Annotated in this window: 56 protein-coding genes, 1 tRNA gene and 2 pseudogenes (2 of these 59 cut by a window edge); 26 read left to right on the top strand and 33 right to left on the bottom strand. The window is 71.6% G+C overall.

The features are described from left to right. Window positions 1-388, top strand: the 3' portion of a protein-coding gene (locus OG559_RS13700) for a phosphatase PAP2 family protein (RefSeq protein ID WP_405115711.1). Its footprint begins 320 nt before the window's first position; only the last 388 of its 708 coding nucleotides appear in the window; its start codon lies off the left edge, out of view; it ends in the stop codon at window positions 386-388. Window positions 389-403: 15 nt separating this feature from the next. Here OG559_RS13700 and OG559_RS13695 read toward each other — a convergent pair whose 3' ends face one another. The 6 genes from OG559_RS13695 to OG559_RS13670 all read right to left on the bottom strand — a co-directional run bounded on the left by OG559_RS13695 (window position 404) and on the right by OG559_RS13670 (window position 5,750). Next, a complete protein-coding gene (locus OG559_RS13695; protein ID WP_396670622.1) occupies window positions 404-1,582 on the bottom strand; it encodes a MarP family serine protease in 1,179 nt (392 codons plus the stop codon). Between the two features lie 57 nt (window positions 1,583-1,639). Next, the gene (locus tag OG559_RS13690) at window positions 1,640-2,338 is read right to left on the bottom strand and encodes an NUDIX hydrolase (RefSeq protein ID WP_405115709.1); all 699 of its coding nucleotides are present in this window, start codon (window positions 2,336-2,338) and stop codon (window positions 1,640-1,642) included. Further along, entirely contained in the window at window positions 2,335-2,979 is a 645-nt protein-coding gene (locus tag OG559_RS13685) for a TlpA family protein disulfide reductase (RefSeq protein WP_405115707.1), read from the bottom strand. The genes OG559_RS13690 and OG559_RS13685 overlap by 4 nt, the downstream gene beginning before the upstream one ends. After that, window positions 2,976-3,764, bottom strand: a complete 789-nt coding sequence (gene nth / locus OG559_RS13680) for an endonuclease III (RefSeq protein WP_405115705.1) — start codon at window positions 3,762-3,764, stop codon at window positions 2,976-2,978. Before nth ends, OG559_RS13685 begins: the two co-directional genes overlap by 4 nt. A 107-nt stretch (window positions 3,765-3,871) precedes the next feature. Next, window positions 3,872-5,032 (bottom strand): CapA family protein, encoded by a 1,161-nt coding sequence (locus tag OG559_RS13675; protein ID WP_405115703.1) that lies wholly within the window; start codon window positions 5,030-5,032, stop codon window positions 3,872-3,874. 55 nt (window positions 5,033-5,087) lie between these two features. Further along, window positions 5,088-5,750, bottom strand: coding sequence for an adenosylcobinamide amidohydrolase (locus OG559_RS13670; RefSeq protein WP_405115701.1), 663 nt, complete (start codon window positions 5,748-5,750; stop codon window positions 5,088-5,090). 217 nt (window positions 5,751-5,967) lie between these two features. Between OG559_RS13670 and OG559_RS13665 the strand changes: the two genes are divergently transcribed. The 9 genes from OG559_RS13665 to OG559_RS13625 all read left to right on the top strand — a co-directional run bounded on the left by OG559_RS13665 (window position 5,968) and on the right by OG559_RS13625 (window position 17,394). Then, window positions 5,968-6,645: a Crp/Fnr family transcriptional regulator gene (locus OG559_RS13665; RefSeq protein WP_007073398.1), complete on the top strand. Its 678-nt coding sequence runs from the start codon at window positions 5,968-5,970 to the stop codon at window positions 6,643-6,645. A gap of 110 nt (window positions 6,646-6,755) precedes the next feature. Then, a complete protein-coding gene (locus tag OG559_RS13660; protein ID WP_396670628.1) occupies window positions 6,756-7,499 on the top strand; it encodes a metallophosphoesterase family protein in 744 nt (247 codons plus the stop codon). Between the two features lie 735 nt (window positions 7,500-8,234). After that, window positions 8,235-8,840: a TetR/AcrR family transcriptional regulator gene (locus OG559_RS13655; protein ID WP_405115698.1), complete on the top strand. Its 606-nt coding sequence runs from the start codon at window positions 8,235-8,237 to the stop codon at window positions 8,838-8,840. A 73-nt stretch (window positions 8,841-8,913) separates the two neighbouring features. Then, window positions 8,914-9,771, top strand: coding sequence for a TIGR03084 family metal-binding protein (locus OG559_RS13650; protein WP_405115696.1), 858 nt, complete (start codon window positions 8,914-8,916; stop codon window positions 9,769-9,771). After that, a complete protein-coding gene (locus OG559_RS13645) occupies window positions 9,768-11,507 on the top strand; it encodes an acyclic terpene utilization AtuA family protein (protein WP_405115694.1) in 1,740 nt (579 codons plus the stop codon). Before OG559_RS13650 ends, OG559_RS13645 begins: the two co-directional genes overlap by 4 nt. Then, window positions 11,504-12,643, top strand: coding sequence for an acyl-CoA dehydrogenase family protein (locus OG559_RS13640; RefSeq protein WP_405115692.1), 1,140 nt, complete (start codon window positions 11,504-11,506; stop codon window positions 12,641-12,643). Before OG559_RS13645 ends, OG559_RS13640 begins: the two co-directional genes overlap by 4 nt. Then, window positions 12,640-14,241, top strand: coding sequence for an acyl-CoA carboxylase subunit beta (locus OG559_RS13635; RefSeq protein ID WP_405115690.1), 1,602 nt, complete (start codon window positions 12,640-12,642; stop codon window positions 14,239-14,241). The genes OG559_RS13640 and OG559_RS13635 overlap by 4 nt, the downstream gene beginning before the upstream one ends. 13 nt (window positions 14,242-14,254) lie before the next feature. Beyond that, the gene (locus OG559_RS13630) at window positions 14,255-16,234 is read left to right on the top strand and encodes a biotin carboxylase N-terminal domain-containing protein (RefSeq protein ID WP_405115688.1); all 1,980 of its coding nucleotides are present in this window, start codon (window positions 14,255-14,257) and stop codon (window positions 16,232-16,234) included. Further along, on the top strand, window positions 16,231-17,394 hold the full coding sequence (locus tag OG559_RS13625; RefSeq protein WP_405115686.1) for an acyl-CoA dehydrogenase family protein: 1,164 nt from the start codon (window positions 16,231-16,233) through the stop codon (window positions 17,392-17,394). The genes OG559_RS13630 and OG559_RS13625 overlap by 4 nt, the downstream gene beginning before the upstream one ends. Before the next feature lie 411 nt (window positions 17,395-17,805). Here OG559_RS13625 and OG559_RS13620 read toward each other — a convergent pair whose 3' ends face one another. The 4 genes from OG559_RS13620 to OG559_RS13605 all read right to left on the bottom strand — a co-directional run bounded on the left by OG559_RS13620 (window position 17,806) and on the right by OG559_RS13605 (window position 23,183). Then, the gene (locus tag OG559_RS13620; RefSeq protein ID WP_405115684.1) at window positions 17,806-21,132 is read right to left on the bottom strand and encodes a hypothetical protein; all 3,327 of its coding nucleotides are present in this window, start codon (window positions 21,130-21,132) and stop codon (window positions 17,806-17,808) included. Window positions 21,133-21,689: 557 nt separating this feature from the next. Further along, the gene (locus tag OG559_RS13615; protein ID WP_405115682.1) at window positions 21,690-21,908 is read right to left on the bottom strand and encodes a type I restriction enzyme endonuclease domain-containing protein; all 219 of its coding nucleotides are present in this window, start codon (window positions 21,906-21,908) and stop codon (window positions 21,690-21,692) included. A gap of 234 nt (window positions 21,909-22,142) precedes the next feature. Further along, the gene (locus OG559_RS13610) at window positions 22,143-22,337 is read right to left on the bottom strand and encodes a DUF397 domain-containing protein (protein WP_405115680.1); all 195 of its coding nucleotides are present in this window, start codon (window positions 22,335-22,337) and stop codon (window positions 22,143-22,145) included. Window positions 22,338-22,352: 15 nt separating this feature from the next. Then, a complete protein-coding gene (locus tag OG559_RS13605; protein ID WP_405115678.1) occupies window positions 22,353-23,183 on the bottom strand; it encodes a helix-turn-helix domain-containing protein in 831 nt (276 codons plus the stop codon). A 397-nt stretch (window positions 23,184-23,580) separates the two neighbouring features. Between OG559_RS13605 and OG559_RS13600 the strand changes: the two genes are divergently transcribed. From OG559_RS13600 to OG559_RS13590, 3 genes are read left to right on the top strand one after another with little or no spacing between them, the layout of a single operon-like run. Further along, window positions 23,581-23,799: a hypothetical protein gene (locus OG559_RS13600; protein ID WP_405115676.1), complete on the top strand. Its 219-nt coding sequence runs from the start codon at window positions 23,581-23,583 to the stop codon at window positions 23,797-23,799. A 17-nt stretch (window positions 23,800-23,816) separates the two neighbouring features. Then, on the top strand, window positions 23,817-24,065 hold the full coding sequence (locus tag OG559_RS13595; protein WP_405116648.1) for a hypothetical protein: 249 nt from the start codon (window positions 23,817-23,819) through the stop codon (window positions 24,063-24,065). 47 nt (window positions 24,066-24,112) lie between these two features. Beyond that, window positions 24,113-24,892 carry a transposase family protein gene (locus OG559_RS13590; protein ID WP_405116646.1) on the top strand — a complete coding sequence of 260 codons (780 nt, stop codon included), beginning with the start codon at window positions 24,113-24,115 and terminating at the stop codon, window positions 24,890-24,892. 148 nt (window positions 24,893-25,040) lie between these two features. Here the strand turns inward: OG559_RS13590 and OG559_RS13585 are convergent. After that, window positions 25,041-25,298, bottom strand: a pseudogene (locus OG559_RS13585) (endonuclease/exonuclease/phosphatase family protein); the annotation flags it as partial. Between the two features lie 178 nt (window positions 25,299-25,476). Here OG559_RS13585 and OG559_RS13580 point away from each other — a divergent pair. Both OG559_RS13580 and OG559_RS13575 read left to right on the top strand, forming a co-directional pair. Further along, window positions 25,477-26,352 (top strand): sulfotransferase domain-containing protein, encoded by an 876-nt coding sequence (locus tag OG559_RS13580; protein ID WP_405115674.1) that lies wholly within the window; start codon window positions 25,477-25,479, stop codon window positions 26,350-26,352. Between the two features lie 85 nt (window positions 26,353-26,437). Next, the gene (locus tag OG559_RS13575; RefSeq protein WP_405115672.1) at window positions 26,438-26,767 is read left to right on the top strand and encodes a transposase; all 330 of its coding nucleotides are present in this window, start codon (window positions 26,438-26,440) and stop codon (window positions 26,765-26,767) included. A 94-nt stretch (window positions 26,768-26,861) separates the two neighbouring features. On the opposite strand, the gene OG559_RS13570 is transcribed toward OG559_RS13575, so the two are convergent. Next, window positions 26,862-27,779 (bottom strand): endonuclease/exonuclease/phosphatase family protein, encoded by a 918-nt coding sequence (locus tag OG559_RS13570; protein ID WP_405116644.1) that lies wholly within the window; start codon window positions 27,777-27,779, stop codon window positions 26,862-26,864. Between the two features lie 123 nt (window positions 27,780-27,902). On the opposite strand from OG559_RS13570, the gene OG559_RS13565 reads away from it, so the two are divergent. Next, window positions 27,903-28,097, top strand: coding sequence for a hypothetical protein (locus OG559_RS13565; RefSeq protein ID WP_405115670.1), 195 nt, complete (start codon window positions 27,903-27,905; stop codon window positions 28,095-28,097). Between the two features lie 65 nt (window positions 28,098-28,162). After that, entirely contained in the window at window positions 28,163-28,519 is a 357-nt protein-coding gene (locus tag OG559_RS13560) for a hypothetical protein (RefSeq protein WP_405115668.1), read from the top strand. A 100-nt stretch (window positions 28,520-28,619) separates the two neighbouring features. On the opposite strand, the gene OG559_RS13555 is transcribed toward OG559_RS13560, so the two are convergent. Then, window positions 28,620-28,853, bottom strand: a complete 234-nt coding sequence (locus tag OG559_RS13555; protein ID WP_405115666.1) for a hypothetical protein — start codon at window positions 28,851-28,853, stop codon at window positions 28,620-28,622. A 191-nt stretch (window positions 28,854-29,044) separates the two neighbouring features. After that, window positions 29,045-29,221, bottom strand: a pseudogene (locus tag OG559_RS13550) (sigma factor); the annotation flags it as partial. Between the two features lie 269 nt (window positions 29,222-29,490). Between OG559_RS13550 and OG559_RS13545 the strand changes: the two are divergent. After that, a complete protein-coding gene (locus OG559_RS13545) occupies window positions 29,491-30,171 on the top strand; it encodes a peptidoglycan DD-metalloendopeptidase family protein (RefSeq protein ID WP_405115664.1) in 681 nt (226 codons plus the stop codon). Window positions 30,172-30,295: 124 nt separating this feature from the next. Here OG559_RS13545 and OG559_RS13540 read toward each other — a convergent pair whose 3' ends face one another. Further along, a complete protein-coding gene (locus tag OG559_RS13540; protein WP_405115662.1) occupies window positions 30,296-30,706 on the bottom strand; it encodes a VOC family protein in 411 nt (136 codons plus the stop codon). A gap of 5 nt (window positions 30,707-30,711) precedes the next feature. Then, window positions 30,712-31,161: a helix-turn-helix transcriptional regulator gene (locus tag OG559_RS13535; RefSeq protein WP_405115660.1), complete on the bottom strand. Its 450-nt coding sequence runs from the start codon at window positions 31,159-31,161 to the stop codon at window positions 30,712-30,714. A gap of 148 nt (window positions 31,162-31,309) precedes the next feature. On the opposite strand from OG559_RS13535, the gene OG559_RS13530 reads away from it, so the two are divergent. Further along, a complete protein-coding gene (locus OG559_RS13530; protein WP_405115658.1) occupies window positions 31,310-32,050 on the top strand; it encodes a hypothetical protein in 741 nt (246 codons plus the stop codon). A gap of 12 nt (window positions 32,051-32,062) precedes the next feature. Here the strand turns inward: OG559_RS13530 and OG559_RS13525 are convergent, their stop codons facing one another. The 3 genes from OG559_RS13525 to OG559_RS13515 all read right to left on the bottom strand — a co-directional run bounded on the left by OG559_RS13525 (window position 32,063) and on the right by OG559_RS13515 (window position 35,987). After that, window positions 32,063-33,106 (bottom strand): hypothetical protein, encoded by a 1,044-nt coding sequence (locus OG559_RS13525; RefSeq protein ID WP_405115656.1) that lies wholly within the window; start codon window positions 33,104-33,106, stop codon window positions 32,063-32,065. Continuing rightward, a complete protein-coding gene (locus OG559_RS13520) occupies window positions 33,106-34,044 on the bottom strand; it encodes a transporter substrate-binding domain-containing protein (RefSeq protein ID WP_405115654.1) in 939 nt (312 codons plus the stop codon). Before OG559_RS13520 ends, OG559_RS13525 begins: the two co-directional genes overlap by 1 nt. A 131-nt stretch (window positions 34,045-34,175) precedes the next feature. Continuing rightward, a complete protein-coding gene (locus OG559_RS13515; protein WP_405115652.1) occupies window positions 34,176-35,987 on the bottom strand; it encodes an alpha/beta hydrolase in 1,812 nt (603 codons plus the stop codon). Window positions 35,988-36,161: 174 nt separating this feature from the next. Here OG559_RS13515 and OG559_RS13510 point away from each other — a divergent pair, with 174 nt between their 5' ends. Beyond that, entirely contained in the window at window positions 36,162-36,515 is a 354-nt protein-coding gene (locus tag OG559_RS13510) for a hypothetical protein (RefSeq protein WP_405115650.1), read from the top strand. On the opposite strand, the gene OG559_RS13505 is transcribed toward OG559_RS13510, so the two are convergent. From OG559_RS13505 to OG559_RS13475, 7 genes are all read right to left on the bottom strand, one after another. Further along, window positions 36,502-38,085, bottom strand: coding sequence for a serine/threonine-protein kinase (locus tag OG559_RS13505; protein ID WP_405115648.1), 1,584 nt, complete (start codon window positions 38,083-38,085; stop codon window positions 36,502-36,504). The two genes, OG559_RS13510 and OG559_RS13505, sit on opposite strands and share 14 nt — an antisense overlap. Window positions 38,086-38,114: 29 nt before the next feature. After that, complete coding sequence (locus OG559_RS13500; protein WP_405115646.1) at window positions 38,115-38,594, bottom strand: hypothetical protein; 480 nt, start codon at window positions 38,592-38,594, stop codon at window positions 38,115-38,117. 196 nt (window positions 38,595-38,790) lie between these two features. Next, on the bottom strand, window positions 38,791-42,378 hold the full coding sequence (locus tag OG559_RS13495) for an adenylate/guanylate cyclase domain-containing protein (RefSeq protein ID WP_405115643.1): 3,588 nt from the start codon (window positions 42,376-42,378) through the stop codon (window positions 38,791-38,793). Then, a complete protein-coding gene (locus tag OG559_RS13490) occupies window positions 42,375-43,187 on the bottom strand; it encodes an MBL fold metallo-hydrolase (protein ID WP_405115641.1) in 813 nt (270 codons plus the stop codon). Before OG559_RS13490 ends, OG559_RS13495 begins: the two co-directional genes overlap by 4 nt. Window positions 43,188-43,309: 122 nt before the next feature. Beyond that, entirely contained in the window at window positions 43,310-43,771 is a 462-nt protein-coding gene (locus tag OG559_RS13485) for a RidA family protein (protein WP_350881268.1), read from the bottom strand. A gap of 5 nt (window positions 43,772-43,776) precedes the next feature. Next, entirely contained in the window at window positions 43,777-43,932 is a 156-nt protein-coding gene (locus OG559_RS13480) for a DUF4177 domain-containing protein (RefSeq protein WP_013736319.1), read from the bottom strand. 44 nt (window positions 43,933-43,976) lie between these two features. Then, window positions 43,977-44,462: a hypothetical protein gene (locus OG559_RS13475; protein ID WP_405115636.1), complete on the bottom strand. Its 486-nt coding sequence runs from the start codon at window positions 44,460-44,462 to the stop codon at window positions 43,977-43,979. 348 nt (window positions 44,463-44,810) lie between these two features. Between OG559_RS13475 and OG559_RS13470 the strand changes: the two genes are divergently transcribed. The 3 genes from OG559_RS13470 (at window position 44,811) to OG559_RS13460 (ending at window position 47,875) form a co-directional block, all read left to right on the top strand. Beyond that, window positions 44,811-45,614: a hypothetical protein gene (locus OG559_RS13470; RefSeq protein ID WP_405115634.1), complete on the top strand. Its 804-nt coding sequence runs from the start codon at window positions 44,811-44,813 to the stop codon at window positions 45,612-45,614. Window positions 45,615-45,692: 78 nt separating this feature from the next. Beyond that, on the top strand, window positions 45,693-46,670 hold the full coding sequence (locus tag OG559_RS13465; protein ID WP_396670661.1) for an ArsA-related P-loop ATPase: 978 nt from the start codon (window positions 45,693-45,695) through the stop codon (window positions 46,668-46,670). A gap of 53 nt (window positions 46,671-46,723) precedes the next feature. Beyond that, on the top strand, window positions 46,724-47,875 hold the full coding sequence (locus OG559_RS13460) for an ArsA family ATPase (RefSeq protein ID WP_405115632.1): 1,152 nt from the start codon (window positions 46,724-46,726) through the stop codon (window positions 47,873-47,875). A 6-nt stretch (window positions 47,876-47,881) separates the two neighbouring features. Here the strand turns inward: OG559_RS13460 and OG559_RS13455 are convergent, their stop codons facing one another. Beyond that, the gene (locus OG559_RS13455) at window positions 47,882-48,199 is read right to left on the bottom strand and encodes a WhiB family transcriptional regulator (RefSeq protein ID WP_350881258.1); all 318 of its coding nucleotides are present in this window, start codon (window positions 48,197-48,199) and stop codon (window positions 47,882-47,884) included. A gap of 397 nt (window positions 48,200-48,596) precedes the next feature. Here OG559_RS13455 and OG559_RS13450 point away from each other — a divergent pair, with 397 nt between their 5' ends. Next, complete coding sequence (locus OG559_RS13450; RefSeq protein WP_405115630.1) at window positions 48,597-51,032, top strand: penicillin-binding protein; 2,436 nt, start codon at window positions 48,597-48,599, stop codon at window positions 51,030-51,032. A gap of 159 nt (window positions 51,033-51,191) precedes the next feature. On the opposite strand, the gene OG559_RS13445 is transcribed toward OG559_RS13450, so the two are convergent. After that, window positions 51,192-51,833 carry a vancomycin high temperature exclusion protein gene (locus OG559_RS13445; RefSeq protein WP_405115628.1) on the bottom strand — a complete coding sequence of 214 codons (642 nt, stop codon included), beginning with the start codon at window positions 51,831-51,833 and terminating at the stop codon, window positions 51,192-51,194. Window positions 51,834-51,897: 64 nt separating this feature from the next. Beyond that, on the bottom strand, window positions 51,898-52,353 hold the full coding sequence (locus tag OG559_RS13440) for a GatB/YqeY domain-containing protein (protein WP_405115626.1): 456 nt from the start codon (window positions 52,351-52,353) through the stop codon (window positions 51,898-51,900). Window positions 52,354-52,378: 25 nt separating this feature from the next. On the opposite strand from OG559_RS13440, the gene OG559_RS13435 reads away from it, so the two are divergent. Continuing rightward, complete coding sequence (locus tag OG559_RS13435) at window positions 52,379-53,272, top strand: metallophosphoesterase (protein ID WP_405115624.1); 894 nt, start codon at window positions 52,379-52,381, stop codon at window positions 53,270-53,272. A gap of 338 nt (window positions 53,273-53,610) precedes the next feature. Continuing rightward, a tRNA-Pro gene (locus tag OG559_RS13430) sits at window positions 53,611-53,684 on the top strand. Window positions 53,685-53,814: 130 nt separating this feature from the next. Here OG559_RS13430 and OG559_RS13425 read toward each other — a convergent pair. From OG559_RS13425 to OG559_RS13410, 4 genes are all read right to left on the bottom strand, one after another. Continuing rightward, window positions 53,815-54,474 carry an HNH endonuclease family protein gene (locus OG559_RS13425; RefSeq protein WP_405115622.1) on the bottom strand — a complete coding sequence of 220 codons (660 nt, stop codon included), beginning with the start codon at window positions 54,472-54,474 and terminating at the stop codon, window positions 53,815-53,817. A 135-nt stretch (window positions 54,475-54,609) separates the two neighbouring features. Beyond that, window positions 54,610-55,104 carry a GNAT family N-acetyltransferase gene (locus tag OG559_RS13420; protein WP_405115620.1) on the bottom strand — a complete coding sequence of 165 codons (495 nt, stop codon included), beginning with the start codon at window positions 55,102-55,104 and terminating at the stop codon, window positions 54,610-54,612. A gap of 80 nt (window positions 55,105-55,184) precedes the next feature. Further along, window positions 55,185-55,676: a hypothetical protein gene (locus OG559_RS13415; RefSeq protein WP_405115618.1), complete on the bottom strand. Its 492-nt coding sequence runs from the start codon at window positions 55,674-55,676 to the stop codon at window positions 55,185-55,187. A gap of 199 nt (window positions 55,677-55,875) precedes the next feature. Then, window positions 55,876-56,201 carry the 3' portion of a lamin tail domain-containing protein gene (locus OG559_RS13410; RefSeq protein WP_405115616.1) on the bottom strand. Its footprint extends 127 nt past the window's final position, so 326 of the gene's 453 nt are visible here — the last part of the coding sequence; its start codon lies off the right edge, out of view; the stop codon is at window positions 55,876-55,878.

Below are 56,201 nucleotides of genomic sequence, written 5' to 3'. Positions count from 1 at the left end.
AATCTTCCTGCTGACCACGATGGCCATCGACCGCCGCCGCCCGGCGGTCGAGCACATGGACGCTTCCCCGCCCACCTCCAGCTTCCCGTCCGGGCACACCTCGGCCGCGGTGGCGCTCTACGTCGGCATCGCGGTGCTGCTGGCCCTGCGGGCGCGCAGCACCCCGGCGAAGGTCGCCTGGTGGACGCTGCTGGTGCTGGTGCCCGTCGGCGTCGCGCTGACCCGGATGTACCGGGGCATGCACCACCCGAGCGACGTGGTGGCGTCGTTCCTCAACGGCGGCACCTGTGTGCTGATCATGGCGCGGGCGGTGCTGGACCGCGGGGTGCGGTGGGGCCGGGAGAAGCTGCCCGCCGCCGGCCGGACGGTCAAGGTCCCCGCTGCCTGACCGGGTGGGGCCGCGTCAGGTGCAGTCACCGGTGCCGACGGCGCGGGTGCGCTCGGCGCCGGCCAGCGCCACCGGGCGGGCCTCGGCCGCGGTCACCGCGAAGCCGGTGTTCGGGTCGTCCGCCGCCGCCGCGAAGATCACCCCGAGCACCAGGCCGTTCGAGGAGAGCAGCGGGCCGCCGGAGTTGCCGCTGCGGACCAGCGCCCGGATCGTGTAGATCTCCCGGGTGACGTCGCCCGAGGAGTAGATGTCCGGACCGGTGATCCGGTCGACGTCCCGCACCCGGGCCGACTGGGCGTTGTACGGCCCGTCCAGCGGGAAGCCCAGCACGACCGCGTCCGCCCCGCTGCCCGCGTTGCCTGCGGCGAAGCGCAGGGACGGGCCGGGCAGGCCCGGCACCCGCAGCACGGCCAGATCCCGGTCGGGGTCGTAGACCACGACCTCTCCGTCGTACCGGTTGCCGTCCAGCTCCACGGCCACCGACCGGGTGCCGGCCACCACGTGCGCGTTGGTCATCACCCGGTCGTCGGCGTACACGAAGCCGGAGCCCTCGATGCGGCGGGCGCAACTCGGCGCGGAGCCCAGCACCTTGACCACCGAGCGCCGGCCGTTGGCGACCACCTGGGAGCCGGCGAGCGCCGGGTCGGGCGGATCGACCTGCCGGGCCCGGGTGGGCGCGAGGTCACCGAAGACGTCCGGGAAGCCGTTCGTGTCGACCGTGTCCCGCAGCGCGTTGGACAACTCCTGCGCCTTGTCCGGCAGCACCCGGTCGACCACGGTGAGCAGCGCGCTGTTGCGCACCGAGGAGGCGAGCCAGGGCAGCGACGACGAGCCCAGCGGCACGGCCACCAGCCAGGCCACCAGCATGACCGCGACGAGCGAGACGAGCGCCCCGCCGATGTCGTCGGCCCGCCTGCCGACGTCGCTGGTGATCGTCTGGCGCAGGTGGGAGCCGACCCAACCGGCCAGCGCCTGGCCCACCACGGCCAGCCCGAAGATCGCGACGAGGGAGATCAGTACGCGGGCGCCGCTGTCCGCGAACTGGCGGGCCAGCAGCGGGCCGGCCTGGAGTCCGACCAGGGCGCCCACGAAGAAGCCGGAGAACGACAGCACCCCGATGACGAAGCCCTGACGGTATCCGCTGATCGCGAACACGAGCATGAGCAGTAGCAGGACGAGATCCACGGCGGACACGCCCCAAGGGTACGGGCACCGGGCTCGGCGGCGGACCGCCGCTCGCGGAACATGACGTCAGGTGAGCGGGCCGGCCATCTCGTCGACGGAGTCGGTGCCGGCCGACGGCGCCGGGGCGGCACCGGTGGGCGGCAGGTCCATGACCCGGTCGCGCGGCCAGGGTCGGGACCAGCCGCCCATCTCCAGCAGGGTGGCGAGCACCCCGGCGGTGAAGCCCCAGACCACCATGCCGCGCACCGAGAAGGCCGGGCCGATCCAGCCGCTCGGGTGGCGTACCCGCATGCGGTTGGCCGGGTCGACGAGTTCGGCGACCGGCAGCCGGGCGACGTGCGCGACCTCGGCCGGTTCCCGGGGGTGCACCGGGTGCGGTCGGTGCCACCAGCCGAGCACCGGCGTCACGACGAAGTCGCTGACCGGGATCCACAGCTTCGGCAGCTCGGCCAGCACGGTGACGCTGGCCGGGTCGAGGTCGACCTCCTCGTTGGCCTCGCGCAGCGCGGTGGCGGCGGAGTCGGCGTCGGTCGGGTCGGCCGCCCCGCCGGGGAAGGCCGGCTGCCCGGCGTGGTTGCGCAGGGTCGCGGCGCGCTGGAGAACCAGCACGTCCGGGCCGGCCCCCGGCTCCTCGGCCAGCAGCACCAGCACGGCGCTCTCCCGACCGCCGCTGCTCGGGGTGGCGATCCGGGTGAAGTCCTCGGCCCGCGCGCTGCCGAGCCGGGCCAGCAGCGGGTCGATCCAGGGCGGGGGCTGCCGGGTCACGCGGGCACCACCAGCCCCAGGTGCTCGCGGACCAGCTCGGCGAGGCGGGCGTCGTCCAGCGCGCCGGAGGTGTCGACGTGCCGGACCCGGCCGTCGGCGTCGACGAACACGGTCAGCGGGATGGTGTTGCGGTTGAGCCCCCGGCTCAGGCTGTCGCCCTGGTCGAACAGGACCGGGAAGCGGATGCCGAAGTCCTCGCCGATCGACTGGGCCGCGTCCCGGCCGTCCCGGGCGTTCACCCCGAGCACGTGGAGCCGGCCGGCCCCGCGCTCGCTGAGCCGCTGGAAGGCGGGCAGCTCCTTGCGGCAGGGCGGGCACCAGGACGCCCACAGGTTGATCACGGCCGGCCCCCGGACGTCCCGCAGCGCGACCGGGTCACCGCCGGTGAAGCAGGGCAGCGTCAACTCGGGCAGCACCGACCCGCCGGCCGGGGCAGCACCGGCCCCGGACGGCACGGCTCCGGACGCGGTCGGCGTCGGGGTCGCCATGGCCGGCGGCGCGGTCAGGGCCGCGCAGGCGGCGAACGGCGACGGCCGGGTGTTCTTCCGGGGGTCGGGCGGCGCGGGGTCGCCGGCCGAGGCCGTGCAGCCGGCGGCGAGCAGGGCCAGCGGCAGGAGCAGGGCGGCGAGGCGGCGCTTCACGGCGCCTCCGCCACGACCGCCTGCTGCGGCACCAGCTCCGGGTCGACGCCCGCGGCGGCGGCCAGGTCCCGCGCCCGGGGGCCCTTGAGCAGCTTCGCGGCGAGGGCGGGCTCGGTAGGCCCCGTGCCGTACGACGGGCAGAGCTTTGCCAGGGTGCAGGCCCCGCAGGCCGGCTTGCGGGCGTGGCAGACCCGCCGGCCGTGGAAGATGATCCGGTGCGACAGCATCGTCCAGTCGCGCTTCGGGTACATCGCGCCGATCGCGTGCTCGATTTTGACGGGGTCGGTCTCGTCGGTCAGCCGCCAGCGGTGCACCAGCCGCTGGAAGTGGGTGTCGACGGTGATGCCGGGGACGTCGAAGGCGTTGCCGAGGATGACGTTGGCGGTCTTGCGGCCGATCCCGGGCAGCGTGACCAGGTCGACGAGCTTCCCCGGCACCCGGCCGTCGTACCGCTCGACGAGGCCCCGGCCCAGCTTGATCAGCGAGTCGGTCTTGTTCCGGTAGAAGCCGGTGGGCCGGATCAGCTCCTCCAGCTCGGCCCGGTCGGCGCCGGCGTAGTCGGCTGCCGTCGGGTACCGGCCGAACAGCTTCGGGGTGACCTCGTTGACCTTCTTGTCCGTGCACTGCGCGGACAGGATCGTGGCGACGGCAAGCTCCAGCGGGTTGGCGTGGTCCAGCTCGCAGTGCGCGTCGGGGTGGGTCTCGGTCAGCACCCGGCCGATCTTCCGGGCGCGGCGCGTGCGGCCGAGTGCGGTCTCGGCGGCTCCGGGGGGACTGGTGGTCACGACGGAAAGCCTACGTCGACCCGGTGACGGCTCGTCGCGCGCGCACGGGCGGCGCGTCGCCCCTGCGCCGGGTGCGGCCGGGTCACCCGGGCGGGTGACGCGCCCGGTCACCCCTCGGTGATGCGGCCCTTGTCGTCGAACCGGGCGCCGGTCTGCGGGAAGTCCGTCCGGGTGAGCTGCTTGATCAGGCCGAGGCCCCGGTCGTCCGGGTCCATGGTCGGCTTGCCGATCGAGTTCATGTACGTCGAGGCGAACGATCCTCCGGCGAAGCTTCCGTCCGGCTTGAGCGACACCTTGAGCACGCCGCCCCAGCCCAGCCGGCCGTTGTTGCTCAGCGAGTTGCCGCCGCCGGCGAAGTTGCCGAGGCTGTAGGCGATCAGCCGGCCCTGGTAGAACTCCATGCCGCGCAGCACGTGCGGGCCGTGGCCGACGATGAGGTCCGCCCCGGCGTCGATCATGGCGTGCGAGAACTTCACCGGGTCGCCCCGGTTCTCGCCGAGGAACATCTCGGTGCCCGGCCGGACCCGGGTCTTGTCGGCTCCCTCGCCGCCCATGTGCACCTGCACCACGACCAGGTCGGCCATGGTGGCGGCCTTCTTGACCACCGCGCGGGCAGCGTCGATGTCGACCAGGCTGTTGGACCAGACGTACGACGAGAAGCCGGCCACGGCGATCTTGACGCCCTCGACCTCGACCACGGTGATCTGGTCGGGCGCGCCGGTGTGCGCCAGGTCGTGCTTCTCCAACGCCCGCTGGGTGTTCTGGTAGCCCTTGGGGCCGTAGTCGTACCCGTGGTTGTTGGCCTGGTTGAGCAGCTCGAACCCGGCGTCGCGCAGGTGGGCGGCGTACTCCGGCGGGGCGCGGAACTGGAAGCACCGGGTCGAGTTGGCCCCGCACTTGCCGGTGCCGGTGTCCACCGTCAGCGGCTCCTCCAGGTTGCCCATCACAAGGTCGGCGGCGAGGGCGTCCTTGACCGAGTCGAAGAACCCCTTCCCGCCGCCCGGCGGGAGCCGGTTCGGCGCGTTGCCCATGATGATGTCGCCGGTGGCGGAGAGCGAGACGCTCTTCGCCTCGCCCTTCGGCGTGCCGGCCGGGGTCGGGGTCGGGGCACCGGCCGTGCTGGTTTTGCCGCCCCCGGTCCCGGGTTGCCAGACCGGCTCGTCGCCGGGTTGCGCGCAGCCGGCGGCGAGCAGCGCGGTGAGCAGCAGGCCGAGGGCGGGCGTGACCCGTCGACGCGAGCGGATTCCGGAGGGGGCGGCAGCATACATCGCCCGCGACCCTACCGCGCGGACAACGCGCTGACGATGGCCGATCGGTCGGACTTCAGGCCGTACGTCGTTGCGACCACGGGACCACGAGACCCACCCCGCCGGCCAGCACGGCGGCGTGCACGGCCCGGGCCAGCGGTGCCCCCCAGGTGGAGCGGGGCCCGCCGTACGCGGCCGGGGCCCCGTCGACCGGGCAGAGCACGGTGACCGCGTCCGTGGGGGTGCCGGTGGCCGCCAGCCCCAGCTCCCGGATCGCCTGCACCTTCGCCTCGGTCACGGTGGCCACCGCGTTGACCAACGCGGCGTCGCCGAGCCGGGCGGGCACCTGGACCACGATGTTGACGGTGCCGACCCGCGCCCCGGCCTCGGCGGGAGCGGGCTCGGCTGCCTGGAGCGGGGTGCCCAGCCCGACCGTGGCCCAGACCCGCACCCCGGTGTCGGTCCGGGCGATCACCTCGGCGACGTCGACCCCGGTCAGCAGCCCGACGCCGGGCCCGTCCAGGCCGAGCTGGCCGGCCAGTTCGGCCAGGTGCTCGGCCGGGTCGTCCCGGTGGTACGACATCGGCACGGTCGCGTTGACCACCCAGTCCCGTACGCCTATCCCGCCGCCGAGCGGCGCGGAGCTGACCGCGAGCAGCGGCCGGTCGGCGCGCCAGACGAGCAGCGGCACGTCCCACCCGTCCTCGTGGCGGGTGGTCATGGTCGGCTCGGTCAGCACGCCGCAGACCCTACGTCCCGGGCGCGTCGAGGGCGGCCGGGGGACGCCGGACCGAGGATCATAGTGGTTGATCAGGGCGGGCAGGTTACATCCAACGATCAAGATTCCAGGGGTGCACCTCTGATTACCGCTCACGTGCGCCTAGACTGGCCGAGCGTGAGGGATCAGCGGACGGCGGACCCGGCCGACGGACGGCACGCGTAGGCGGAGGTGCGCGATGGACGAGGTACTGGCGCGTAGCGGGATCTTCCAGGGGGTCGACCCGGAGGCTGCCGAGGCGCTCGCCAAGGAGATGGAGACGATCGAGGTCCGCAAGGGCGAGGTCGTGTTCAACGAGGGCGAGCCCGGCGACAGCCTCTACATCCTCCTGTCCGGCAAGATCAAGGTCGGGCGGCGTGCCGCCGACGGTCGACAGAACCTGATCGCCGTGATGGGCCCATCGGACATGGTCGGCGAGCTGTCGCTCTTCGACCCGGGCCCCCGGACGGCCACGGCCACCGCGGTGACCGACACCCGGCTGGTGCGGCTGCGCAAGCAGGCCCTGCGGCCGTGGCTCAACAACCGGCCCGAGATCGCCGAACAGCTGCTGCGGGTGCTGGCCCGCCGGCTGCGCCGGACGAACGACTCGCTGGCCGACCTGATCTTCACCGACGTGCCGGGACGGGTCGCGAAGAACCTGCTCCAGATGGCCGGCCGGTTCGGCACCCGCGACGGCGGCGTGCTGCGGGTGACCCACGACCTGACCCAGGAGGAGATCGCCCAGCTCGTCGGCGCCTCCCGGGAGACCGTCAACAAGGCGCTCGCCGACTTCGCCTCGCGCGGCTGGCTGCGGCTGGACGGCAAGAGCATCATCATCCTGGACCCGGAGCGCCTGGCCCGCCGCGCCCGCGTCTGACCGCGCCCGCTCGGCCCTGCCCCGTCCCGTCCCGTCCCGTCCCGTCCCGGTCCTGTCTGCCCGGGGCAGAATCGCTGGACGGCACGGCCGGCGGGCGAGACGGTGGGGCGATGCTGGAACATGTCGCAGTCCTGTCCGACATCCACGGCGCGCTGGCCCCGCTGGAGGCGGTGCTGGCCGAGCCGGACGTCGCCGCCGCCGACCTGATCGTGCTCACCGGCGACATCGCCGCCGGCCCCCAGCCCGTCGAGGTGCTGGATTTGCTGGCCGGGCTCGGTGACCGGGTCCGCTGGGTGGGCGGCAACGCCGACCGGGAACTGGTCGAGGCGCGGGCCGGCACACCATCCAAGATCGACGTGTCGAACTGGGCCGCTGAACAGCTCCGCGAGGACCAGGTCGCCCGGCTGGCCGGGCTCCCGCTGACGGTCACCCTGCCGGTAGCCGGGCTGGGCGAGGTGCTCTTCTGCCACGCCACGCCCCGCGACGACGAGGAGGTCGTCCTCGTCGACTCCCGGCTGGCCCGCTGGGCGGAGGTCCTCGCCGGGGTCCCGGCCGAGGTCCGCACGGTGGTCTGCGGGCACACCCACATGCCGTTCGCCCGACTGGTCGACCGCCGCCTGGTGGTCAACCCGGGCAGCATCGGCATGCCGTACGGCGGCCCCGGCGCGGACTGGGCGCTGCTCGGACCCGGGGTTCAGCTGCGGCGTACGGCGTTCGACGTCGACGCCGCGTGCACCCGGGTGGCGGCGGAGTCGGGCTTCCCGGACGCCGCCGCGTGGGCCGACGAGTACCTACGCTCCCGGCACAGCGACGCCGACGCGCTCGCCGTTTTCGGCCCCCGTGACGGCCGCTGACCCGACACCTGACCCAGCACCCGCCGCCCGCGCGACCCACGCCGGGATGCCCGGCCCAAGCCGCCTGCCTCGCTTGAGCCGTCTCACCGCACCGAGCCGTCTTACCGCACCGAGCCGTCTGCCCCGCACCGAGCCGCCCGGGGAGGGGTGGCGACCACCGGCCGCGGCCAACGGGTGTCCGTCCCGCCCTGCCCCGCGCGCTTCTCGCTTTCCGCTACTCGCTCCGCTCTCGCAACCGCGCGGAGGAGACACCACCTCGCGGGCACTATGGAGCTGCCCCGCCCACGCGCCCAGCCGGCAACGCGACCCGGAGCAGACGCGCCCCGCCCCCTGCCGCCCCGCCACCACCCGGCCCTGGGCTGCCCCGCTCATGCGGACAGCCCTACACCCGCCACCACCCCGCCCTGAAGTTCGCCGCTCATACGGGCAGCCCCACACCCGCCACCACCCCGCCCTGGAGTGCCCCGTTCATGCGGGCAGCTCCATAGGGAGCGGAGCACGGGTCACGGTCGGCCCACGTGTGTATGTCGATTCCCCTGCCGTACCGCAGCTCGGCCAACGACCGCCCGGCCTACCGGATGCGCGGGCGAGCACACGGGCGGTTGCGCGGGCGGACAGTCCAGGTGCGCGGGCGAGCGGGTGCGGGTGCGGGTGCGCGGCGAATACGCGGCGACGCTCCGGGGGCGAGAAAAAGTCAGGCTTGACTGTTTGTTTCTGCGGCGGCACGCTGTCCCCGTGACCGTCGCATCGACCCGCGTCCCTCAGCAGGAGCGCAGCCGCGCCACCCAGGCCCGGTTGCTGGAGGCGACCGTCGAGTGCCTCGTCGAGCACGGCTGGTCCGGCACGACCACCACCGTGGTGGCGGCCCGGGCCGGCGTCTCCCGGGGCGCCCAGCTGCACCACTACCCCACGAAGGCCGCCCTGGTCACCGCTGCGGTCGCGCACCTCGCCGAGCGCCGGGCCGAGGAGCTGCGCATCGAGGCCGAGACGCTGCCCGCCGGGCCGCAGCGGCTCGACCGGGTGGTCGACCTGCTCGGCGTGGCGTTCACCGGGCCGCTCTTCGTCGCCGCCCTCGAACTGTGGGTCGCCGCCCGCACCGACGCCGAGTTGCGGGGCGCCCTGGTGCCGCTGGAGGCCCGGGTGGGCCGGGAGATGCACCGGCTGACCGTCGCCCTGCTCGGCGTCGACGAGCGCCGTCCCGGCGTCCGGGAGGCCGTGCAGGCCACCCTCGACCTGCTGCGCGGGCTCGGGGTGGCCAACCTGCTCACCGACGACTCGGCCCGCCGCACCGCCCTGCTCAGCACCTGGAAACGCCAACTCGCAGCCCTGCTCACGCCCTGACCGGGCCGCCGAGGCCCGGCCCGAACCAGCCCTGGGCCCCCGAGGCCCGGCCCGAACCAGCCCTGGAGGTCCCATGGTCGACCGCACGGACCTGCTCACGCAGTTGCTCGCCGACCTGACCGGTGAGTCCGGGGAGCTGGACGCCCTGGTCGCCCCCCTGCCGGCGGGCGACTGGGCGCGACCCACCCCGGCCGCCGGCTGGACGGTCGCCCACCAGCTCGCCCACCTGGCCTGGACCGACCACGTCGCCCTGCTCGCCGCCACCGACCCCGGGGCGTTCTTCGCCTCGGTCACCTCGGCCCCCGACCCGACCCGGCTGGTCGATGACGGCGCGGAGCAGTTCCTCGCCCCGCCGGCCGAGCTGCTGGCCCGCTGGCGGGCGGGCCGCGCCGCGCTGGTCGAGGCCCTCGTCGCCGTCCCGGCCGGGGAAAAGCTGCCCTGGTACGGCACCCGGATGTCGGCCACCTCGATGGCCACCGCCCGGATCATGGAGACCTGGGCGCACGGCGAGGACGTGGCCGACGCGCTCGGTGTCAACCGGGCCCCGACCGCCCGGCTCCGGCACGTCGCGCACCTCGGCTTCCGTACCCTCGGGCACGGCTTCGCGGCCCACGGCCGGGCGGCGCCGACGGCGCCGGTGCGGCTGGAACTCGCCGCGCCGGGCGGCGGCACCTGGGCCCACGGCCCGGCGGACGCCGCCGACCGGGTCACCGGGCCGGCGCGCGACTTCTGCCTGCTGGTCACGCAGCGCCGGCACCGCGCCGACCTGGCCCTGGTCGCCGTCGGGCCGGTCGCCGACGAGTGGCTCGACGTGGCGCAGGCGTTCGCCGGCCCGCCGGGCGCGGGCCGCGAGCCGCTGGCCGGGTCGGCCGCCTCCCCCGGGCCGACGGCGCCGCCCGGCGGGCCGCGCGGCGCGGGGGCGACGGCGTGACCGCGCCGCTGCGGGTCGGCAACGCGTCCGGCTTCTACGGCGACCGGTCCACCGCCTGGCGGGAGATGCTCGACGGCGGTGAGTTGGACGTGCTGACCGGCGACTACCTGGCCGAGCTGACCATGCTGATCCTCGGTCGGGACCGGCTGCGCGACCCCGGCCTCGGGTACGCGAAGACGTTCCTGCGCCAGCTGGAGGGCTGCCTCGGCACCGCGTTGGAGCGCGGGGTGCGGATCGTGACCAACGCCGGCGGGTTGAACCCCGCCGGGTTGGCCGCCGCGATCGGCATGCTCGCCGGCCGGCTCGGGCTCACCGCCCGGATCGGGTACGTCGAGGGCGACGCCCTCGCCCGCCCGGACGCGCTCACCGCGAACGCGTACCTGGGGGCGTTCGGGATCGCCGCCTGTCTCGACGCCGGGGCGGACGTGGTGGTCACCGGCCGGGTCACCGATGCGTCCCTGGCGGTCGGGCCGGCGATCGCCCGGTTCGGCTGGGGGCGCGGCGACCTCGACGCGCTGGCCGGGGCGACCGTCGCCGGGCACCTGATCGAGTGCGGGGCGCAGGTCACCGGCGGCAACTTCAGCTTCTTCACCGAACTGCCGGACGGCGGCCACCGCCCCGGCTTCCCGATCGCGGAGATCCACCCGGACGGCTCGTCGGTGCTCACCAAGCACCCCGGCACGGGCGGCGCGGTCACCGTGGAGACGGTCACCGCCCAACTCCTGTACGAGGTGGGCGGCCCGGACTACCTGGGCCCGGACGTGGTGACCCGGCTGGACACCGTCGAACTGATCGCGGACGGCCCGGACCGGGTCCGGGTCACCGGGGTCCGGGGCACCCCTCCGCCGGACACCCTCAAGGTCGGGGTGAACAACCTCGGCGGGTTCCGCAACTCGATGACGTTCGTCCTGTGCGGGCTGGACATCCCGGCCAAGGCTGCCCTGGTCCGGGGTCAGGTCGAGGCGGCGGTCGGCACGGACGGGCTGGAGTTCGTCCTGGCCCGCACCGACCACCCGGACGTGGGCGACACGGAGGCGGCGAGCGCGCTGCTGCACGTACACCTGCGCGACGGCGACAAGGCGCGGGCCGGGCGGGCGTTCTCGGCCGCCGCGGTGGAGCTGGCGCTGGCCTCCTACCCGGGCTGCACGTTGACCACGCTGCCCGGCGACGCAACCCCGTACGGGGTGTTCACCGCCGACGCGGTGCCGCAGGGCGGGGTCGAACACGTCGCCGTCCTCCCGTCCGGCGAGCGGGTCCCGATCGCACCGCCGCCCGTGACGGGTACGCCGGTGGGCCCGGCGCGGCACCGGCCGCCGGCCGGGGGCGGTCCGTCGCGCGCCACCCGGCGGGGGGCGCTGGGCGAGCTGGTGGGGGCGCGCTCGGGCGACAAGGGCGGCGACGCGAACCTGGGCGTCTGGGCCCGCACCGACGGGACCTGGGCGTGGCTGTGCGGCTGGCTGACCGTCGAGCGGCTGGCCGAGTTGCTGCCGGAGACGGCCCCGCTGACCGTCGAGCGGTACGAGCTGCCGAACCTGCGGGCGGTCAACTTCGTGGTCCGGGGGCTGCTGGGGCAGGGGGTGGCCGCCTCCACCCGGTTCGATCCGCAGGCGAAGGCGCTCGGCGAGCTGCTCCGTTCCCGCGTGGTCGATCTGCCGGCCGACCTGCCCACCGGGCCGCCCGGGAGTGCCGGGCCGCCGGCCGGGAGCGCCGGGCCGGCCGGGGAGGTGGCCCGGTGAGCATCGTGGACACCCCGGAACGGCGGCAGCTACGTGAGCTGACCAGGGCGTTCGTCACGAAGGAGGTGCTGCCGCACCTGGACGGCTGGGAACGGGCCGGCGAGGTGCCCCGGGGGCTGCACGCCACCGCCGCGAGGCTCGGCCTGCTCGGCATCGGCTTCCCCGAGAAGGTCGGCGGCAGCGGCGGCGACCTGCTCGACTCGATCGTCGTGACCGAGGAGATCATCCGCTCGGGTGGCTCGTCCGGGCTGGTCGCGGCGCTGTTCACGCACGGCATCGCGCTGCCGCACATGGTGGCCTCCGGCGACGACGACCTGGTCGACCGGTACGTCCGGCCCACGCTCGACGGGGCGATGATCGGCGCGCTGGCCATCACCGAGCCGGACGGCGGGTCGGACGTCGCGGCGATCCGCACCCACGCCCGCCGCGACGGCGACCACTACGTGGTGAACGGGTCGAAGACCTACATCACCAGCGGCGTACGGGCGGACTTCGTGACCACGGCGGTCTGCACCGGCTTCCCCGGCAGCGGGGAGCTCACCCTGCTGGTGATCGACAAGGGCACGCCCGGGTTCAGCGTCGGCCGGCGGCTGGAGAAGCTCGGCTGGCACTGCTCGGACACCGCCGAGCTGGCGTTCACCGACGTGCGGGTGCCGGTGGCCAACCGGATCGGCGAGGAGAACACCGGATTCCTGGCGATCGTGCAGCACTTCGCCGCCGAGCGGCTGTCGCTGGCCACCCAGGCGTACGCGACCGCGCAGCGCTGCGTCGAGCTGGCCGTGGGCTGGTGCCGGGACCGGTCCACGTTCGGCCGGCCGCTGGCCAGCCGGCAGTTGATCCGGCACCGGCTGGCCGAGATGCACACCCGTGCCGAGGCGGCCCGCGCGTACGTGCACGACGTGGCCGCCCGGGTCGCCGCCGGGGAGCCGGTGGTGACCGAGGTGGCGATGGCGAAGAACGTCGCGGTGGCCGCCTGCGATTTCGTCGTCGACGCCTCGCTGCAACTGCACGGCGGGTACGGCTACCTGCGCGAAGCCGAGGTGGAGCGGCATTACCGGGACGCCCGCATCCTCGGCATCGGCGGCGGAACCACCGAGATCATGAACGAGATCATCGCGAAGGGCATGGGCCTGTGACCACACTGGACAGCGCGCTCGACCCGTCCTCGCCGGCCTGCGTCGCCAACCGGGAGGCGCTGCTGGAACGCCTCGCCGAGCTGGACGCGGCCCTCGACCGGGCCCGCGCGGGCGGCGGCGAGAAGTACGTGACCCGGCACCACAGGCGGGGCAAGCTGCTCCCCCGGGAGCGGATCGAGCTGCTGCTCGACCCGGACAGCCCGTTCCTGGAGCTGTCGACGGTCGCCGCGTACGGGACGGACTTCCCGGTCGGGGCCAGCGTGGTGACCGGGATCGGGGTGGTCGAGGGCGTGGAGTGCCTGATCGTCGCCAACGACCCGACGGTACGCGGCGGCGCGGTGAACCCGTGGTCGCTGGCGAAGACCCGGCGGGCCGGCGAGATCGCCCTCACCAACCGGCTGCCGATGATCAACCTGGTGGAGAGCGCCGGCGCTGACCTGCCCACCCAGGCGGAGATCTTCATCCCGGGTGGCCGGGTGTTCCGCGACCTGACCCGGCTCTCGGCCGAGCGCATCCCCACGGTCAGCGTGGTCTTCGGCAACGCCACGGCCGGCGGCGCGTACGTGCCGGGGATGTCCGACCACGTGATCATGATCCGGGACCGGTCGCAGGTCTACCTGGCCGGGCCGCCGCTGGTGAAGATGGCCACCGGCGAGGTCACCGACGACGAGTCCCTCGGCGGCGCGGCCATGCACGCCACCACGTCCGGCCTGGCCGACTTCCTGGCCGAGGACGAGCGGGACGGCATCCGGCTGGCGAGGCAGTGCGTCCGCCGGCTCAACTGGCGTAAGCAGGGCCCGCCGCCGCGCAACCCGGTCCCGCAGCCCCCGAAGTACGACCCGGAGGAGCTGCTCGCCGTCGCCAGCGCCGACCTGAAGGTGCCGTTCGACCCGCGCGAGGTGCTGGCCCGGGTGCTCGACGGCAGCGAGTTCGACGAGTTCAAGCCCGCGTACGGGACGGCCCTGGTGACCGGCTGGGGCGAGCTGCACGGGTACCCGGTCGGGGTGCTGGCCAACGCCCGGGGCGTGCTGTTCAGCGAGGAGGCGCAGAAGGCCGCCCAGTTCATCCAGCTCGCCAACGCCTCCGACACCCCGCTGGTCTTCCTGCAGAACACCACCGGCTACATGGTGGGAACGGAGTACGAGCAGCGCGGCATCATCAAGCACGGCGCACTGATGATCAACGCGGTGTCGAACTCGAAGGTCCCCCACCTGACGGTCAACCTGGGCGCGTCGTACGGGGCCGGCAACTACGGCATGTGCGGGCGGGCGTACGAGCCACGGTTCCTGTTCACCTGGCCGAACGCCAAGTCGGCGGTGATGGGGCCGGCGCAGTTGGCCGGGGTGCTGTCGATCGTGGCCCGGCAGGCCGCCGCCGCCCGGGGCAGCGAGTACGACGAGGACTCCGACGCCGCGATGCGGATGATGGTCGAGCAGCAGATCGAGTCCCAGTCCGGGGCGCTGTTCCTGTCCGGCCGGCTCTACGACGACGGGGTGATCGACCCCCGGGACACCCGTACCGTCCTCGGGCTGTGCCTGTCGGCGATCCACAACGGACCGGTGAGGGGCGCCGACGGCTTCGGCGTCTTCCGCCACTAGGGGGCTGCCACTCATGATCACCCGACTGCTAGTCGCCAACCGGGGCGAGATCGCCCGGCGGGTCCTCGCCACCTGCCGGATGCTGGGCGTCGAGACGGTCGCCGTGCACTCCGACGCCGACGCGGACGCGCCGTTCGTCGCCGAGGCCGACCAGGCCGTACGCCTGCCGGGGAACACGCCCGCCGAGACGTACCTGCGGATCGACCTGATCCTCGACGCGGCCCGGAAGTCCGGCGCGGACGCCGTGCACCCGGGCTACGGCTTCCTCGCCGAGAACGCCGAGTTCGCGGCGGCGGTGACCGACGCGGGCCTGACCTGGGTGGGCCCGCCGGCCAAGGCGATCGCCGCGATGGGCGACAAGATGGCGGCGAAGGCGCTGCTGGCCGACGCGGGCGTGCCGATGCTGCCCACCTGGACCGACGCCGACGAGATCACCGACTTCCCGGTGCTGGTGAAGGCGTCCGCCGGGGGCGGCGGCCGGGGCATGCGCATCGTCCGGGAGGCCGCCGACCTGGCCGAGGCGGTGGCGTCGGCCCGGCGCGAGGCGGCCGGGGCGTTCGGCGACGGCACGGTCTTCGTCGAGCGGTACGTCGAGCGGGGCCGGCACGTCGAGGTGCAGGTCTTCGGCGACAGCCACGGCACGGTGCTGGCCCTCGGCGAGCGGGACTGCTCGATCCAGCGCCGGCACCAGAAGATCGTCGAGGAGGCCCCGGCTGTCCTGCCCGACGGGGTGCGCGAGCGGCTGCACGAAGCGGCGGTCGCCGCCGCCCGGGCGGTCGGCTACGTCGGCGCGGGGACGGTCGAGTTCCTGCTCGCGCCCGACGGGGCATTCTTCTTCCTGGAGATGAACACCCGCCTCCAGGTGGAGCACCCGGTCACCGAGGCGGTCACCGGCCTGGACCTGGTCCGCCTGCAACTGATGGTCGCCGAGGGCGAGCCGCTGCCGCTGGCGGCCACCCCGCCGGTCACCGGCCACGCGATCGAGGTGCGGCTCTGCGCCGAGGACCCGGCGGAGGGCTACCGGCCCGCCACCGGCACCCTGCACCGGTTCGCGGTCCCCGGCGTGGCGGGCGAGTTCGCCCCGACGCGCGGGCTGCGGCTCGACTCGGGCGTCGTCGACGGCTCGACGGTCGGCGTGCACTACGACTCGATGCTGGCCAAGCTGGTCGCCTGGGCCCCGACCCGCGCGGAGGCGGCCCGGCTGCTGGCCGGCGCGCTGGCCCGGGCCGAGCTGCACGGGGTGACCACCAACCGCGACCTGCTGGTACGGGTGCTGCGCAGCCCCGAGTTCCGCGCCGCCGAGGTGGACACCGGCTTCCTGGACCGGCACGACGGGGTGTTCGCCCCGCTGTTGCCGCCCGACGGGGTGCCGCTGGCGGCCCTCGCCGCCGCGCTCGCCTCGGCGGCGGCCCGCCGCTCGACGGCAACGGTGCTCGCCGGGCTCCCCTCGGGCTGGCGCAACGTGCCGGCGTTCCCGCAGGTCACCCGGTTCACCGGCCCGGACGGCGAGATCGAGGTCCGGTACCGGCTGGACCGCGCGGGCACGCTCGCCGAGTGGTCGACGCAGCCGGTGATCGGGGACGCTGCCCCGACAGTCACTCTCGTCGGGGCCACCCCGGATCGGGCGGTGCTCGACGTCGACGGGGTGCGGCGCGCTTTCCGCGTACACCGGGTGGGGTCGGCGGTCTTCGTGGACGGCCCGGACGGGGCGGCGAGCCTGGCCGAGCTGCCGCGCTTCCCGCTGCCCACCGTGGAGCTGGCCGCCGGGTCGCTGCTCGCGCCGCTGCCCGGCGCGGTGGCCCGGGTGCATGTCGAGGTCGGTCAGCGGGTCGCCGCCGGTGACCTGCTCCTGACCCTGGAGGCGATGAAGCTGGAACACCCCGTGCTCGCCCCGACCGACGGCGTGGTCGCCGAACTACCGGTGCCGGCCGGCGGCCAGGTCGACACGGGGGCCGTGCTGGCCGTGGTCAACCCCGAGGAGGCCCCCCGATGAACTTCGACCTCACCCCCGAACAGGACCAGCTCCGCGACGCCGTCCGGGCGCTGGGCCGCAAGTACGGCCACGGCTACTTCGTCGAGAAGGCTAAGGCCGGCGAGCACACCACCGAGCTGTGGGACGAGGCCGGCCGGCTCGGCTACCTCGGCGTCAACATCCCCACCGGGTACGGCGGCGGAGGCGGCGGCATCACCGAGCTGGCCATCGTCTGCGAGGAACTGGCCGCCGCCGGATGCCCGCTGCTGCTGCTCGTGGTCTCCCCCGCCATCGTCGCCACCGTGATCGCCAAGCACGGCACCGAGGACCAGCGCGAGCGCTTCCTGCCCGGCATGGCCGACGGCACCCTCAAGGTGGTCTTCGCGATCACCGAGCCGGAGGCCGGGTCGAACTTCCACCGCCTCGGCACGGTGGCCCGCCGCGACGGCGACGACTGGCTGCTCTCGGGCCGCAAGTGCTACATCTCGGGCGTCGACGAGGCGCAGTACGTGCTGGTGGTGGCCCGCACCGAGGACGCCGCCACCGGAAAGCTCAAGCCGGCCCTGTTCGTGGTGCCGACCGACGCGGCCGGGCTGACCCGGTCCAAGCTGGACATGGAGATCGTCTCCCCGGAGAACCAGTTCCTGCTCTACCTCGACGAGGTGCGACTGCCCGCCGACGCCCTGGTCGGCGGTTCGCTGGACGCCGGCCTGCCCGCGCTGTTCGCCGGCCTGAACCCGGAGCGGATCACGGTCGCGGCGATGGGCGTCGGCACCGGCCGGTACGCCATCGAGCGGGCCACCGAGTACACGGCTACGCGAAAGGTCTGGGGCGGCCGGAGCATCGGCACACACCAGGGGGTGTCGCACCCGCTCGCGCACGCTGCGGTGCAGGTGGAGCTGGCCCGGCTGATGATCCACAAGGCGGCGACGCTGTACGACGCGGGGCGGGACCTGGAGGCCGGGGTGGCCGGGAACATGGCCAAGTACGCGGCCGGGGAGGCCGCCGCGCTCGCCGTGGATACCGCAGTGCAGGCGTTGGGTGGGGCGGGGATGACGACGGAGTACGGGGTGGCGACGCTGTTGGGGGCGGTGCGGGCGGGGCGGATCGCGCCGGTGAGCCGGGAGATGATCCTGAACTTCGTGGCGCAGCATGTGCTGGGGCAGGACAAGTCGTACTAAGAAGGTGTTTCACATCTGCGTTGATCGGGCGCGTTGAAGGTGCGGCGTTGTTGGCGGCTGGCGGGTCTGCCACGAGTGAGACGGCCAAGCATGCCGCCGCGGGCGACCCATCCGGCCAGGCGGATATCCTCCTGCAGTTCGGTCAGGATTCGCTCGGTCACGCCCCGCCTGTTGAGCCGCGTGAAGTGCGCATACACGGTCTACCGGGGCGGGAAATCGATCGGGGGCACCGTCACGCGCGATCCACGCCTGCCTACCGACCGAGTCACGCTCATCGACCGGACCCGCTATGCGACACGCCCGACCAACCCACATACCAAACCCGCTCTCAGCCAAACCGCCACTGCCAGTATTCGAGCATCCCTCATCCTTCAACCGCCTCATTTTCCATGAGACGTTCGCAAAACCATTTCATACCATATCCTGAATGCAGTCTTCTTCCTGCAACCCGATTTGATCGGGCTGCCGCACCCCAGCGGCGTGCAAGAAGCCGTCTGCCACGGCATATACAGCGTCCGGATGCAACCGCGCGAGCACCTCCAAGGAATCCGCCCAAGATGTACGCCGTAACGCTTGGGCTATCAGCAACCGCGCATGTGGTGGCTCCGTTTTTTGCGCCAACATAATCAGCGCCTGGGACTGCCGATCTGGATTCGAGATTAATCGCGCAACGGCATCTGCTCGATCATGTCGCCCGACATCTGCGAGTTCCGTTGTCAACTGAACGAGAATTCTGTCTCGGTATGTGCCTCTAAGTGAGCATGCCATAACCTCAGCGCGATCAACCTGCCCCCCTCGGACAAGCCCTTTCATCAGAGAGGTCAGCGCATTAGCTTGACTAGACTCGCTGGTCAATGATTTCGCCAAGGCCTCCGCCTTCCCATATTCACCAACGTCGACTGCTATTTGCACAAGGCCGTTCAAGGCCTTTTCGCGTAAATAGGATTCCTCCAAGGAGTCAACCAAGACTGAGGCGCGATCATACTCACCCATTTGGCCGAGCTGCGTGATGAGTTGCGTCAGTGCCATCCTACGCGAGGAGGAAACGGTAATAGCACCAACCGCCGCTTCAATTTGTTCAACCAGTCCCATGGCCCGGCTGCGGTCCCCCCGATTAGCCAGCGCGACCATCACCTCTATCAACATAGTCACGCGTTCGCGAGAATTTGGTGCAACTCGAACCAGGCTCTCCGCCAGATCATGATTACCAGACGACAGTAATACCGGCACCAGCCTCTTCAGGACTTGCGTCCGATTGGAATCGCTAGTGATGGACCTCGCCAGAGCGCCGGCCAGTTCACCAATGGCGGCAGCACGTCCATTATCACCTGCTACGGCCAGTGCCGAAACTAACGTGCTCAACACATCCGCTTGCTCCTTTAAATTACTGCGTGATCGGGCTAAATGTTCCGCCTGCTCTGCAAGAGTCGCCGCTCGGGCATGGTCGCCGTCTGCGGCTAGGGCCAGCGCCCATTCTGTCAGCACTTCTGCTCGATGCGCCACATCCGTAACGCGCCGGGGTATCTCTTTGGCCTGCTGCTGCTTGCCAGCCTTGGCAAGGGCTGGCACGATCTTTCCCAATGCCTTCGCCTGCCTATGAGGATCTGTAATCGTACGGGCGCATGCCTCAGCCCGATCGTAATTACCTTCAGCAACCAGAGCTGATGTTAGCGCAATCAGCGCACTCGCTCGACTATACGAACCGGCGACTAAACGGGCGAGTTCCTCCGCCTTGTCATGATCACCGATAGTCGCCACGACTGGCGCTAGCGCGCTCAACGCCTCGTCACGCTTGCTCGCTTCGGTTATCCCCCGAGCAACGACTTCCGCCTGTCTTAGCAGGGGATTGATGCGAGCATGACGCCCCGCTTTGATTAGCAATGGCACCAGCTTAGTCAGGGTGATCACCTGCGAAAGCGGATCAGTAATCGATCTGATTTCGCTCTCTACAGCTGCTGCCAAGGATTCGACTCTTGATTGATCGACGTCAACTTCTTCGGCGGCGAACCGCATCAGCAATCCTAGCACCAGCGCCCGATCAGCGCTATCGACAACGGTGCGGGCAACCTCTGCGGCATGGGCGGCTAGGGCCTCCGCCTGGTCGGCGACGCCAGCGGACGCTACCGTGCGAGCCAGCACACCAAACGCCTGCGCCTGCCAATAGGGATTGGAAATGACTCGAATTCGACTCTCAGCTATACCAATCTGACCCGCTCGTGCCAGCTCGATCGCCAGCACGGCGTGCGCTTTATCGCGCCAAAATGGACTATCAATATCTTGGGTGAGACTATCGGCCCGAGTATAGTCACCGACCCTCGCCAACGTCTCCACCAATCCGGCAAGAGTTTGCGCCTGGAGACTCGATTCAATGAACAGAGGCGACGGAATTGAACAGGCCAACTCCTGGGCACGATCATAATGACCCGCCGCTGCTACCGTCGGCACCAAGAGTGCCACTGCCACCGCTCGGTGATTCACATCGGTGATCGATTGGGCCATCGCCTCAGCCCTGCTGACGTCGCCCAAGATTGCCCTGAGCTTCGGTAATGCGAGAGGGATATTGGTATTGCGTTGAATCAAACTCTCGCGGTGCACGGCGAGTTGACACATGGCAAGCAGGTCCGGCTCGGCCTGAGCAAGGATCGCGTCCTGTACGGCATTGATCTCCTCTATCGCCGCAACATCACCACCCGTGTATTGGAGCATCCGGTCGTGGCGGGCCGCATCGAGCGCGCAGACGATAAGCCTCGCCAGGTCTTCAGACGCCTGCAGCATGTGGCGATAGTCGCGCAGCAAGTATTCCGGTGTTCCGACCGGCCAGCCCTGGGTGTGGTAGTCGTCGGCCCAGGTGTGCAGCCGCTGGCGATAGGTCTGCAGCCGGCCGTCACCCAGCCGTTGCGTCGCTTGCCGCTGCAGTTCTTCGTGGCCGAGCACGTACACCTGCATGCTGGCGTTCCAGTGGCCTGGGCGGCAGTCAAAGGTACGTCCTGGTACAGCACCCAAATGCTCTTCAACCTGCCACTGCCGGCAGTTCATCAACTCGGCTAAATCTCCTACCGACAGCCCTCCACCAGCGACAGTGATCAGTCCGAGCAGATCCTGCTCGGACTCGCTGCCAGTCAAAAGGCGCCTAAGTTCGCGTTCCGCATCGCGGCGCACCGCTGCCGCGTATGGGGAGGACGCAAGATTTCGCACGATTGCCGCATCGTGAAGCGGATGATCTATGGACACCTCTGATGGTACGGGCGGGTTGAGCCGTCCCGCCACGATCACACGCATACCCATCGGCGGCCGGGCGGGCAGCATCGCGGCGATGCTGTGTGTGTCGGTACCCGTGTCCTCGTCTAGGCCGTCAACGAGCAGCACCAGCCGCTCACCATGCTGCTGGCATTCCATCGCGGCCTGTTCGAGCAAGCCCAGCAGGTGTGCTTCGCGGGTGGCCTCCGTCAGGTACGCCGGCAGCGGTTGGTCGAGCAGGTCGAGCAGTTGCTCTAGCAGCACATCGGTGAACGCACCCCGGTCGTTTTGGCTGGCTAGGCGGGCGGTGACGAAGAACGACACCACCCGGATGCCGGGCGGTGGGTACAGCACAAACCAGGACATTAGCGCTGACTTGCCCGCCCACGCCGGTGCCCGCCACCACATGTATGAGCGCTCGTGGTCGCCAATGCAGAATTCAGCCAGCTCGTTCAGCTCCTGCTCACGGCCCTGCAACCGACTCGGGGCGATGCGCTGCACCTGCTGCCGATACGCCGAGCGCACCGGCAGTACCACAGTCATGCTGACATCACCTTGGATAATCCCGGTGTTGGCCACGCCGTAGGTAGTGGTCGCCGATCCGCTGGCGTCCACCCGTGCCTTCGGCCCACCCAGCATCGTGGTCCTTCCTATCGCTGCGGCCAACTCAGAGACGTCGGATGGCAGTGTTCGCCTCGCCCTCACCAACTTCAGCCGCACCGGTGTGTTCAGCGACGGCCGGTTCGGCCAGGTTCGAGGCCGGGCCCATGATGCCCGTGTTGGCCATACCGAGGCCCCGCACAGTCGCCGTACCCGTACGCGAGGCCCGCGCCCCGAATTTCGAACCAGGCAGCGCTGCCCAGATCGCTACTCCGACCGCAGCCAGCCCAGCCATACCCGAAGCGACCGATGCCCACTGGCCGGCCTGCTGCCATGTCATGGTCGCCAAGATTCCCCCCATGCCCGTCAGAAGTAGGAAGGTCACCGCGAGTACTGCTCGCCGTCCGGTCATCAACCCATCGTCGCCCACACGTCAATCCCCTAAAAGCGGCCCCTGGTCAGCCCGCGGTCCTTTGTACAACAGAGCGCTGTTCCAGTGCCTCCATCTGCACGAGGACCAGGCGGATTGCCTCGGGCTGCTTGTCCGGCGGGTACTTGTATCGCACCAGCAGCCGCTTGATCGAAGCCAGAGGCCGTCGACGATGCCACCAGCGCCGACAGCTTCCGCTGGGTCTCGTCGGATACGGGCTTGCCGGCGGTCTGGCGCTTCTGGGCATCAATCTTGCTCGTCGATACCCGGACCTCTACGTAGAATCGGGCATGCCTACGACGCAGGTCGCTGACCTTGTCGCTGCCGGAGGACAACGGCCAGGAGCGGGCGATTTGGTTCGACAACTTGCGGTACCGGCCGCACAGACCCTCCTCACCCTCTGTGACCTGCCGGGCCCTCCCATTGGCCGCTGGCCGTAGATCCACGCATGCCTCTACACACTGGCGTCATCAGCACGCACTCAGGTGTCGAACCTGCCAGCCTTTACATCCCGGACAAAGCTGGCCCACGGGCCTGCGGTAAAGGACAACATGGAGCCATGCCGGTCCTTGCTGTCTCGGACCATGATCTTGGGCAGGTTGCCAGCCACCTCGATGCAGCTACCAGACGATCCAGAGCGCGTGCTCTTGTGCCACTCTGCGCGAGATACGTCCACGCCACACCCTCTTTACTACGCGGCCAACTCCTGGGCGATCGCACGAAGCGTATCCCGAGTGGCTGCGGGCGAAAGAGCGAGAGCACAGAGCTGCTCGAATGCTGTGGTGTACGCGGCGACCTCGGCCGATCGCTCCAGGTACAGCGCCCCCGTGAGGGTGTCGATGTAGACCAGGCGGTCCTCGGCGGCGTCCGGGTACGGCTCAGGCATGTGCGGAAAGTCGAGGATGGCGAAGCTGCCGTCGAAGCCTGTGCCCGCCCCGAACGGCAGGAGTTGGAGCCGAACGCGGGTACGGGTGGAGTGCTCGACGAGCTGCATGATCTGCGCATGCAGCACCTTCGGCCCCCCGACCCCGCGGCGAACCGCGCCCTCATCAAGGACTACCCGTAGCACCGGCCGATCCTCACCGCCGAGGATGTCTTGCCGTTCCATCCGCAGCGCGACTTGCCGTTCCACCTCTTCCTCGCGCATCGGCACGGGAGCGCCTTGGAAGACGGCGCGGGCGTAGTCCTCCGTCTGGAGCAGCCCGTGCACCATCTGGCACTCGTAGATGCGCAGCGCGGACACCTCCGATTCCATCCCGACGTAGGCCGCGAACCAGTCGGGCAGGACGTCGCTGTACCGCTGCCACCACCCGCGCTGCTTCGCCTGGCGGGCTACCGCGATAACAGCCTCCGCCTGGTCACCCTCCACTCCGTAGAGAGTCAGTAGCGCCCGCACGTCGTTGGGATGCGGCCTGACCTCGGCTGTCTCGATCCGGCTCAACCAACTCGCATCATGGTCAACCCGCCGGGCCGCTTCCGCCGACGTGATGCCGGCCCGGTCTCGGAGCTGTCGCAGGGTCATTGCCAGCCGTCGGCGTCTGACAGTGGGGCTCTGACGTGGGGGCATGGCCGCCATCTTGCCACTTAGCGACGAGAATTCCGTTCGCAACACGCCAACCGGAATCGGTAGTCCGCATATTGCGGATTACTGCCGTGCGTGGGACGGTGTTGCTGGATGTGGCGGTCGGATGACCGTGCGTGGCCCGGCTGCCACGTCCCCTCACGCGGGAGGCTTGGATGGGCAGACGCGTCACCTACGGCCAGTACCTGACCGCCGTCGCGATGACCCTCGCCCGCCGGCACAAGCCGGTGTGGTCGTGGATCAGGTGGCGGTACGTCTGCAAGTGCGGCAACGAGCTGCCCTGCCGGCATAGACACAAGGTCCCGATCAACCGGGGCCACTGGCCGGGTGAGGGCCAGTGACCGCACACGGCCCCGTCCTGCCCATCTGGCTCTGCGGTGGCTGCGCCGCCCCCTGGCCCTGCGCCACCCGCCGCCGCGAACTGCGGGCGGAGTACGCGGCCTCGCCGCTCGCCCTGGCGGTCTACATGCAGTCGTATCTCACCGCCGCGACCCAGGACATGAGCTGGGCCCCGCCCATCGCGCTCGAACGCCGGTTCCTCGGGTGGCTGGCGTGATCGAGTTCCGGGCCGGAATGGTCTTCCACGTGACCCGGGCGGCGAGCCCGCAGTTCGTTCAGCCGATCTTCTTCCGGCTGATCCGGGTACACAAGGACTGGATCACCTACGACCACTGGATCTGGCTCAACGGGTACCAGCTCAACGCCAAGGGCGACGCGGTCGCGCAACGGTCGATCTTCGTACAGCCGGCGGGCTTGATCGTCCAAACGCAGCCACTCCCGGTACACCGCCCGGGACCGCGCAGATCCGTTGCGCGAGCCTAAGCGACGTCTCGTAACTCGGTGTCTGGTCCATGGTGGATCATGTGGTGGTGCAGGTGATCTCAGCGGCTCGCCCGGAGTGGATCTTTCCGTTCACCGGGCTGCAGCCCGCCCAGTTCCGCCGCCTGGTCAGGCTGGTCGCCGAGCGTGGCGGAGACGCCATCGCTGACGGCCGGCCCGGCCGGCAGTGGTCTCTCGACCTCGCCGACCGGGTGTTGCTGGTGGCCGCCTACTGGCGCACGAACCTGACCATGCGCCAGATCGGCCCGCTGTTCGGGGTGTCGCACTCTGCCGCGCACAGGGTCATCGACACCCTCGGCCCCCTCCTGGCCCTGGCACCGGTGCGGCGGCGTCGGGTAGACGAGATCAGCATCGTTGATGGCACCCTCATCCCCACCCGGGACCACCGCCTGGCCGCCCCGAGCAAGAACTACCGGTACTCGACGAACCTGCAGGTCGCCATCAGCGCCCACACCCACCTCGTCGTCGCCCTCGGCGATCCGCAACCCGGAAACCGCAACGACACCATCGTCTACCGCACCAGCGGCATCGACCAGAAACTGGCCGGACACACGGTCATGGCCGACGGCGCCTACCGCGGCAACCCCGAGGTGATCATCCCGTACCGCAAACCCGCCCACGGCAGCGAGCTACCCGAGTGGAAGACAGACCTGAACAAACAACACCGCACCGTCCGAGCACAGGTCGAACACGCCCTGGCCCGCATGAAATGCTTCAAGATCCTGCGCGACTACCGCCGCGCCGCCCACACATTGACCGACACCGCTGCTGGCATCGCCCACCTCCACAACATCATCCTCGCGGGGTGACGCCAGCACCGTTGTCAGGCAACGCCTTCAACGAGTTACGAGACATCCTTTAGTGTGCCCGGGTCAGCAGGGACACGGCCATGCTCAGCCTCTCCACCGCGCTCGCCATGAACACAGCCGTGTAGAGGCGTGGGCGGGGCGAGGATGCTCAGTTGATGCTGACCGTCACCGTGCCAGTCACCACGCGGTGATCCGAGCAGGCGCCGATCGTGCAGGTGGTCGGAATGACCAGCGAGTCGGCGGTGTAACTGCCCGCGAGCCGGTTCTCCCGTACGAAGATCAAGTCAATCTTGTTGCCGAGGCCGCACGGCCCGCCGGTGCTGCCGTCCGCGACGGTGGTCTCGCCGTAGCCGACGCAGCGGGAGTCCAGGTCGTCCAACTCCCGGTAGAAGCCGGTGTTGCTACTGCAGCCCGATCGCACCAGAGAGCGCGACGAAGGCGTACGAGGGTGCCGGGATCTTCGAATCGGCCCGCAGGCTGGTCGACGGTCGCCCGGTTCGATAGGTTAAGTCGACTATGGATGGACCAACGGAAAGCGGGGAGGACCGTTGCGCCAACCGACGGCTCGGTACCAGAACGAGCTCATGGACAGCGGACGGTGGGAGGGTTTTCCGCTCCGCGAAGGTGACATCGTGGTTTCGACCCCCGCAAAGTGCGGGACGACGTGGACCCAGACGATCTGCGCCTTGCTGATCTTTCAGACACCGGAGCTGCCGGCACGGCTGGACGACGTCACCTACTGGCTCGACATGTTGACTCGCAGCCGGGACGACATCTTCGCGTTCTACGAGGCGCAACGGCATCGCCGTTTCATCAAGACTCATACGCCCTTCGACGGGCTGCCCATCCATGATGGGGTGACCTACGTCGCGGTCGGTCGGGATCCGCGGGACGTCGCGATCTCCTGGGACGCCCATTCCCAGAACGTCGCCCAGGAGGCCTTCGACGCGATGCTGGCGGCCGGCGGTAACCCGGCGCAGGAGCCCGCCGGTACGGCTACGGCGCCTGCGGAGTCCGCGTACAACCGGTTCTGGGCCTGGCTGGAGGACACCAATGTGCAGGTGGGCCTGCCGTCGATGCTGCACCACCTGTCGGGGTTCTGGGCCGAGCGGGAGCGGCCCAACGTGCTGCTGCTGCACTACGACGATCTGAAGTCAGATCTTGAAGGCCAGATGAGGTTCCTCGCCGGGCACCTCGGAATCGAGGTGCCGGAGTCGCGGTGGCCGGATCTGGTGCGGGCAGCGACATTCGACTCGATGCGCGGCCGGGCGGAGGCCCTGACCCCGGTCGCGGCGATGTGGAGCGATCCGAAGCGGTTCTTCAACCAGGGTGTCAGCGGCCAGTGGCGGAACCTGCTCGACGAAGATGACCTGCGACGATACGAGGATCGGGTCGCGAAGCTGGCCGAGCCCGACCTCATCAACTGGCTGCACCGCGGCCCCATCGTCCCCGCCCGCTGACCCTACGCCGTTATCCTCCTCGCTATCCCGCCATAGACCGTGTGTCAGTTGGGGTTGTTGAAGTGCAAGGTCGTTCGTTGACTGGGTGTGGTTTGTGGAGAAGTACTGCCCGGACGCGTTGTGGCACCTCGCGCAGCCGTTGCTGCCCCCGCATCCGGAAAGGCATCAAGGTGGTGGGCGGTCCCGTAGCGATGATCGGGCGACGCTCGCGGCGATTCTGTACGTGTTGGAGTCCGGCTGCTCCCGGCGCAAGCTGCCCGGTTCGTTCCCGGTGCACTGGCGCACCACGCACCGCCGGTTCGCCCAGTGGGTCGCGTCACCTACGACCACTGGATTTGGCTCGACGGCTACCAGCTCAACGCCGAGGGCGACGCGGTGGCGCAACGGTCGATCTTCGTACAGCCGGCGGGCTTGATCGTCCAAACGCAGCCACTCCCCGCACACCGCCCGGGACCGCGCAAATCCGTTGCGCGAGCCTAGTGTGCCGGGTCAGCAGGACACGGCCGTGCTCAGTTGATGCTGACCGTCACCGTGCCAACCACCACGCGGTGATCCGAGCAGGCGCCGATCGTGCAGGTGGTCGGAATGGCCAGCGAGTCGGCGGTGTAGCTGCCCGCGAGCCGGTTCTCCCGTACGAAGATCAAGTCGATCTTGTTGCCGAGGCCGCACGGCCCGCCGGTGTTGCCGGCCCCGACGGTGGTCTCGCCGTAGCCGACGCAGCGGGATTCCAGGTCGTCCAGCTCCCGGTAGAAGCCGGTGTTGCTGGCGTTGTTGGCCACGTTGAGACTTGGCGCGTACCAGTTGTTCAGCCGGCCGTAGTGGGGCTGGGCGTTGAAGTCCCCGGCGGTGAGCACCGTGTCACCGTTCGCCGCGAAGGCCTCCAGCCGGCTGCGCACCGAGTTCAACTGCTGGACGTTGATCGCCGTGCCGTTGATGACCGTGTTCGACGGCGTGATGTGCGTGGCGCAGAACCGCAGGTGCGGGCGGGCGGACAGCGGGGCGCAGAGCAGGGTCCGCCGCTCGGCACTGCCGTCCGACGGCAACGTGTAGCGGTTCGCCGCACCGAGCGGCGCCTTGCTGAAGATGGCGTTGCCGAACGCCTGCCCGTTGCAGACCGTGTCGCGGGACGACTCGAAGCGGGCGAAGTTTGTGGAGTCCTGCGGCCAGCCGGAGGCCCTGAGGTCGGCGACGATCGCCTGGTACTGCTGGTAGCAGAGCTCGTTGAGGCCGACGAAGTCGGCACCCCGGGTGCGGATCGAGCCGGTCAGGGCCGGAATGAGGCCGTCGGTGGTCGAGGCCCGGTGCATGGTCCAGCCCGCGACGTTCCAGACCCAGAGGTCGTGTGTTGCCGTGGTGGCCGCCGAGGCCGGGGCCGCCGAGGTGAAGGCGAGGACGAACGCGCCGAGCACGGCGACACAGAGCCTCATCAACCGCATGCGTCTCCCCCATCGAACTGATCGTCACCGATTCACCGGAGATGATGACACATGTAGTTCGACCAGGCGAGCCATGCACAGTGGACCCCTCAGCCCGATCACGGCGCCTGCAGGGTGCACAAGGACTGGATCCTCTACGACGGTTGGATCTGGCTCGACGGCTACCAGCTCAACGCCAAGGGCGACGCGGTGGCGCAACGGTCGATCTTCGTACGGCCGGCGGGGTTGGTCCTCCAACCACCAACCGTTGCGGTACGACGACCGAGACCGCCCGGATCCGCCTCCTCGCGCCATCGAGTTTGCTTCTAGCGCGAGTTTGCTGTGACAGCAAACTCCAACATTTGCCAAACTCCGGCCCGCACTAGGCTGAGCTGATGATGGTCGAAGACCGCCAGCGGCCCGCCCGTCTCAGCGGTTTCCGGGTCTGTCTCCTCGGCGGCGCCTTCTTCCTCGCGTTGCTGGCGGTCCTCCAGCCGATCACCCGGTACGAGGACTGCCCCAACTACGGCGGAAACGGCAACGCGAGCGCGTTCGCGAACCCCGCCTGGGACTTCTACCTGATGGTCCTGCTGTTCGGCTGGCTGGTCCTGGTCGTCCTGGAACAGACGTTGTCGATCACCCGGCGCGGACGCGGTCGCGCCGACTTCGCACTCCGGGCGGCCGGCGCGATCACGTTGACGACGATCGCCTCGTGCGGCCTCTTCGTCAACGTGGCGGTGCTCTGCCACTGACCGGCCGGCTCGGCCGTGAACCGACCGGTTCCCGTTCTGACTCAGGAGCACGCACGGGCAGGACATCCCGAGCCGCCATTCGACGTCGGCGGCCGGCACGTCACGATGCGGCTGGCCTCGACACCGTGCCTCGCCCGCCGCGCCGCTTGGCGGCGTACGGGAGCACGAACATGTACAGGCCGGTGAAGATCAGCAGGGCGAGCGGAAGCAGCGGCAGGTAGAACGTCCAGTCGGGCAGCGCCCCGCTCGCCGCGACGAAGCCGATGATCACGGTAACCGTGAAGGCGATGGACAGCCAGCGGTGGATCTGTCGAACCCACTTGTTCCAGCTCAACGGAATCTCCTCTGATCATCGGGCGGAAGGAAGCTCGTGTGAATGGTGATGCCCATGGCCATCACGCTAGGCGCGGCACGACGACCCACGCTTCTTGATTCCTGACCGGTCCGCTCCTCGCGTCAACAGGTGTTGGCGTCGTCCATGTTGTTGGCCGCCCGGTACCCGCCCAGCACCGTCAGACCGTCCGCCATCCGGCGGACGTACATGTCGGGTCGATCCAGCCGAGAAATCCGCCCCCAGCGGGCATACGCCCTGGCGAGAGCCTCTTGGACGAGGTCCTCAGCCCGGTGCTCATCACCCGTGAGCAGACGGGCCAGTCGCATCAGCGCCGGGCTGCGGGCGAAGGCGTACTCCTCGAACGTCACGCCCTATCAAACGTTGTGGTGCGACCCCTCCGTAGACACAGACCGGGCACTTTGCCCCGCACGACCTGGGCCTCGACCCCCTCGACCTGACCGCTATCGATCTATACCATCCCCCTGTCGATGATCGTCGATTGCCTGCCTCGGTGGGCTCGTCGGAGGTGAGTTCCCTGCGCCGCTTAACGCAGATCCTGGTCACTGCCGTGGTTTCCTGTCTGGCCATAGCCCTGTCTCCCGTACCGGCACATGCCGCCGCCCAGGTCAGGGTGTCTGTGCCCAGTGGGCTCCCGCTGAACATCCGTAACGCCCCGGCGTTGAGCGGGGCGGTGACCGGCAGCCTCGCCAACGGCACCGTCGTCACCATCACCTGCTACGTCCGAGGGGATGCCGTCGAGGGCATCGGCGGTGTCACCAACATCTGGGACCGACTCTCGGGCGGCGGGTGGGTCACCGACGCATTCCTGGAGACCGGATCGAACGGTCCCGTCGTCCCGCTCTGCGGGAGTTCCGCCCAGTTCAAGCTGCCGTTCCCCGCCGGACGTGCCTACACGATCACCCAGGCGGCGGGCAGCAGCTTCTCCCACAACGATGCCTACAACCGGCACGCCATCGACTTCGGCATGCCGGTTGGCGTGCCGATCCTCGCGTCCGCCGCGGGCACCATCCGCTTCGAGGGCTGGGCGGGCGGCGGCGGGATCATGGCACTCGTCGACCACGGCAACAACCGATGCTCGCAGTACGCACACCTGAGTGCCACCATCATCAATACCGGTGACCGCGTAGCGCAGGGGCAGCGGATCGGATCGTCCGGGGCGACCGGCAACGTAACCGGCCCTCACCTGCACTGGAACATCGTCAACTGCGACTCGCAGACCAGCCGCGAGATCCCCAACAGCGTCGAGGTCGGCACCAGGTACGTGGTGGGTAGCGCTCCGGTCAGCAAGAACGGCTGACCGGAGCCGCCGAAGGAGCCCGAGCGGAACCTCGGTGGCCGCCAGGCCGGCGGCCACCGACGTCTGGTGCGGGCTCCTTCACCGTGCCGTCCACGCAGGTCGGGACTGCGCGATCGCCGTACGGCTAGCGCGTCTCCTGGATGCGGATCAGGTTGCCGGCGGGGTCGCGGAAGGCGCAGTCGCGGGTCCCGTACGGCTGCTCGGTCGGCTCCTGGACGACCTCGGCGTCGCCGGCCTGCAGCTTCTCGAAGGTGCCGTCGAGGTCGGGGGTGGCCAGCAGGATCCAGCCGTACGTGCCCTTGGCCATCATCTCGGCGATGGTGCGGCGCTCGTCGTCGGTGATGCCGGGGTCGGTGGCCGGCGGGGCCAGGAGGATGGACGTGCCGGGCTGGCCAACGGGGCCGACCGTGATCCAGCGCATCTTGCCGCCGCCGACGTCGTTGCGGACCTCGAAGCCGAGGGTGTCGCGGTAGAAGGCCAGGGAGGCGTCCGGGTCGACGTGCGGCAGGAAGGTCGTGTGAATGGTGATGTCCATGGCAATCAGGCTAGGTTCAGCGCCGTGACCTGCGCTTCTCGATTCCTGATCGGTCTGGTCACCTGTTTCGCCACGCACGACGGGATGCCCGCCGTGGTGCGCTCCGCCTCGCGGCGGTAGACGCTGGGCGGCACGCCGACCAGCTCGGTGAAGCGGGTGCTGAAGGTGCCCAGCGACGCGCAGCCGACCGCGAAGCAGACCTCGGTGACGCTGAGGTCGCCGCGACGCAGCAGCGCCATCGCGCGCTCGATCCGCCGCGTCATCAGATAGCTGTACGGCGACTCACCGTAGGCGAGCCGGAACTCGCGACTGAGGTGCCCGGCCGAGATGTGCGCGCCCCGGGCGAGCGCCTCGACGTCCAGCGGCTGCGCGTACTCCCGGTCGATCCGGTCGCGGACGCGGCGCAGCCGCGCGAGGTCGAGCAGGTGCTGCGCGGCGGTGGGTCTGCTGGTCACCTGCGAAATCGTGCCACGTCCACCGCGAGTCACCCAGCACCGCCGACGGCGGTCAAGATCGGGACGATCGAGATCTCGGAAGGAAGCGGCCCCTGGAGGGGCCATTTCGTTCCAAGATTCGCGTTGACCGGGCCGGGATACTGGGGCGGTGTGGGGGGATTTCGAGTTCCAGAGGGCCGTGGAGCGGTTGTATGGCGCCTTCGCCCACCATTCGTTGCCCGCCGACATGAGCGCCTGTGAGCACTGCGTGGATCCGGCCGAGGTGGCGCTGTTCGCGCGTACGCCGCTGCGGAAGCTGACCCCGGAGCAGCTCGGCACCTACCTGATGAACCCGGGCACCTGGGGGGACGAGACGGAGTTCCCGCACCTGCTGCCCCGGCTGCTGGAGGCGTACGCGACCGGCGAGATGGAGCACTGGCTCTGGCCGGACAGAGTGACCCGCCGGATCAGCGGCCGGTGGCAGAACTGGCCGGCCGCGGAGCGGGACGCGGTCGAGCACTTCGTGCGCGTCTGGTGGTGCCGGACCCTCGGCGGGTACCCGTCCGCCCCGCCCGCTCAGGACCTGCTGGACGCGGTCGCGGAGCTGGGGGTCGACATCGGGCCGTACCTGGCCGAGTTCGCGGGCGTCCCGGGGGAGGCCGCCGCCCGGCACCTGGCCGACGTCATCAGCGACTGGGCGTACGGCAGCTCCCTGCGCGGCGACGCGCAGGAGTCGATGCGACGCTGGCTGGCCGGCCCGACGCCGGTCGACGTGCTGCTGTCCGCAGCGGTTGCCTCGGCCAGCCCGGAGATCGCCGACGAACTGGCCGACGCCGCCGAGTACGCCTGCCTTATCGGGGAGAGCCTACTCGCGGAGGGCGTGTTGCCGGACGCCGTCGCCGAGCGCTGACCGACGGAAAAGTCAGCCCGTCGCGCGGCAGGCGGCGTCGATGCGGTGCAGCGGGCGGACCCGGCGTCCGAGCCCCTCCAGCAGCGAGTCCTCCACGTGGAAGTCGTGCACCCGCAGCCGGTGCCGGGGCAGTTCCTCCTCGCTCGGGCAGAGCACCTGCGCCTTCACCTGGTCGATCGGCACGTACCGCACGCCGCCCTGTTCCTGGAGCAGCACCATGTTCACGTCGTCGACGACGACCACGTGGCCGCGCACGTCCTCCATCATGCCGGACTCGGTCTGCACGGTGCTGACGGTCAGCGGCAGCACCGGCGTGCTGATCACCGGCAGCGCCGCCCACACCAGCATGGCCAGCACGGCGGCCTCGGTGGCCGAGGCCAGCGGCCGGATCACCGCCCCGGGCAGCGGCCCGGCGATGCCGAGCGCGAGCACCGGCGGGACGACGAGCAGCGCCATGACCAGTTGTTCCCGCTGCTGCCAGGCGTCGAGCAGGGTCGGCGTCAGCAGGAAAATGTACCCGCCGAGCAGGGCCGCGACGATCAGCACCCGGGCCGCGCGCAGGTCGTGCAGCCGATCCGGGCGGAGCTGGAACGCGGCGGCGAACGCGGGCAGCAGCAGCGGCAGGTAGAGCAGCGGCCAGGTGATCAGGGCGAGCAGGAAGCTGGCCACCACGAACCAGGCCGGGGTGATGTCCGCCCAGCGGGCGAAGAGCGGGCGGCGGTACCCGGGCAGCCGGTCCACGCTGACCCCGAGGACCGCGCCGAGGGCGAACACCGCGACCAGGCCGGTGGAGAGCAGCCGGGCAGCCGTGGTGAGGAAGCCGGCGAGCAGGTTGACCGGCCCGACGTTGGCGACCAGCAGCAGGGTGGTCTGGAGCTCCCCGCCGGCCTCCACGCCGAGCCGGAGCACCGAGAAGACGGCGGGCACGGCCACCACTGCCGTCCAGAACGACTGGCTGGCCCGGGCCCGGCGCTCGTCCAGGTGCCGCGCCTCACCGGGCCGGGACGTCGGCGTTCCGGCGTCCACGTCGGCGTCGGTGACGGGCGGGGCGGTCATTACCGGGGCGCCTTGTCATCGAAGTCCACCAGCTCCGGCACCTTCAGCGGCGGGGGCTGGACCTTGGGCGCCCTCAGCCACGGCCCGAGGGTCTGGTGGTACGCGGTGAGCCAGGGGCTGCTCAGCCCCTTACGCCCCTGTTGGTAGCTCTTGTCGAGGAAGAACGCGACGAGGTCGCGCAGCGCCGGGTCGCTGATCGGCACCCCGACGCCGATCTGCTCGCTGGTGCCGAAGGGCATGTCGATGATCGTGAAGTCTTTCGGGTGCTTGGAGAGGAAGCCGGCGAGGATGGTCTCGTCCGAGCTGACCGCGTCGTAGCGCCCCTCGAGGATTCCGTCGATGCAGTCGCCGACCTGCTTGACCACGAACACCCTGATCTGGTGCCTTCCCAGCTCGGCCTCGGTGGTCGAGCCGCCGCTGGTGCAGACCTTGTAGCGGGGGTCGCGCAGGTCCTCGATGGTGTGGATGCTGTCCTTCAGCCGGGTCGGGACCATCGCCTCCTGGGTCGTCACCAGGTACGGCCCGGCGAAGCTGACCAGCTTCTCGCGCTCCTCGGTCATCGAGAAGGTGGAGACCACCAGGTCGACCGCCCCACCTTGGAGGGCGGGAATGCGGTCCTCCGTGGCCACCGGCACCCATTCGATCCGCTTGTCGCCCTCGTAGCCGAGCTGGGCGGCGATGTACCGGGCGATCTCGACGTCGAACCCGCTGTAGGTGCCGCCGTGCAGCTCGCCCATCAGCGGGCCGGTGGTGGAGACGCCGATCTTCAGCGTCGGCTGGCCGTAGATGTGCGTCTTGCTCAGCGTCTCCTTCACGGACGGGATCTGCGGCTCCTGCCGGCTGTCGCAACCGGCGGCAGCGGCAAGGGTCAGGGTCAGCGCGACCGCCAGGGTGGTGGCGACCGAGCGGACCCGGGACCGGCTGAGGAACATTTTCATCGGCGACCTCGCTGACGGGTGCACCTGCGGGACACCGAGAGTAGCGGCTCACGTCCATCCACGTGGTCATCCGCGCGGCCAGGCCCGGGGGTACGACGGACGCCCGATCGCCGCCGTACCCCCGGTTGTCCTCAACGGACGGTCAGCGAGCCGATCCCGGGCAGCGGGGCCACCACCGGCGGCAGCCGCTTCGGCTCGCCCCGGGCCGGGGTGCCCCGGTTGGCCAGGGCGCTCTTGGAAGCCGGGGCCCGCTCGGCCGCCGCCTCCCCGGGTTGCTCCACGAACGGCTGGATGTCACCGACGCAGACCTTGCCCTTGGCCGGCAGGGTCCCCCTGATCAGGTAGGCGTCGATCGCGCCGGTCGCGCACGCCGAGGTGCCGTACGCGGTGTGCCCCCAACTGTCGCTGCTGAGCAGGCGGCTGTTCGGCAGCAGCGCCGCCGAGCCCACCGCGCCCTGGTAGTTGGTCGCCGGGTCCCAGTAGTTGCCGACCACCAGCACCGGGGCGCTGGTCCGCCTGGTGAACGGGCCGGTGTAGGCGTCCTCGTCACGGACCGTCCAGGTGTTGCGGGCGCACGACGCGGTGGCCCAGGCCCAGGCCCGGCCGAAGTACGGGGCCCGCTCGTCCTCCTTGGCGGCCAGCGCCGGCCAGGCACCGGCGTCCTTCGGGTGGTACGCGTCGGTGCAGTCCACCCCGAGGAACGTCTCCAGGCCGTTGTTGTACGGGAAGTCGTACCCTCTGCGCACCTGCTGGCGGGCGGTGGCGGCACGCCGGGCGATCGCCGTCCGGGCCTCGGCGCGGCGGGCGGCGGTGGCCGACGCGGGGTCGGTGAGCACCAGCAGTTCGGCAATGATCGCGACGATGTCCTCGTAGCCGGACGGGCTGTAGAGGGCGTTCAGCGCGGCCCCGACGAAGTCGGCGTAGCCGACCGTGAACGTCTCCCCGGTGTCCGGGTCGGTGAGCACCACCGGCTTCTTGCGCAGGCGCTTCGCCACCAGCTCGAACGAGGCGACCGGGTCGCCGGCCGCGAGCGGGCAGGCCGCCGTACCGGCCTGGTCGCAGCGCACCAGGATCTCGCGCAGCGCCGCGTACGCGCCGTCGGCGCTGCGCAGCCGGTTCTCCTGGAGCTGGTTGCGGGCCTTGCCCTGCCCGACCCAGGCGTTCGGGTTGAGCACGCCGTCGACGACCAGGGCGCGGACCCGGTCGGGGAACATGTTGGCGTAGTACTGGCCCAGGGCGGTGCCGTAGCTGAAGCCGAGGTAGGTCAGCTTCGGGTCGCCGACCGCCCGCCGCAGCACGTCCATGTCCCGGGCGACCTCGGCCGTGGACATCGCGCCGGTCAGCGGCCTGCCGGTGGTGGAACAGCCCTTGCCGACCGCCTTCGACGCGGCGACGTACGCCTTCTCCTCGGCCTTCGTCCACGGGAAGGCCACGTTCAGCCCCGCGTACGCCTTGGTCTGCTCCTTGACCGACGGGAAGCACCGGACGTTCTGGCTGGCCGCGACGCCGCGCGGGTCGACGCCGACGATGTCGAACCGGTCCAGCAGGTCGTCGCCGAGGAAGTACGGCGCGGCGAGCGCGATGTCCGTCCCGGAGCCGCCGGGGCCACCCGGGTTGACGAAGAGGCTACCGATCCGGCGTTGCTGGTCGCGGGCCTTGACCCGCAGCACCGCGATCTCGGTGGTGGCGCCGGTCGGGGCGTCGTAGTCGCGCGGCAGGTCGACGGTGGCGCACTCGGCGTAGTCGTAGCAGGCGTACCAGTCGAGCTTCGGGGTGGGCACGCGGTCGACCCGCCGGGCCTCGACCGGGTCGGTTCGGTCCGACGTGGCCGGACGACCCCAGCCGGTGGTGGTCGGCGCCGCCGAGGCGGGCGCGAGCGCCGTTCCGGCGAGGACGACGCCGGCGATTCCTGCTGCGGCCAGGGACCGGGTTCTCCGTGGCATGCGGTTGCCTTCCGGTGGGAAACAGGACGCGTCGAGAAAGCTCGACCTCCGTCACTCTAGGAAACCGAGCCCGGAACTACCGCCCATGAAAGGCCCAGGAAAGGGTCATTTCCCCGACTGCTGTAACGGATCATTCGTGGTTGACACACGCGTCGGCTGCGCCATCCTTGACGGGTGACCCGAATTCCTCGGCCCGACGCGCTCGCCGGGGCGGTCGCCGCCTCGGTCGCGGCGCTCGCCCTGCTGGTGACCCTGGCCTGGTGGCGTCCGCGCAGCATCCTGGCGGTGGTGCTCGCCCTGCTCTGCGTCCTGCTGGTGATGGTCGCCGGGGTGTTGGTGACCGAGGCGCGGCAGCGCCGCGAGGAGGCCCTCGAGCGCACGGGCGACGGGCCGGCGGAGTGGCCGACCCCGGGGATCGCCGGCCTGGGCGGCGTCGACGCGGACACGCTGGAGGCCCTGGACAGCCGGAGCGCGCTCCGGGCGGTCCAGGAACGCCGCCGGCACCCGGGCGGGGTCAGCGACCGGTGAGGGTCGGCTCGTCGAGCCCGTCGACGCCGCGTCCGGCCAGGCAGCGGTACGTCCGGTCGGTGTCCGCTTCCTCCGGCGGCAGCACCTCCAGGTGCCAGCCGCTGGTGGACGCGATGCCGCTGGTCAGCCGGAACGTCATCGGGTTGCAGACCCGCCGCACGGCCGGGTCGGCGCTGACCTGGGCGTGTCCCGCGCCGGCCAGGGTGGCGGGCAGCTCGCCGGCCGCGTAGGTCTCCCAGGTGTGCCGGCCGTCGCAGGGCAGCCGGGGGGCCTCGGCCCGGGTGCCGCGCACCAGACGCACCGGCCCGAAGCACTCCAGCTCGGCGACGCACCGCGCGCCCGTCGGCAGCCCGCCGGTTCCCGGCGAACCCGGCACGCAGCCCGGCAGCGCGCCCCACGGCCCGATCGCCGACGTGGCGACCGCGCTGGCGACCGGCGTGGGCGTCAAGACGGCCGGGGCGCCACCGGCCACCCAGGCGCCGCCGCCGGCCGACGCGGCCAGCGCGAGTGCCCCGGCCCCGCCGAGGAACCAGCGCCGCCGCCAGCGCCGGCCGGACGTCGTCGACACGGTGGGGTGGTCGTCCTCGACCGGGGGACGCTGGGCGGGCCGGCCCGGCCGGCTGGTGCCGTACAGGCCGCCCGAGGTGGAGGGGCTGCCGGTGCTGGTGCCGGTCGTCGGGCCGGACGGGCCGCCCGAGGATGGGCCGCCGTACACGGGAGCCCCGCTGACCGGCGCGCTGACCGGGTCCAGCGGCAGGGCGGCGAGCAGGCCGCGCAGCTCCACCGCGGACGGGCGGGCGCCCGGGTCGTTCGCCATGCCCGCCCGGAGCACGTCGAGCAGTTCCTCCGGCGCTCCGGGCAGCCCGGGGATCGGCTGGTGGAACAACTCCAGCACGGTGACCAGGCTGGGATTGCGCTCGGACTGCCAGCGGGGCGGGCGACCGTGCATCACGGCGTAGAGGGTGGCGCAGAGGGCGTACACGTCGACCGCGGGCGACGGCGGGCTGTGGTTGAACATCTCCGGCGGCGCGTACGCGGGGGTGAGCACCTCCAGGGTGACCGACGCGTCACGAACCTCGGCCAGCACGGCGAGCCCGAAGTCGGCCAGCACCGCCGGGTTGAAGTGGGAGTGCAGGATGTTCGCCGGCTTGACGTCGCGGTGCAGCACCCCGTTGGCGTGCGAGTGGGCCAGCGCGTCGGCGATCTTCACACCGAGGTCGCGGGTCTCCGCCGGGCCCAGCGGCGAGGTGCGCATCCGCTCGGCGTACGACCCGTCGCACAGCTCCATGATCAGATAGGGGTGCCGGTCGACGGTGACCCCGACGTCGAACAGGTCCACCACGTGCGGGTGCGACGACATCCTCCCGGCCGCCCGGGCCTCGCGCAGGAACCGGGCCTGGTCCCGGTCGTTGTCCAGGGTGCGGTTCTCCACCTTGACCGCGACCTCGCGCCCGACGGAGATCTGGGTGGCCCGGTACACGGTGGCATAGCCACCCCGGGCAAATGCCTGCAAATCGGTTAGACCGGGCACGATGGGCAGCCGCAGGGCGCCGGGCGAGGTGTCGGTCACTGTTCGAAAATACCCAATGGCCCGGCCGCTCAGCGGTTCGCGTCAGCGGGCGGGACGATACCGTCCACCGCGCCCGACCGGTCACCGTGCGTGGCCGGTGGCATCGTGGCAGGCCGGCGGGCGTCCCAACGCAGGGCCACGGCGGTGGCGACCGCGCCCAGCCCCTCCCAGAGCGCCACCGTGAAGAACCGGCCCGGCGCGATGTCGGCCAGCACCGCGATGGTGAACACAGTGAAGGTGACCAGCCGGAAGAGGACCGTGAACCGGTAGAAGGGCCGCCACTCGGTGGCGGTCGCCAGCAGGTAGTAGACCCCCATGTTGAACGACGCCATGGAGGACGCGGTCAGGAAGGTGCCCGTGTAGTCACCGGCGGCCCGGCTCTGCGGCACCTCGAAGCCGAGCATCCGCAGCTGGGCCTCCGGCCAGAGCAGCCCGAGCGCGCCCATCAGCAGCGCCAGGACGCCGAAGACCGCGATCGTCCAGCCGGCGCTGGAGCGTGGCAGCCTCATCGCGTCCTCCCCAGGACCGGCACGGTCGCCACAGTGGACCGCCACTCGGAAATGACACCGTAACCGGTGCCACCCGCCGTCGCATCGGCGGAACCGGCAGACTAACCGACCCGGGGGCCGGCCGTCCGGCGGGACGCGACGCCGAACGCGACGAGGCCCGCCGTGACGCGCCGAACGCACCGGACCGGCGTCTCACTCACCCCCGCAGGCGAACCCGCAACGCGTCCGCCGCCAGCCGCTCGCTGCGCTGCTCCGTCGCGTACGCCAGGCGGACGGCCTCCTCGGCGCTGGCCAGCGCCTCGGCGGGCCGGCCGCAGGCGGCCAGCGCCTCGGCCAGCACGCTCGCCGCGATCACCTGGCTGCGCACGTCCTCCGCCGGGGCGGCGACCGCCCGGCGGGCCCAGTCCAGGGCCTGCTCGTGCTGGCCGTGGGCGAGCAACGCCGAGGCGTACCGGGCCATGGTCTGACGGCGGGAGAACAGCAGCGACGGCGCGTTCGTGGAGGCGGTGGCCACCGGGGCGAGCAGCCCCACGGCGGTGGCGGAGTCACCGGCGGCCAGCCGGGCGGTGGCCAGCAGCACCCGGGGGCCCACCTGAGCGGGTGCCTGCGGGTTGTGCGGCTCGACGGCGGTCAGCACCGCGCGCGCCGAGCGCTCGGCGGTGTCGCAGTCGCCCATGTCCAGCGCCACGAAGCCGCGCAGCGTGCCGGCCATCCCGGTGAGCAGCGGGTGCGAGGTCCGTTCGGCGTACGACATCGCGTCGCCGAGCAGGTCCGCGGCGTGCTCCGGCTCGCCCAGCCCGCGGGCGACCACCCCACGCGCCACCAGGGCGAAGCCCTGCCCCCAGTCGTCGGAGACCTCGGCGAAGTCCCGGTACGCCCGGCGGGCTGCCCGGTCGGCCTCGGCGATCTCGCCCAGCTCCGCGCCGGCGAACGCCTCGACCGCGCGCAGCGTGCCGACCGCCCACGCCTCACCGACCCGCTCGCCGAACGGGAGGAAGACCCGCGCGAGTCGGCACGCCTCCCCCAGCCGGCCGGCGAGCAGCCGGGCGAACGCCGTGGTGCCGCGCAGCCAGGCCCGCCCGTACGGGTCCTTCAACTCGGCGAAGAGCCGGGCGGCCCGGCCGAGCACCGCGTCGGTGCCGGCGAAGTCACCCCGGGTGGTGGTCACCCAGGCCAGGTTCTGCAACGACCACGCCTGCCCCCGCCGGTCCTGCGCGGTCAGGCTGACCTGGTACGACGCCGCGAGCCGGCTGCTCGCCTGACCCAGCCGGCCGGCCACGAAGTCGGCCATGCCGAGCCGGCGCATCGCCGAGGCGCGCAGGGCCGGCAGCTCGCCGGCCGTGGCCACCTGCAACGCCTCCTGCCAGCAGGCCGCCGCCCTGGCCTGGTCGCCCTGGGCCTGGTGGGCCTGCCCGGCGAGCAGCAGGGCGCTGGTCCGGGCGACGGCGTCGTCCCCGGCGTTGGCGGCGATCTTCTCCGCGTAGGCGAGCGCGTCGGCCGCCCGGCCCACCTGGAGCAGGGCGCGGGCGTGCGTCACCCGGTCGGCCGCCGGCAACCCGTCCCGGGCCAGCTCGGCGGCGCGCTCGGCGTACTCGACGGCCACGGCCGGCTCCCCGGCCTGCAACGAGCGGCGGGCGGCCCGGCCCAGCGCGGTCACCCCGAGCGTGGCGACGGTGCGCGCCGGCGCGTCCGGGCGCAGCTTCACCGCGTCGGCGAGCGCGGCGGCCCGCTCCACGTGCTCGGCGACGAACGCGTCCCGGGCCGCGTCGGTGAACCCGCCCGGAGCGGCGGGCCCACCGGGCCCGCCGGGCACCGCCCAGCGGGCCAGCGCGGCGTGCCGCTCGGCCAGCTCGGCCTTGCTCACCCCGGAGTACGCGGCCTCCCGCATCAGCGGCGTGGCGAAGGAGTACCCGGTGCGGGTCCGGTGCAGCATCCGGCGTTGCAGCAGCTCCTCGACGGCCCGGTCGAGCTCCACGGCCACCACGGCGGCCGGCCGGCCGGCCCACCCGGCGCGCTGCTCGCGCAGCGCCTCCAGGGCACCCGCCGGCACGGTGTCGCCGACCACGGCGGCGTCCCGCAGCACCGACCGGGCGTCCGGCGGCAGCGCGTCGATCCGGGCGGCGAGCACGGCGGCAAGGTCCCGGGAGAGCAGCCGGCTGCCGAGCGAGCCGGGCGCGAGCCGCCAGCCGGCGTTGGCGGGGGCGGACCGGTCGGCCACGGCGGTCAGCGCGCCCCGCTCCATCAGCAGGGTGACCAGCTCGGCGAGGTAGAACGGATTGCCCTGGGCCGTGATGAGCAGCCGGTCGGCGTCGGGCTGCGGCAGCTTCCCGCCGCCGAGGTAGCTGGTGAGCAGCCGGGCCGCGTCGGCGCCGCGCAGCGGGGGCAGCGCGTGGACCTCGGCGTCCGCCACCCGGGTCAGCGCCCCGGCGGTACGTACCAGCTCGGGGCGGCCGAGCAGCAGCACCAGCACCGGGCCGGTGATCCGGGACAGGGCCAGCCCGAGCGCCCGGATGGTCTCAGCGGTGGCGTCGTGCAGGTCGTCGACGATCACCACCAGGGGCGCCTCGGCGGCCAGGGCGCTGAGCAGGTCGGCCACCGCGTTCGGCACGGCGTCCGCGTCGACGGGCGGCTGGGCGGAACCCCACTCGCCCTGGTCGGCCGGGCTCCCGGCGGGCAGGTCGGCGTACCCGAGCAGGGCCAGGAGCTGGTCGACGGCGACCGGGGCGACGTCGTCGCCGAGCCGGCCGAGGCGGTGGCCGAGCCGGCGCAGCCGCTCCTCCACGGCCGGGCGGGTCAGCGCGGTGGCCGGGTCGTTGGGCAGGCCGACGGCGGCCCGCACCAGGTCGGCCAGGGGTGCCAGCCGGCGGCGCTCGCCGAACGCGGCGCAGCGCACCGAGAGCACCCGGGCGCCGGTGTGCGCGGCGTACCGGCCGGTGCCGACGTCGTAGCCGGCGGCGAGGCGTTCCACCTCGGCGGAGAACCGCGACTTGCCGATCCCCGCCTCGGCGGTCATCAGCAGCACCCGGGGCTCGCCGCGGTCGATCACCTCGGCGAGCCGGCCGGCCACCCGGCCGACCTCGGTCTCCCGGCCGACGAACGGCGCCTCGTCGCCGAGGCCGGACCGGGTGCCCGGCGCGTCGAGCAGGCCGAGCAGCTCGTACGCCTCGACCGGCTCACGCTTGCCCTTGAGCCGCAGTGGGCGCAGCGTCCGCCAGGACGCCACGTGTCGGGTCGCGGCGGAGGTACGGGCTCCCGCGTAGACCGCGCCGACGGCGGCGGCGTCGGCGAGCCGGGCGGCGGTGTTCACCGTGTCGCCGATGACCGTGTACTCGATCGCCGCCTGGATGCCGGCGATCACGTCGCCGGTGTTCAGCCCGACCCGCAGGCCGAGCGGCGCACCGCCGCCCCGCTCGTCGTCGAGCACCCGGCGCACCGCCCGCTGCATGGACAGCGCGGCGCGGACGGCCCGTTCGGCGTCGTCCTCGTGGGCGACCGGGGCACCGAAGACCGCCATGATCCCGTCGCCGGTCAGCTTGTCGACGTGCCCGCCGAAGGTCTTCACCGCCCCGGCGAGGGAGGCGAGCACCCGGTCGGTGACCGCGCCGACCCGCTCCGGGTCGAGGTCCTCCGACCAGGAGGTGAAGTCGGACAGGTCGCCGAAGAGCACGGTGACCACCCGCCGCTCGGCGGTCGGCAGGGCGGCGGCGGCCGGCAGGGCGACGCCGCAGTTGTGGCAGAACCGCGCCCCCGGAACGGCCAGCGTGCCGCAGACCGGGCAGGTCACGGCCGCTCCACCCCGTCCGGGGCGACCCCCAGGTACTCCAGCTGGGCCCGGACCGACCACTCGGCCGCCCACCACAGCGAGCGGTCCACGTCGGCGTACACCCGCGCCACCACCTCGGGCGCGGTGGTGGCGCCCTCGGCGACCGCCCGCCGGACCTGGTCGAGCCGGGCGCGGCGGTGGGCGAGGTAGAACTCGGCGGCGACCCCACAGTCGGCCAGCGCCGGGCCGTGCCCCGGCAGCGCAGGCACCCCCCGGTACGTCGACAGCAGCTCCAGGCTGGTCAGGTAGTCCCCGAGGTGCCCGTCCGGGTGGGCCACGACGGTGGTGCCCCGGCCCAGGATGGTGTCGCCGGTGAGCACCACCCGCTCGCCGTCGTGCTCCGCGAGGAAGCAGATCGAGTCGGCGGTGTGGCCCGGCGCGGGGAGCGGGCGGATGGCCAGGCCCGCCTGGTCCAGGTCGACGCCCGGGTCGAGCGGCGGCCCGCCGTGGCTGTGCGCCGGGTCGACGGCCCGCACGGGCGCGCCCCCGAGCAGCTCGCGCAGCCGGGGCGAGCCCTCGGTGTGGTCCGGATGGCCGTGGGTGATCAACACGGTGGCGACCGGGCCGTGCGCCGCGATCGCGGCCAGGTGCCCGTCGTCGGCCGGCCCGGGATCGATCACCACGGCCGGCTCGCCGGGGCCGGCCCGCAGCACCCAGGTGTTGGTGCCGTCGAGGGTCATCGGCCCCGGGTTCGGCGCGCGCAGCAGCGTCACCCACCCGGGCAGCTCGCCCGCCAGCGCCCCCACGGCCGCCGTGATGTGCCCCGTCATGTCAGCGATCGTACGACCCCGCCCGCCGCTCCCCACGATCTTGCACCTAGGGCCCGGAATTTGTGCCCGTTCACGGCTTTGATCCGGGCGCTGAGTGCATGGTCGCGGGGAGCGGCGGGGGATCAGGCGACCTCGACGATCAGCTCGACCTCGACAGGGGCGTCGAGGGGGAGTTCGGCGACACCCACTGCGGAGCGGGCGTGCCGGCCGGCCTCGCCGAAGACCGCGCCGAACAGGTCGGACGCGCCGTTGATCACACCCGGCTGGCCGGTGAAGCCCGGGGCGCTCGCCACGAACCCGGTCACCTTGACGATCTTGACGACGTTCTCCAGGCCGACCAGCGCGTCGACGGCGGCGAGGGCGTTCAGGGCACACCGCTGCGCCAGGTCCTTGGCCTGCTCGGCGGAGACTCCGGCGCCCACCTTCCCGGTGGCCAGCAGCTTGCCCTGCGCCACGGGGAGCTGCCCCGAGACGTAGACGTGCTGCCCGGACTGGACGGCCGGCACGTAGCTGGCCACCGGGGGCACCACCTCGGGCAGGGTCAGCCCGAGCTCGGCGAGCTTGGCGTGTGGTCCGTTGCTCACGTCGCTCACGCCTTCGGGCGCTTGAGGTACGCGACGAGTTGCTCCGGGTTGGGGCCGGGGACCACGGACACGAGTTCCCAACCGTCCTCACCCCAGTTGTCGAGGATCTGCTTGGTCGCGTGGACCAGCAGTGGCACGGTCGCGTATTCCCACTTCTGCATCGGCGCAGGGCTCCCTAGAAGGCGGTGACGTTTCCGCCCACAGCCTACGATCCGGCGCCGCCGGGCGGCGCGGGACGCTGCTCCGGGGCGGCCGGCGGCTCACCGCAGAGCCCCTCGTGGTCGTACCGCTGGGGGCAGCGGGACCGGTCGGGCAGCAGGAGGTCGCAGAAGACCCGGTGCCGGTTGTTCTGGTCGTCGGCGGTGGAGACGGTGGTCTCGCCGGCGTCCAGCTCGGGCAGGAAGCCCAGCGAGATCGCGACCTTGCCGGCCAGCGCGGCCGCCGCCGCCAGGTCTGCCACCCGGATCGGCAGGTGGATGACGTACCCCGGCTCCTCCTCGTCCCGGGAGCGCTCGGCCGGGCGGCTCAGGGTCCGCAGCATCTCCCCCGGGTCGGTGAGCCGCCGGTAGGACCGTTCGTTGAACGGCAGGCCCGTGACCGGTCCCTCCTCACCCGCGGGGCCGGTCCCGCCCCGCCGGGCGCTGCCGCAGGGCGGGAACTGGGCTCGGGAGATGTTCTCGGTGTCGCGCATGTACTGCCTCCGGGCCTCGCACCTGATCAAGTCTTCACCATGTGGCTCGGACATCTGCCGATCCGTCCCCCCGCGCCGGCACGAACGTAGGACCGATTCCCGACAGGAACAACGGGACGCGCATGTCCGGGCACCTCAAGTCACATATGCGACAGATCGGGGGTCCGGTACCGGATGGCGGGGATCGGCACTCCGTGATCGACGCACCGCCCCACCCGGCCCGGGGACCCACCCGCCGGGCCGTTCACCGCTACCCTTCCGACGGACGACGCGCACGGCCCGTCCGCCTTCGTTCGACCAGCCCTCGCGTCCGAGCGACGACGACGGGCCGCACCCCGGGGGATCGACATGACCCAACCGCCCGACGGCGGCGCCACCGGCACGCCCAGCGGTCCGCCCTCCGGCGACCGCGCTCCCGGCCCGCCCGGCCAGGCCCCACCCCAGCAGGTCCCGCCCGGCCAGGTCCCGCCCGGCCACCTCCCTCCTGGCCAGGTCCCGCCCGGCACCACACCCGGCCAGTTCGGCGGACCCACCCAGTTCGGCGGACCACCCCAGTTCGGCGGACCGGCTCAGTTCGGCGGACCACCCCAATTCGGTGGCTCGGCCCAGTTCGCCGCGCCCGGCGGCCCGGGTAGCCCCGCGTCGGGCGCGATCCCGCCGCCCCCGCCGGGCTACCCGCCGTACCCCGCCGCTGCCCCGGCGGCGCCGAAGAAGCGGCGCGGCGTGCTGATCGTCTCGATCGTGGCCGCCCTGGCGTTGTTGCTGTGCGGCGGCGGTGGAGCCGCCGCCTTCCTCACCCTGCGCAACGTCGAGAGTGGCGAGGGCGCGAAGGAGCCGGCCGAGGCGGTGGACGCCTTCCTCATCAGCGTCTACCGCGAGCGGGACGCGAAGAAGGCCGCCAGCCACGTCTGCGCCGCGTCGCGGGACGACAAGAAGATCGCCGCGAAGGTGGCGGAGGTGCGCGGGTACGTCGAGCAGCACAAGAGCTCCCGGTTCTCCTGGCCCACCCCGAAGGTGGACAACCAGACCGGCGACCGGGCCACGGTCAGCACCAAGGTGACCATGACCACGTCCGACGAGAAGGTCGCCGACCAGGACCTCCGTTTCACGGTCGTGCGGAAGACCGGCTGGTGGGTCTGCGAGATCGCCTGACCGCTCGGGCGGCGGCCGGCCCGGACCGCCGGGGGCCGGCCGCCGTCGCCCGGGCCGCCGGGTGGATAGGCTCGACGGGTGCGAGCAGCTGAACGGCGGGCCGACCCGACCGGCGCCGAGTGGCCGGCGCGCCTCCACGTGGTGACCGGCAAGGGCGGCACCGGCAAGACCAGCGTGGCGGCGGCGCTGGCCATGGCGCTGGCCACCGAGGGCCGGCGCACCCTGCTGGTGGAGGTCGAGGGGCGGCAGGGCATCGCCCAGCTCTTCGGCACCGACCCGCTGCCGTACGCCGAGCGGCACCTGACCACCGCCCCTGGCGGCGGCGAGGTGCGTGCCCTGGCGGTGGACGCCGAAGAGGCCCTGCTGGAGTACCTCGCCATGTTCTACAAGCTCGGCGCGGCCGGCCGGGCGCTGCGCAAGTTCGGCGCGATCGACTTCGCCACCACCATCGCCCCCGGCCTGCGCGACGTGCTGCTGACCGGCAAGGTCAAGGAGGCCACCACCCGCACCGCCGGGCAGCGCCGGGCGTACGACGCGGTGGTGCTGGACGCGCCGCCGACCGGGCGGATCGGCCGGTTCCTCAACGTGACGGCGGAGACGGCCCGGCTGGCCAAGGTGGGCCCGATCAAGACCCAGAGTGAGGGGGTCGCCGCGCTGCTGCGCTCCCCGATGACCGCGGTGCACGTGGTGACGCTCCTGGAGGAGATGCCGGTCCAGGAGACCGTCGACGCGATCGCCGAGCTGACCCAGCTCGGCTTCCCGGTGGGCCGGGTGATCGTCAACGCGGCCCGGCCGCCGCGACCCGCGGGCCGGGCGGTGAGCGCGGCGGAGCTGAAGCGCGGGCTGGTCGCCGCCGGGCTGCCCGCCGACCGGAACACCGTCGCCGGGCTCGCCGCCGAGGCGCGCGACCAGCTGATCCGCCGGGAGTTGGAGGACTCGCTCCGCACCGAACTGGTCGAGCTGGGGCTCACCCTGACCGAGCTGCCCCTGCTGCCCGACGGGGTCGACCGGGCGGGCCTCGAGACGCTGGCCCGGGCGCTCGTCCGGGCGGAGTGACGCACACTGCAGCCAGCACGGCGCGGAGATCCCCCGAAGCCCGATACGCTCGATTGGTGCCTTCCGAAGACGCGGCGCCGCAGCTGGACGTCGACCAGATCCTCGCTGACCCCGGCGTGCGGATCGTGGTGTGCTGCGGGGCGGGCGGGGTGGGCAAGACGACCACCGCCGCCGCGCTCGCGCTGCGGGCCGCCGAACAGCACGGTCGGCGTACGGTGGTGCTCACCATCGACCCGGCCCGCCGGCTGGCCCAGTCGCTCGGCCTGACCGAGCTGGACAACACACCCCGCCAGGTCAAGGACATCGACGTCGAGGCCAGCGGGGGCGAGCTGCACGCCATGATGCTCGACATGAAGCGGACCTTCGACGACGTGGTGCTCCAGCACACCGACCCGGCGAAGGCGGCGGACATCTTCGCCAACCCCTTCTACCAGGCCATGAGCTCCACGTTCGCCGGCACTCAGGAATACATGGCGATGGAGAAGCTCGGCCAGCTGCACGCCCGGGGCGAGTGGGACCTGATCGTGGTGGACACCCCGCCGTCCCGCTCGGCGCTGGACTTCCTGGACGCGCCGGCCCGGCTGTCCCGCTTCCTCGACGGGCGGATGCTGCGGCTGCTGATGGCGCCGGCGCGCAGCGGGGGCCGGAGCATGTTCAGCCTCGTCACCGCGAGCTTCGGCATGTTCTCGAAGGTGGTGCAGAAGGTGCTCGGCGCGCAGCTGCTCACCGACCTGTCCGGCTTCGTGGCCGCGCTGGACTCGATGTTCGGCGGATTCCGGCAGCGGGCCGAGCAGACGTACCGGATCCTGCAGGCGCGGGAGACGGCCTTCCTGCTGGTCGCGGCCCCGGAGCCGGACGCGGTTCGGGAGGCGGCGTACTTCGCCGGGCGGCTGGGCGAGGAGCGGATGCCGCTGGCCGGCCTGGTGCTCAACCGGGTGCACCGGCCGGCGGTCGACACCCTGGACGCGGCGACCAGCCTGGCCGCCGCCGACCGGCTGGCCGAGGCCGGCGGGCACTCCGGGACCGTCGACGTGCTGCGGGCCCACGCCGCGCTGGCCCAGCAGGCGCACCGCGAGCAGCGGGTGGCGGCCCGGTTCAGCGAGGCGTTCCCGCAGGTGCCGGCGGTGTCGGTGACGGCGCAGCCCGCCGACGTGCACGACATCGACGGGCTGCGGACGATCGGCGCGGCGATCAGCCGGCCGTGACCGGCGTCAACCGGCCGTAACCAGGACCTTGTCCTTGCCGGGCTTGTCCTTGGCGTTCTTCTTCATGGCCGCCTCGAACATCTTCCGCCAGCTCGCGACCTGGGGGTGCCGGCGCAGCAGGGCCCGGCGTTCCCGCTCGGTCATGCCACCCCACACCCCGAACTCGATGCGGTTGTCGAGCGCGTCGGCCAGGCACTCGTACCGAACTGGGCAGCTCCGGCAGATCCGCTTCGCCACGTTCTGTTCAGCGCCCTGTACGAACAGCGCGTCCGGGTCCCCGTTCTGACACGCCGCCAGCGACGGCCAGTCAGTGATCATGCCCATGTGTACACGTCCCCCCTTGCAGTACCTACCGACGTCGCGCGACCAGCCGTCGAATACTCCTGCCGTCCGCCCGACCCCCCGGGCGGCCCGGACGACGCGTGGCTCGGTCACCGCCACCATCATGCTCTGTAGTCGACTGATTACGCAACGTTGTCGGCAAAATCCAACATTACGGACACTCCCGGCTTCCCGGGCCTTCGGCCCCCGTCTACCCGGCCGGAGTACGTGAAAACGCCGCGTCGCTCCTCCGATCGGTGAAGACTCGTCGCCGGATCCACGCAACCTCACACCAGGGTTCGTGCGTTTAGCACAACGAGGTCGGCGCGCGCAGGAAATGGGAGAAAGACGCCCCAGCGCCCCTCATTCCCTACTCGCGTACTCTGTCGAGGTGACCTGGATGCGGAAACGTGACCACAATGTGCTGACCAACGCCGCATCGCTACTCATCTGTGGCCTGCTGGCCGGAGTGGTGGTCGCGGCGGCGGCCTTCCCCGCGGTAGCGATGTCCGGGCTGGCCGCCAAGGCCGGCGCGGAGACCTTCGGCGCGCTGCCCAAGGAGCTGACGGGGGGCCGGGGCCCACAGATCAGCTACATGGTCGCCTCCGACGGCAAGACGCCGCTGGCGACCATGTACGACGAGAACCGGCGCGACGTGAAGCTCGCCGACATCTCGCCGTACATGCAGAAGGCGATCATCGCCGGCGAGGACCACGAGTTCTACAAGCACAACGGCGTCGACCTCAACGGCATCGCCCGCGCGTTCGTCAACAACCAGTCCGGCGCCAACTCCCAGCAGGGCGCGTCGACCCTGACGATGCAGTACGTCCGGCTGGCCATCGCGTACTCGGCCAACCACCCGGCCGACGTGGTCGCCGCGACCGAGGACACCAGCGCCCGCAAGCTGCGCGAGATGCGGCTGGCCCTCCAGGTCGACAAGGAGTTCTCCAAGGACGAGATCCTCACCCGCTACCTGAACCTCGCCGCCTTCGGCAACGGCGCGTACGGGGTCTACGCCGCCAGCCAGGTCTACTTCGGCAAGCCGCCGAGCAAGCTCAAGATCGAAGAGGCGGCCATGCTGGCCGGCATGGTGAAGGCCCCGACCACCAACGACCCGACCACCAAGGCCGGGTACCCGCTGGCCCTCGCCCGACGCGACTACATCATCGGGAACATGGTCGACATCGGCGCCATCACCAAGGAGGAGGGCGAGGCCGCCAAGGCCACCAAGATGGTGGTCAAGGACAAGAAGACCCCGAACGGCTGCGTCGCCACCAACAAGAAGGAGTGGGGCTTCTTCTGCGACTACCTCTACCGCTGGTGGTTGCAGCAGGAGACGTTCGGCTCGACCTCGTACGACCGGGAGCGGCGGCTCAAGAGCGGCGGCTACACCATTGTCACCAGCCTCGACGTGCAGGCGCAGAACGGCGCAGACAAGGCGGTCCGCAAGGGCCTCGGGGTCAACAGCAAGGCGGCCCGGATGGTCGCGGCGATCGAGCCGGGCACCGGGCGCGTCCGGGCGCTCGCGGTGAACCGGAACTTCAAGATCGACGACCCGAAGAAGCCGCAGAACAAGATCAACAGCGACCCGACGAAGGCCAAGAAGAAGATCCGGGGCAACTACCCCAACACGGTGATCCCGCTGCTCACCGGCGGCGGCGACATCAAGGGCTATCAGGCCGGCTCGACGTTCAAGATCTTCACGATCGTCGCCGCCCTGGAGAAGGGCATCCCGCTCAGCTACACGATCAACTCGCCGAAGCAGTTCAAGTCGGAATACATCATCGACAGCAGCAGCAACGCGGCCTGCCCGGGCACGCACTTCTACTGCCCCACCAACTCCGTGGAGTCGATGGCCGGCGTGCACAACATGTGGAGCGCGTTCGGCAGCTCGGTGAACACCTTCTTCGTACCGCTCCAGCAGCAGGTCGGCTCGGAGAACGTGATCAAGGCGGCGCAGAAGCTGGGCATCCAGTTCCGCTCGGCCGAGGACGCCAAGTTCGCCAGCGACAAGGAGGCGGCGCACCAGTGGGGCGCGTTCACCCTGGGCGTCTCGGCCACCACGCCGATGGACCTGGCCAACGCGTACGCGACCCTGGCGGCCGACGGCAAGTACTGCGAGCCGATCCCGGTGCAGGAGATCAAGGGCCCGGACGGCAAGAAGCTGGACATCGCCAACCCGCGCTGCGAGCAGCGGATCAGCACCGAGGTCGCCCGGGCCGCCGTGGACGCGGCCCGCTGCCCGGTCGGCGACCGCTCGTCGACCTCCAAGTGCGTCGGCGCGACCGCCCGCAACGTGCGCGGGATCGTCGGCAAGCCGGTGGCCGGCAAGTCCGGCACCACCGACTCGGAGAAGACCTCCTCCCTGGTCGCGATGACCAAGCAGTACGCGGTCGCCGGCATCCAGGCCGACCCGGACTGGCCGCAGACCAACCAGAAGATGGGTCACGACGTCTCGACGGGCATCAACCCCCCGGTGTACGAGACGCTGCGCGACGCCATGAAGGGCAAGAAGGGCATCGAGTTCACCCCCCCCAGCGGCAAGATCATGGAGGGTGACCAGCGCTCGATCCCCGACGTGAAGTGTCAGGACCTCGAGACCGCGAAGAACCGGCTCAAGGGCGCCGGCTTCGACGTGGTGGTCTCCTCCGGCCGGGTGGCGTCGAGCTGCGCGGCCGGCAAGGCCGCAGGCACCAGCCCGAACGGCCGCACCATCAAGGGCGGAGTGGTGACCATCGAGGTCAGCAGCGGCAGCGGCAAACCGGTCAACCCGCCGAACAACGACGGCACCGGCAACGTGCCCGGCCAGGGCGGCCGCCCGGGTCGCCCCGGCTGACCCACCAGCTCTGGGCCACGATGCGACGGGCGGGCATCCCTTCGGGGGTGCCCGCCCGTTCCCGTTCCGTCACCGGCCATGAGTTGGATCACCGCAACCGGGACGCCACCCAGCAGAGGCGCAACCACGACAGTCCGGCCCGGTGCGGCCCGAACGGGCTCAGCTGTCCCGTAGCGCGTCCTGGACAGCAGGGTCCGCGGGCGAGCGGACCGCTGGCGGCCTGCGCCACGCAGCGTCCCACGCCGCCTTCCCGCTGGCGAAGTAGTCGCGAACCGCCTTCTCCGCGAGCAGAGTGGCAGCGCAGCCGGCACAGCGGGCGGCCACCCCGTCGACGTCGAGACCGAGGCGCCGGCACAGCGTCACCGCCCGCGACAGGTGGTAGGACTGCGTCACGATCAGCGCCCGGGTGACCCCGTACACCTCACGCGCCCGGGCGCAGCTGTCATAGGTGTCCAGGCCGGACGGGTCGCCCACGACGCGCCGCGGGTCGACCCCGAGCCCCGTCAGGTACGACGTCATCACCGCCGGCTCGTCGCCGGACGCGCCGCCGCCGTCCCCGGACACGAGGATCACCCGGGCCCGCCCGTCGCGTACGAGCGCGGCGGCGGTCTCCAGGCGGCCGGCGAGCCGTTCCGCCGGTCTGCGGCGGTCCGCCGCCACCTCGGTCCCTAGGACGATGACGACGTCCGCGGCCGGCGCATCGGCCTCGCCGTACACGTGACCGTACGCGGCGATCTTCGTCCACAGCCAGGGGGCGCTGACGAGAAGCAGTACGACGACGCCTGCGGCGGCCAGGCGCATCAGGCGTCGCCGTCCCCCGAGCAGACGACGCGCCCGGCCGATCCGCGCGGCCGGGGGCGCCACGTCAGAGGCCGAGCTGGCGGCGCACCTCGGCGGCCACCCGGCCCCCCTCGGCCCGGCCCGCCACCGCGGCTTGGGCCGCCTTCATGGCCTGGCCCATCTGGGCCTTGCCGCTGAACCCGCCTGCGGCGAGCGCCCCCGCGACCAGCTCGGCCAACTCCTCGTCGGAGAGCTGCTTCGGCAGGTAGCGCTCCAGCACGTCGCCCTCGGCGATCTCCTTCGCGGACTGCTCGGCGCGGCCCGCGTCGCCGAAGGCCGTGGCGGCCTCGCGCCGCTTCTTCGCCTCCTTGGTCAGCACCGCGAGCACCTCGTCGTCGGTGAGCTCGCGCTTGACCTTGCCGGCGACCTCGGCGGTGCCGACGGCGGCCAGCGCCATCCGCAGGGTGGAGGTGGTCAGCTCGTCGCGTGCCTTGAGTGCGGCGCGCATGTCGGCGGTGAGGCGGTCCTTCAGCGTGCTCATGAACGGTGAAACTACCCTGATTGGCATGCGAAAGCGCACACTATTCCGGCTCGCCCTCGGGACCGCCGCCGCCGGAGCGGCAACCCTGGCGTACGCGTCACTCGTCGAGCGCAACATGTTCACCCTGCGTCGGTTCGATGTCCCGGTGCTGCCGGCCGACGCCGAGCCGCTGCGGGTCCTGCACCTGTCGGACCTGCACATGATGCCGGAGCAGCGACGCAAGCAGGAATGGGTGGCGTCGCTCGCGGCGCTGGACCCGGACCTGGTCGTGGTCACCGGGGACAACATGGCCGACCCGGGCGCGGTGCCCGGCGTGCTGCGCGCCCTGCACCCGCTGCTGGACCTGCCCGGCGCGTTCGTCTTCGGCTCGAACGACTACACCGGGCCGGTGTTGAAGAACCCGTTCAGCTACCTCCTTCCCGACCGGGAGTACACCGAGGGCGTCGAGCTGCCGTACGAGGAGCTGCGTGACGTCCTCACCGGGGCCGGCTGGGCGGACCTGAACAACGCCCGGACGACGGTCAAGGCGGGCGGCCGGCTGATCGAGCTGGTCGGGGTCGACGATCCGCACGTCGCGCGGGACGACTACCCCGCCGTCGCCGGCCCGGTCTCCGCCTCGGCGGACCTGTCGATCGCCCTGGCCCACTCCCCCGAGCCGGCCGTGCTCGACCGGATGGCCGAGGACGGCTTCGGCCTGCTGCTCGCCGGCCACACCCACGGCGGCCAGGTCTGCGTGCCCGGCTACGGGGCGTTGGTGACCAACTGCGGGCTGCCCCGGTCGATGGCGAAGGGCCTGCACCGCTGGCCCGGCTCCGACTCCTGGCTGCACGTCTCCGCCGGCCTGGGCACCCACCCCACCGCGCCGGTCCGGTTCGCCTGCCGCCCGGAGGCAAGCATCCTCACCCTGATCCCCCGCTGACCCACGCCCGGATCGGGCGGCCCGGCGCGGACCCTGAGGCGGGTTCGGGTGTGATCTGCGCCGCTTTGGAGCTGCCCCGCGCGCACTACCGCCGGTCGGTCCGGCACCGCCCCGGACCGGCCGGCGGGCGGGCGGGCTCGGGCGACGGGTTCGCCGGACGCATCCGCCATCCTGCGCGGCGGGCCGACGAGGCTGCGGGGCTGGTCGGCCCGCCTATGGAGCTGAGCCGGCTGCGACATCGCCTCCCGGGCAGCCCGGGGCCCGGCGGGGTGCCGAGCTGCGGACGGGGTACGAGTTTGACCATCGGACGGGGTGGGCTACTATTTGTCCGCACGCCTCGGGGTGTGGCGCAGCTTGGTAGCGCGCTTCGTTCGGGACGAAGAGGTCGTCGGTTCGAATCCGGCCACCCCGACAGAGGTCAGAGGGCACATCCGATCGATGGATGTGCCCTCTGGTGCGTTCTGGTGAGCGACAGGGCAGCGGTGGACGGCTGTCAACGCTGTGCCGGCGCGGTGTGGCTGACGGGCCGGCGACCTGACGGGTCAGTACGCGTACGTGACCGAGATGGTGACGTTGGAGCAGGAGTTGGCGAGACTGGTCAGGGCGTTCTTCTCGGCCGTGTCGACGGTGAGCCGCCAGCGGGTCTTGGTGACCACCCACTCCTTGACGTAGCGGCACCGGGCGGAGCTGTACGACGGCATCCAGGTGGCCGGGTCCTGGTCGCCCTTGGACTGGTTGACGTTGTCGGTCACGGCGATCAGCGGGCGGGAGTCCCCCAGGTCGTTGGCGTACGCCTGGCGGCGGCTGGTGGACCAGTTGCGGGCGCCGGAGTCCCAGGCCTCGGCGAGCGGGACCATGTGGTCGATGTCGACGTCGCCGGTCGCCGTCCAGTAGGCGTTGTCGTAGTAGGAGTACCAGCGCCCGCCGGAGAGGGTGCACGTGCCGGTGATCGTCGGCGCGGAGACGGCCTCGGCGAGCAGCACCTCGTTGCGGGTGTTGCAGCGGTCGCCGTCGGCGTCGATCCAGTGCGGGAAGAGATCCCGGCTGTAGCCGGTGCGTACCTCGGTGGCCACGGGCAGGGCCGCGACCGCGGTCCGCAGTGGGGCGGAGTAGCTGGCGGCCCAGGCGGGGTTGGCCAGGCCGACGGTGGCGGCGAGAGTGGCGGCGAGGGTGGTCGCGGCCACGCGAAGCGTACGGTTCATGGTGCTCCGTCCGGGTCGGCGAACTATCGCCTGTCATGTATATCGACATGCATGGCATTCCCACAACCGGGACTCCCAGGTGAACACTCCGCGAGGCCGTCGTGCGGCGTCGCCCGACCGGGACCGGTCACCTGGTCAGAGGTCGATCACCCAGTGCCGGGTATGGAAGATCCGACCCCGGAACGACGTCTCGCGTTCACCGAGGAGAACGAACCCGAGCGACCGGCAGATGCCGTTCGAGGGACCGTTGCCGACCTCGGGGAAGGCGTGCACCCGCGACCAGCGCCCGTCCTCGCGGGCCTCGTCGAGCAGTAGCCGGACCGCCTGCTTGGCCACTCCCCGCCCCTGGCACTCCGGCAGCACCATCCAGCCGATCTCGCCACCGGGCTCGCCGTCGATCTCGTGCCGGTGGAGGGTCACCGTGCCGGCCACCGTCGACGGGTCGGTCGGGTCGGGCACGATCATCCTGATCAGCCCGACGCCCCGCGCCACCAGGTCGATGTCGTGCCGGAGCTGGCCCGGCACGGACTCCGGCGGCATCGGCCCGCCGAGGTCGGCCATCATCACCGGATCGCAGCGCATCCGGCGGTACGCCTCGGCGTCCCCCTCGTGAACGTCGCGGAGCAGCACGGGTCCTCCCGCAGGGCCGTTCGGCCCACACCCCGACGGTAGTGGATCGGAGGAGACAGGGCAGGGCCGCCGGCTCCGGTTCAGTCGTGCAGCTCCGTGCGCCGAATCTCGGCGAACGCGGCGGTCAGCCAGCGGTCGAGCGGCCGGTCGGTCCCGGCCAGCAGGTCGGTCCCGGGCAGCAGGTCGGCGAGCAGCAGCGGGGCGTGCCGGGCCAGCGCGGCCGGGTCCGGCGGGGTGGCGTCGTCGTCCGGGTCGTACACGCCAAGGGCGCCGGCCAGCAGCACCAGCACCACGTGCGGGTCGACGTCCGGCTGCCAGCTCGCCGCGCCCCGCACGCAGGCCTCCAGCACCTGCCGGATGTCGTCGCCGTCCAACCCGTCGGGGTGGGTCTCCTCCAGCAGCAGCCGGACCACCGCGCCCAGCACCAGGCCGGACCGGTCCGCCCCCGCGAGCCGGTCGACCGCCTCGTCGTACGTCTCCCGGTCGCGGGCCCGGGCCGCGTCCACGGCCTCGGTGGCCGCCACGGCGATCTCGCGGGCCGGTGCGGGCAGGTGTCGCCAGGTCGTCGTCATCCCGACCAGGATCGCAGATCGGAGCGGCCGGCGGCGGGGCCCACCTCTACGGGCTCTCCTCGGGGCGTTCCTCGCCGCCCTGGCGACGCTCGCCCCGAGCTGCGCCGCGGCCTGCTCGGCTGAGACGACGGTACGGCGGTCGGCTCCCCCCTCACGAGAGCCGACCGCCGTACCGACCGGACGGGTCCGGCCCCCGCGGTCAGCAGTTGGTGTAGCTGCCGCTACTCCCCCACGAGCAGGAGTCGATCAGGGTGCCGGCGGAGTTGCGTACGTACGCGGTGTCCCCGGTGTTGTTCCAGATGTACGCACCCGACCCCCAGTAGCGGTCGGTCGAGGTGTTTGTGCCCTTGCCGGTGTGGATGTAAACGCTGGCGCCGGCGGCGAGCCGGAAGTCGCTGGTGAACGTGTAGACGTGGCTCGACTTGTCGCGCAGGGTCCAGGACTTCAGGTTGACGGTCGAGGACAGGCGGTTGGTCAGCTTCACGTACTCGGCGTTGAGGCTGCTGTTCGACCGGTTATCGGTGC

This window comes from Micromonospora sp. NBC_01405, from assembly GCF_045040155.1.
Taxonomy (GTDB): Bacteria; Actinomycetota; Actinomycetes; order Mycobacteriales; family Micromonosporaceae; genus Micromonospora.
This window is presented reverse-complemented; position numbering and strand designations above follow the sequence as displayed.

Excerpts from the sequence above, each read along its gene's own strand:
- OG559_RS13515 (WP_405115652.1), bottom strand. The coding sequence starts at position 35,987 with ATGCCACGGAGAACCCGGTCCCTGGCCGCAGCAGGAATCGCCGGCGTC.
- OG559_RS13560 (WP_405115668.1), top strand. The coding sequence starts at position 28,163 with ATGATGGTCGAAGACCGCCAGCGGCCCGCCCGTCTCAGCGGTTTCCGG.
- OG559_RS13520 (WP_405115654.1), bottom strand. The coding sequence starts at position 34,044 with ATGAAAATGTTCCTCAGCCGGTCCCGGGTCCGCTCGGTCGCCACCACC.
- OG559_RS13490 (WP_405115641.1), bottom strand. The coding sequence starts at position 43,187 with ATGACGGGGCACATCACGGCGGCCGTGGGGGCGCTGGCGGGCGAGCTG.
- OG559_RS13580 (WP_405115674.1), top strand. The coding sequence starts at position 25,477 with ATGGACAGCGGACGGTGGGAGGGTTTTCCGCTCCGCGAAGGTGACATC.
- OG559_RS13500 (WP_405115646.1), bottom strand. The coding sequence starts at position 38,594 with ATGAGGCTGCCACGCTCCAGCGCCGGCTGGACGATCGCGGTCTTCGGC.
- OG559_RS13475 (WP_405115636.1), bottom strand. The coding sequence starts at position 44,462 with ATGCGCGACACCGAGAACATCTCCCGAGCCCAGTTCCCGCCCTGCGGC.
- OG559_RS13435 (WP_405115624.1), top strand. The coding sequence starts at position 52,379 with ATGCGAAAGCGCACACTATTCCGGCTCGCCCTCGGGACCGCCGCCGCC.
- OG559_RS13445 (WP_405115628.1), bottom strand. The coding sequence starts at position 51,833 with ATGCGCCTGGCCGCCGCAGGCGTCGTCGTACTGCTTCTCGTCAGCGCC.
- OG559_RS13615 (WP_405115682.1), bottom strand. The coding sequence starts at position 21,908 with ATGCCCAGAAGCGCCAGACCGCCGGCAAGCCCGTATCCGACGAGACCC.
- OG559_RS13440 (WP_405115626.1), bottom strand. The coding sequence starts at position 52,353 with ATGAGCACGCTGAAGGACCGCCTCACCGCCGACATGCGCGCCGCACTC.
- OG559_RS13660 (WP_396670628.1), top strand. The coding sequence starts at position 6,756 with ATGCTGGAACATGTCGCAGTCCTGTCCGACATCCACGGCGCGCTGGCC.
- OG559_RS13450 (WP_405115630.1), top strand. The coding sequence starts at position 48,597 with ATGCGGAAACGTGACCACAATGTGCTGACCAACGCCGCATCGCTACTC.
- OG559_RS13630 (WP_405115688.1), top strand. The coding sequence starts at position 14,255 with ATGATCACCCGACTGCTAGTCGCCAACCGGGGCGAGATCGCCCGGCGG.
- OG559_RS13605 (WP_405115678.1), bottom strand. The coding sequence starts at position 23,183 with ATGACCCTGCGACAGCTCCGAGACCGGGCCGGCATCACGTCGGCGGAA.
- OG559_RS13455 (WP_350881258.1), bottom strand. The coding sequence starts at position 48,199 with ATGGGCATGATCACTGACTGGCCGTCGCTGGCGGCGTGTCAGAACGGG.
- OG559_RS13675 (WP_405115703.1), bottom strand. The coding sequence starts at position 5,032 with ATGTATGCTGCCGCCCCCTCCGGAATCCGCTCGCGTCGACGGGTCACG.
- OG559_RS13525 (WP_405115656.1), bottom strand. The coding sequence starts at position 33,106 with ATGACCGCCCCGCCCGTCACCGACGCCGACGTGGACGCCGGAACGCCG.
- OG559_RS13470 (WP_405115634.1), top strand. The coding sequence starts at position 44,811 with ATGACCCAACCGCCCGACGGCGGCGCCACCGGCACGCCCAGCGGTCCG.
- OG559_RS13425 (WP_405115622.1), bottom strand. The coding sequence starts at position 54,474 with ATGAACCGTACGCTTCGCGTGGCCGCGACCACCCTCGCCGCCACTCTC.
- OG559_RS13570 (WP_405116644.1), bottom strand. The coding sequence starts at position 27,779 with ATGAGGCTCTGTGTCGCCGTGCTCGGCGCGTTCGTCCTCGCCTTCACC.
- OG559_RS13415 (WP_405115618.1), bottom strand. The coding sequence starts at position 55,676 with ATGACGACGACCTGGCGACACCTGCCCGCACCGGCCCGCGAGATCGCC.
- OG559_RS13480 (WP_013736319.1), bottom strand. The coding sequence starts at position 43,932 with ATGCAGAAGTGGGAATACGCGACCGTGCCACTGCTGGTCCACGCGACC.
- OG559_RS13540 (WP_405115662.1), bottom strand. The coding sequence starts at position 30,706 with ATGGACATCACCATTCACACGACCTTCCTGCCGCACGTCGACCCGGAC.
- OG559_RS13665 (WP_007073398.1), top strand. The coding sequence starts at position 5,968 with ATGGACGAGGTACTGGCGCGTAGCGGGATCTTCCAGGGGGTCGACCCG.
- OG559_RS13625 (WP_405115686.1), top strand. The coding sequence starts at position 16,231 with ATGAACTTCGACCTCACCCCCGAACAGGACCAGCTCCGCGACGCCGTC.
- OG559_RS13650 (WP_405115696.1), top strand. The coding sequence starts at position 8,914 with ATGGTCGACCGCACGGACCTGCTCACGCAGTTGCTCGCCGACCTGACC.
- OG559_RS13595 (WP_405116648.1), top strand. The coding sequence starts at position 23,817 with ATGGTCTTCCACGTGACCCGGGCGGCGAGCCCGCAGTTCGTTCAGCCG.